Origin of the sequence: Ideonella sp. A 288, from assembly GCF_002198735.1 — a bacterium.
In the GTDB taxonomy this organism is placed as follows: domain Bacteria; phylum Pseudomonadota; class Gammaproteobacteria; order Burkholderiales; family Burkholderiaceae_C; genus Pseudaquabacterium.
This window is the reverse complement of the sequence record NZ_MWLO01000152.1, coordinates 1-51,941: the sequence shown is the minus strand read 5'-3', so window position 1 is coordinate 51,941 and position 51,941 is coordinate 1. Positions and strand designations below refer to the sequence as shown.

Annotated in this window: 44 protein-coding genes; 22 read left to right on the top strand and 22 right to left on the bottom strand. The window is 72.2% G+C overall.

The features are described 5' to 3' along the window. Nucleotides 1-31 precede the first annotated feature (31 nt). From EOINJALH_RS26550 to EOINJALH_RS26530, 5 genes are all read right to left on the bottom strand, one after another. On the bottom strand, nucleotides 32-1,045 hold the full coding sequence (locus EOINJALH_RS26550; RefSeq protein WP_158219906.1) for an endonuclease/exonuclease/phosphatase family protein: 1,014 nt from the start codon (nucleotides 1,043-1,045) through the stop codon (nucleotides 32-34). A 67-nt stretch (nucleotides 1,046-1,112) separates the two neighbouring features. Beyond that, a complete protein-coding gene (locus tag EOINJALH_RS26545; protein ID WP_088285891.1) occupies nucleotides 1,113-3,152 on the bottom strand; it encodes an ATP-binding protein in 2,040 nt (679 codons plus the stop codon). Between the two features lie 137 nt (nucleotides 3,153-3,289). Beyond that, nucleotides 3,290-4,756, bottom strand: a complete 1,467-nt coding sequence (locus tag EOINJALH_RS26540; protein WP_088285889.1) for a DUF1501 domain-containing protein — start codon at nucleotides 4,754-4,756, stop codon at nucleotides 3,290-3,292. Between the two features lie 16 nt (nucleotides 4,757-4,772). Next, the gene (locus tag EOINJALH_RS26535) at nucleotides 4,773-6,572 is read right to left on the bottom strand and encodes a DUF1800 family protein (RefSeq protein WP_088285887.1); all 1,800 of its coding nucleotides are present in this window, start codon (nucleotides 6,570-6,572) and stop codon (nucleotides 4,773-4,775) included. Between the two features lie 64 nt (nucleotides 6,573-6,636). Continuing rightward, nucleotides 6,637-7,347, bottom strand: a complete 711-nt coding sequence (locus EOINJALH_RS26530) for a PEP-CTERM sorting domain-containing protein (protein ID WP_088285885.1) — start codon at nucleotides 7,345-7,347, stop codon at nucleotides 6,637-6,639. A 355-nt stretch (nucleotides 7,348-7,702) separates the two neighbouring features. On the opposite strand from EOINJALH_RS26530, the gene EOINJALH_RS26525 reads away from it, so the two are divergent. Both EOINJALH_RS26525 and EOINJALH_RS26520 read left to right on the top strand, forming a co-directional pair. Continuing rightward, nucleotides 7,703-8,143 (top strand): hypothetical protein, encoded by a 441-nt coding sequence (locus EOINJALH_RS26525; protein WP_088285882.1) that lies wholly within the window; start codon nucleotides 7,703-7,705, stop codon nucleotides 8,141-8,143. Nucleotides 8,144-8,283: 140 nt separating this feature from the next. Further along, complete coding sequence (locus EOINJALH_RS26520) at nucleotides 8,284-8,883, top strand: DUF2202 domain-containing protein (protein WP_144290180.1); 600 nt, start codon at nucleotides 8,284-8,286, stop codon at nucleotides 8,881-8,883. Between the two features lie 27 nt (nucleotides 8,884-8,910). On the opposite strand, the gene EOINJALH_RS26515 is transcribed toward EOINJALH_RS26520, so the two are convergent. From EOINJALH_RS26515 to EOINJALH_RS26490, 6 genes are all read right to left on the bottom strand, one after another. Continuing rightward, nucleotides 8,911-9,891: an aldo/keto reductase gene (locus tag EOINJALH_RS26515; RefSeq protein WP_088285877.1), complete on the bottom strand. Its 981-nt coding sequence runs from the start codon at nucleotides 9,889-9,891 to the stop codon at nucleotides 8,911-8,913. A gap of 248 nt (nucleotides 9,892-10,139) precedes the next feature. Continuing rightward, complete coding sequence (locus tag EOINJALH_RS26510) at nucleotides 10,140-11,780, bottom strand: NAD(P)/FAD-dependent oxidoreductase (protein ID WP_234414058.1); 1,641 nt, start codon at nucleotides 11,778-11,780, stop codon at nucleotides 10,140-10,142. A 73-nt stretch (nucleotides 11,781-11,853) separates the two neighbouring features. Continuing rightward, entirely contained in the window at nucleotides 11,854-13,431 is a 1,578-nt protein-coding gene (locus EOINJALH_RS26505; RefSeq protein ID WP_088285875.1) for a polyamine aminopropyltransferase, read from the bottom strand. Nucleotides 13,432-13,518: 87 nt separating this feature from the next. Then, nucleotides 13,519-13,740, bottom strand: coding sequence for a DUF350 domain-containing protein (locus EOINJALH_RS26500; protein ID WP_088285873.1), 222 nt, complete (start codon nucleotides 13,738-13,740; stop codon nucleotides 13,519-13,521). 22 nt (nucleotides 13,741-13,762) lie between these two features. Further along, nucleotides 13,763-15,334 (bottom strand): DUF4178 domain-containing protein, encoded by a 1,572-nt coding sequence (locus EOINJALH_RS26495; RefSeq protein ID WP_088285871.1) that lies wholly within the window; start codon nucleotides 15,332-15,334, stop codon nucleotides 13,763-13,765. A 38-nt stretch (nucleotides 15,335-15,372) separates the two neighbouring features. Continuing rightward, nucleotides 15,373-16,425: an SPFH domain-containing protein gene (locus EOINJALH_RS26490; protein ID WP_088285869.1), complete on the bottom strand. Its 1,053-nt coding sequence runs from the start codon at nucleotides 16,423-16,425 to the stop codon at nucleotides 15,373-15,375. Nucleotides 16,426-16,482: 57 nt separating this feature from the next. On the opposite strand from EOINJALH_RS26490, the gene EOINJALH_RS26485 reads away from it, so the two are divergent. After that, nucleotides 16,483-17,688, top strand: a complete 1,206-nt coding sequence (locus EOINJALH_RS26485) for an FAD-dependent monooxygenase (protein ID WP_088285867.1) — start codon at nucleotides 16,483-16,485, stop codon at nucleotides 17,686-17,688. A gap of 62 nt (nucleotides 17,689-17,750) precedes the next feature. Here the strand turns inward: EOINJALH_RS26485 and EOINJALH_RS26480 are convergent, their stop codons facing one another. Beyond that, nucleotides 17,751-18,038: a hypothetical protein gene (locus EOINJALH_RS26480; protein WP_144290179.1), complete on the bottom strand. Its 288-nt coding sequence runs from the start codon at nucleotides 18,036-18,038 to the stop codon at nucleotides 17,751-17,753. 193 nt (nucleotides 18,039-18,231) lie between these two features. Here EOINJALH_RS26480 and EOINJALH_RS26475 point away from each other — a divergent pair, with 193 nt between their 5' ends. The 4 genes from EOINJALH_RS26475 (at nucleotide 18,232) to EOINJALH_RS26460 (ending at nucleotide 23,659) form a co-directional block, all read left to right on the top strand. Further along, entirely contained in the window at nucleotides 18,232-19,203 is a 972-nt protein-coding gene (locus EOINJALH_RS26475; RefSeq protein WP_088285862.1) for a hypothetical protein, read from the top strand. Nucleotides 19,204-19,250: 47 nt separating this feature from the next. After that, nucleotides 19,251-21,077 carry a YkgJ family cysteine cluster protein gene (locus tag EOINJALH_RS26470; RefSeq protein ID WP_088285860.1) on the top strand — a complete coding sequence of 609 codons (1,827 nt, stop codon included), beginning with the start codon at nucleotides 19,251-19,253 and terminating at the stop codon, nucleotides 21,075-21,077. Between the two features lie 56 nt (nucleotides 21,078-21,133). Then, the gene (locus tag EOINJALH_RS26465; RefSeq protein ID WP_088285858.1) at nucleotides 21,134-21,937 is read left to right on the top strand and encodes an acyl-CoA thioesterase II; all 804 of its coding nucleotides are present in this window, start codon (nucleotides 21,134-21,136) and stop codon (nucleotides 21,935-21,937) included. A 120-nt stretch (nucleotides 21,938-22,057) separates the two neighbouring features. Further along, nucleotides 22,058-23,659 (top strand): phospholipase D family protein, encoded by a 1,602-nt coding sequence (locus EOINJALH_RS26460; protein ID WP_088285857.1) that lies wholly within the window; start codon nucleotides 22,058-22,060, stop codon nucleotides 23,657-23,659. 10 nt (nucleotides 23,660-23,669) lie between these two features. Here the strand turns inward: EOINJALH_RS26460 and EOINJALH_RS26455 are convergent, their stop codons facing one another. Next, complete coding sequence (locus EOINJALH_RS26455; protein ID WP_088285855.1) at nucleotides 23,670-24,107, bottom strand: Lrp/AsnC family transcriptional regulator; 438 nt, start codon at nucleotides 24,105-24,107, stop codon at nucleotides 23,670-23,672. 128 nt (nucleotides 24,108-24,235) lie between these two features. Here EOINJALH_RS26455 and EOINJALH_RS26450 point away from each other — a divergent pair, with 128 nt between their 5' ends. Together EOINJALH_RS26450 and EOINJALH_RS26445 are read left to right on the top strand one after the other, a co-directional pair. After that, nucleotides 24,236-25,330 (top strand): saccharopine dehydrogenase family protein, encoded by a 1,095-nt coding sequence (locus EOINJALH_RS26450; RefSeq protein ID WP_088285853.1) that lies wholly within the window; start codon nucleotides 24,236-24,238, stop codon nucleotides 25,328-25,330. 17 nt (nucleotides 25,331-25,347) lie between these two features. Next, nucleotides 25,348-26,853: an aldehyde dehydrogenase family protein gene (locus EOINJALH_RS26445; RefSeq protein WP_088285899.1), complete on the top strand. Its 1,506-nt coding sequence runs from the start codon at nucleotides 25,348-25,350 to the stop codon at nucleotides 26,851-26,853. A gap of 37 nt (nucleotides 26,854-26,890) precedes the next feature. Here EOINJALH_RS26445 and EOINJALH_RS26440 read toward each other — a convergent pair whose 3' ends face one another. After that, on the bottom strand, nucleotides 26,891-28,294 hold the full coding sequence (locus tag EOINJALH_RS26440) for a DUF1015 domain-containing protein (RefSeq protein ID WP_088285897.1): 1,404 nt from the start codon (nucleotides 28,292-28,294) through the stop codon (nucleotides 26,891-26,893). 294 nt (nucleotides 28,295-28,588) lie between these two features. Here EOINJALH_RS26440 and EOINJALH_RS26435 point away from each other — a divergent pair, with 294 nt between their 5' ends. Then, nucleotides 28,589-29,449, top strand: coding sequence for an SHOCT domain-containing protein (locus EOINJALH_RS26435; RefSeq protein WP_088285851.1), 861 nt, complete (start codon nucleotides 28,589-28,591; stop codon nucleotides 29,447-29,449). A 25-nt stretch (nucleotides 29,450-29,474) separates the two neighbouring features. Here EOINJALH_RS26435 and EOINJALH_RS26430 read toward each other — a convergent pair whose 3' ends face one another. After that, nucleotides 29,475-29,747, bottom strand: a complete 273-nt coding sequence (locus tag EOINJALH_RS26430; protein WP_088285849.1) for a hypothetical protein — start codon at nucleotides 29,745-29,747, stop codon at nucleotides 29,475-29,477. Nucleotides 29,748-30,146: 399 nt separating this feature from the next. On the opposite strand from EOINJALH_RS26430, the gene EOINJALH_RS26425 reads away from it, so the two are divergent. Beyond that, entirely contained in the window at nucleotides 30,147-30,929 is a 783-nt protein-coding gene (locus EOINJALH_RS26425; RefSeq protein ID WP_088285847.1) for a helix-turn-helix domain-containing protein, read from the top strand. A gap of 43 nt (nucleotides 30,930-30,972) precedes the next feature. Here EOINJALH_RS26425 and EOINJALH_RS26420 read toward each other — a convergent pair whose 3' ends face one another. Continuing rightward, nucleotides 30,973-32,841, bottom strand: a complete 1,869-nt coding sequence (locus EOINJALH_RS26420; protein WP_088285845.1) for a hypothetical protein — start codon at nucleotides 32,839-32,841, stop codon at nucleotides 30,973-30,975. A gap of 225 nt (nucleotides 32,842-33,066) precedes the next feature. Here EOINJALH_RS26420 and ppk1 point away from each other — a divergent pair, with 225 nt between their 5' ends. From ppk1 to purB, 7 genes are all read left to right on the top strand, one after another. Further along, nucleotides 33,067-35,280: a polyphosphate kinase 1 gene (gene ppk1, locus EOINJALH_RS26415; protein WP_088285843.1), complete on the top strand. Its 2,214-nt coding sequence runs from the start codon at nucleotides 33,067-33,069 to the stop codon at nucleotides 35,278-35,280. 81 nt (nucleotides 35,281-35,361) lie between these two features. Then, on the top strand, nucleotides 35,362-35,823 hold the full coding sequence (gene sixA, locus EOINJALH_RS26410; RefSeq protein WP_088285895.1) for a phosphohistidine phosphatase SixA: 462 nt from the start codon (nucleotides 35,362-35,364) through the stop codon (nucleotides 35,821-35,823). A 64-nt stretch (nucleotides 35,824-35,887) separates the two neighbouring features. After that, nucleotides 35,888-37,150 (top strand): alanine racemase, encoded by a 1,263-nt coding sequence (locus tag EOINJALH_RS26405; RefSeq protein ID WP_088285841.1) that lies wholly within the window; start codon nucleotides 35,888-35,890, stop codon nucleotides 37,148-37,150. Between the two features lie 78 nt (nucleotides 37,151-37,228). After that, nucleotides 37,229-38,437, top strand: a complete 1,209-nt coding sequence (locus tag EOINJALH_RS26400; protein WP_088285839.1) for an MFS transporter — start codon at nucleotides 37,229-37,231, stop codon at nucleotides 38,435-38,437. A gap of 166 nt (nucleotides 38,438-38,603) precedes the next feature. Beyond that, entirely contained in the window at nucleotides 38,604-39,791 is a 1,188-nt protein-coding gene (locus EOINJALH_RS26395; protein ID WP_088285837.1) for a YjgN family protein, read from the top strand. A 63-nt stretch (nucleotides 39,792-39,854) separates the two neighbouring features. After that, nucleotides 39,855-40,871: a M48 family metallopeptidase gene (locus tag EOINJALH_RS26390; RefSeq protein ID WP_088285835.1), complete on the top strand. Its 1,017-nt coding sequence runs from the start codon at nucleotides 39,855-39,857 to the stop codon at nucleotides 40,869-40,871. Between the two features lie 86 nt (nucleotides 40,872-40,957). Beyond that, nucleotides 40,958-42,325, top strand: coding sequence for an adenylosuccinate lyase (purB, locus tag EOINJALH_RS26385; protein ID WP_088285831.1), 1,368 nt, complete (start codon nucleotides 40,958-40,960; stop codon nucleotides 42,323-42,325). Between the two features lie 60 nt (nucleotides 42,326-42,385). Here the strand turns inward: purB and EOINJALH_RS26380 are convergent, their stop codons facing one another. Both EOINJALH_RS26380 and EOINJALH_RS26375 read right to left on the bottom strand, forming a co-directional pair. After that, nucleotides 42,386-43,147 carry a class II glutamine amidotransferase gene (locus tag EOINJALH_RS26380; RefSeq protein WP_088285829.1) on the bottom strand — a complete coding sequence of 254 codons (762 nt, stop codon included), beginning with the start codon at nucleotides 43,145-43,147 and terminating at the stop codon, nucleotides 42,386-42,388. A 100-nt stretch (nucleotides 43,148-43,247) separates the two neighbouring features. Beyond that, entirely contained in the window at nucleotides 43,248-44,471 is a 1,224-nt protein-coding gene (locus tag EOINJALH_RS26375; RefSeq protein ID WP_088285827.1) for an NAD(P)/FAD-dependent oxidoreductase, read from the bottom strand. A gap of 134 nt (nucleotides 44,472-44,605) precedes the next feature. Between EOINJALH_RS26375 and EOINJALH_RS26370 the strand changes: the two genes are divergently transcribed. Next, nucleotides 44,606-44,995 carry a TraR/DksA C4-type zinc finger protein gene (locus tag EOINJALH_RS26370; RefSeq protein ID WP_088285825.1) on the top strand — a complete coding sequence of 130 codons (390 nt, stop codon included), beginning with the start codon at nucleotides 44,606-44,608 and terminating at the stop codon, nucleotides 44,993-44,995. Nucleotides 44,996-45,070: 75 nt separating this feature from the next. Beyond that, nucleotides 45,071-45,451, top strand: coding sequence for a hypothetical protein (locus tag EOINJALH_RS26365; RefSeq protein WP_088285823.1), 381 nt, complete (start codon nucleotides 45,071-45,073; stop codon nucleotides 45,449-45,451). A gap of 77 nt (nucleotides 45,452-45,528) precedes the next feature. Here the strand turns inward: EOINJALH_RS26365 and EOINJALH_RS26360 are convergent, their stop codons facing one another. Both EOINJALH_RS26360 and EOINJALH_RS26355 read right to left on the bottom strand, forming a co-directional pair. Further along, on the bottom strand, nucleotides 45,529-47,715 hold the full coding sequence (locus tag EOINJALH_RS26360) for a malate synthase G (protein ID WP_088285821.1): 2,187 nt from the start codon (nucleotides 47,713-47,715) through the stop codon (nucleotides 45,529-45,531). 55 nt (nucleotides 47,716-47,770) lie between these two features. Beyond that, nucleotides 47,771-48,463 (bottom strand): haloacid dehalogenase type II, encoded by a 693-nt coding sequence (locus tag EOINJALH_RS26355; protein ID WP_088285819.1) that lies wholly within the window; start codon nucleotides 48,461-48,463, stop codon nucleotides 47,771-47,773. A gap of 91 nt (nucleotides 48,464-48,554) precedes the next feature. Between EOINJALH_RS26355 and EOINJALH_RS26350 the strand changes: the two genes are divergently transcribed. Continuing rightward, entirely contained in the window at nucleotides 48,555-49,475 is a 921-nt protein-coding gene (locus tag EOINJALH_RS26350; RefSeq protein ID WP_088285817.1) for a LysR family transcriptional regulator, read from the top strand. Then, on the top strand, nucleotides 49,472-49,927 hold the full coding sequence (locus EOINJALH_RS26345) for a DUF2214 family protein (RefSeq protein ID WP_088285815.1): 456 nt from the start codon (nucleotides 49,472-49,474) through the stop codon (nucleotides 49,925-49,927). The genes EOINJALH_RS26350 and EOINJALH_RS26345 overlap by 4 nt, the downstream gene beginning before the upstream one ends. 175 nt (nucleotides 49,928-50,102) lie before the next feature. Here the strand turns inward: EOINJALH_RS26345 and EOINJALH_RS26340 are convergent, their stop codons facing one another. After that, nucleotides 50,103-50,405, bottom strand: a complete 303-nt coding sequence (locus EOINJALH_RS26340) for a PsiF family protein (RefSeq protein WP_088285813.1) — start codon at nucleotides 50,403-50,405, stop codon at nucleotides 50,103-50,105. Between the two features lie 178 nt (nucleotides 50,406-50,583). Continuing rightward, on the bottom strand, nucleotides 50,584-51,882 hold the full coding sequence (locus EOINJALH_RS26335; RefSeq protein ID WP_404872801.1) for a serine/threonine-protein kinase: 1,299 nt from the start codon (nucleotides 51,880-51,882) through the stop codon (nucleotides 50,584-50,586). Nucleotides 51,883-51,941 lie beyond the last annotated feature (59 nt).

The window sequence follows — 51,941 nt, the reverse complement described above, 5'->3', positions numbered from 1 at the left end:
TGCTGCGGCTGCGCGGCCAGGGCCGCGGCGTTCAGGCCGGCGGCGTGCCGCGCAGCCGCAGCAGCGCGCGCACGAAGCCGTGGTCGCTGCGAAAGCGCTCGCGGCTCTCGTGCAGGTGGTCGTTGAACACCTCGACCCGCTTGACGTCGCCCAGCGAGAACTTCGACGTGGCGACGAACTCCTCGCTGACCCACACCTGGTCGAGCAGTTCGGGCCAGCCCTGGTGCACGTGCGAGTAGGCCATGTCGCGTCGCAGCCCGGGCTCGGTCTGCACGTCCCAGGCGTGGTACAGCGCCACGTCGCGCGCCTGCGCGTCGTAGGCCACGGCCTGCGTGGCGGCGATGAGCTGGCTGGTCACCGAATGCGGGCCGTCGTTCAGGTCGCCCAGCAGCACCAGCGGCTCGCGGGTGCGCTGCGTCACGCCCAGCACCAGGCCGCGCAGCGCCGCGGCCTCGCCGCCGCGCATCACCAGCGAGCGCAACGTGGCCCGCGCCACCACCGCGGGGTCGTCGGTGTCCTCGGTGGGGCGGCCGTCGGCGTCCTGCAGGAACTTCGGCCGCTTGCTCTTCAGGTGCGCCACCATCGCGTGCAGGCGCCGGCCGTCCTTCAACCGCAGCACCGCGTGCAGCACCGGCCGCTCGAAGCGGTCGTGCTCGCCGAGCTCGGGCACCGGCACCGACTGGCCGGGCGCGAAGCCGGCGATGGACTCGACGCTGTCGATGGCCAGCCGGGTGACGATGCCCACCCGCGGCGTGCCCATGGCGCCCTGCTCGGCGCCGGGCACCACGGCCTGCTGGCCGCGCAGGCCGCTGGCGGCCACGGCGGCCTTCAGCGCCGCCTCGTCCCACACCTCCTGCACGCCCAGCAGGTCGGCGTTCAGGCGGCCGAACATGGCGCCGAGCCAGGCGGTCTTGCGCGCGTAGTCGTCGGTGTCGTAGGGCGGCTGGTTGGGGTAGTAGGCGCGGCCGGGCAGGGCCAGGTTGAGCAGGTTGCAGCTGCCCACGACCAGGGTGTTCCAGACGATCGGGGCCGGCATCGGGTTCATGGCCGCAGTGTGGCAGCACGGCGCCGTCCGGCCAAGCGGCCCGGCCGTGGCCCGCCGCCGCGCAGGCTCAGCCCGGCGGCTGGTCGGCCTCGCCGGCCTCGCCGGGCGCGGCCGGCGGGCGCGGCGTGAGCACCAGCCAGCGGTACAGCGCCTCCTCGATGTCCTCGACGGTGTAGGGCTTGGCCACCAGGTCGTCGAAGCCGGCTTCGGCAAACCGCTCCTTCAGGCCGATCAGGCCGTAGGCGGTGAGCGCGACGATGGGCGTCTTGGCGATGTCGCCACCGAGTTGGCGGATGCGGCGCGCGGCCTCGAAGCCGTCCATCTCGGGCATCTGGCAGTCCATCAAGATGAGGTCGAAGGCCTCGTCGGTGGCATGGGCCAGGGCCTCGCGGCCGTTCTCGACGGCGGTCACCCGCAGGCCGCGCCGCTCGAGCATGCGGCCCATCACCAGGCGCGTGCTGTGGTTGTCCTCGGCGAGCAGCACCTTGCGGCAGGTGGGCAGCTTGCGATTGACCGCCGGCGTGGGCGCCTCGGTGTCGGCCTCGCGCCCCGGGCGCAGGCACACGTTGAAGCGGAAGCAGGTGCCTCGGCCGGGCTCGCTCTCGAAGGACAGCTCGCCGCCCATCATGTGGGTGAGCTGCCTTGCGATGCCCAGGCCCAGGCCGATGCCGCCCTCGCCGCGCGGGGCCATGCCGCCGGCCTGCTGAAAGGGCTGGAAGATGCGTTCGGCGGCCTCGGGTGCGATGCCGATGCCGCTGTCCTTCACGCAGAAGCGCAGCCACACCTGGTCGGCGTCGGCGTCGGCGGCGGGATGGGCCGGGGGCGGCTCGACGGCAACGCTGACCTCGATGCCACCGCGTTCGGTGAACTTGATGGCGTTGTCCAGCAGGTTGAGCAGGATCTGGCCCAGCCGCATCGGATCGCCCGAGACGCGCTGCGGCACATCGTCTGCGATGTCGCACTGCATCTTCAGCCCGCCGGCCACGGCCCGCTTGCCGTGCATGTCGACCATCTGCGTGACGAGCTGGCGCGGGTCGAAGCCGACTTCGTCGAGTACCACCTTGCCGGCCTCGATGCGCGACAGGTCGAGCAGGTCGTTGAGCATGCGCAGCAGGCTGCGGGCGGAGCTGCGGGCCACGTTGACCAGGTCGCGCTGCTCGGCGTTGGGGGCGGTCTCGTGGATCAGGTCGAGCGTGACGATCACGCCATTCATCGGCGTGCGGATCTCGTGGCTGACGTTGGCCAGGAAGTCGGACTTGGCGCGGTTGGCGGATTCGGCGGCATCGCGCGACAGCGACAGGTGGTCCACCATCGAGGCCAGCTCGTCGCGCTGCACCGTCACCTCCTCGACCATCTGGTTGAAGCTGCGCTGCAACTGGCCGATCTCGTCCCGGTGGGTGACGGTGGCGCGCGGCGACAGGTCGCCTGCGGCCACCTGCTTGGTCAACTGCGCCAGATTGATCAGCGGGCCGACGATGCGGCGGCGCACGTAGTACACCAGCAGGCTCACCCACACCACCACCGCCGCCAGGCTGACCAGCACCAGCGCCCCGGCGCGCTGGCTGTGGCTGCGCAGCGCCGCTTCGTTCTCCTCCAGTTCCACCCGGTGGTGCCGGACGATCTCGATCCACAGCGTGTCGGCCTCGACCTCCTGCTCGTGGATGCGGTTGAGCATGCCCGCCGCGTCGACCGTGCCCACCTCGCTGAGCGTGGCGATGAGCTGGTCGTAGGCCGCCCGCGTGGTGGCCAGCAGCCGGGCCTGCCGGTCGAGGTACTCGATGTGGATGCGGTCGCCGGGGTGCGCGGGGCCCTTGTCGAAGATCTCGCGCAGCTGGTTGGCAGCCTCGGCCGCGCGGTCGAGCGCATGCGTGGCCCCGTCGCGGTAGCGCTGGCTGCCGGTGAGCAGCAGGCTGGTCATCTCGGCCATGCCGTGCGTCATCGACTCGCGGTACACCCCTTCGAGCACGGCCCGCCGGTAGTCGCGCATGACGTAGCTGGTTTCCAGGTCCCAGAGCGCCACTTCGCGCGCGACGAGGCTGAAGCAACCCGCCAGCAGCAGGAGCACGCTGAGCGAGGCGACCAGGACTTTTCTGCCGAGACTGTTCATCCGGCACGTACTTTATCCGCCGCGCCGGCCCTCTCAGGCCGGTGTGCCGGCCCGGTGGGGCAAAACGCACACGGCAGAGCCCCCTCGGCGAGGGGGGGCGCCGGCCTCGGCGGCTCGTCGACCGGGTGGTCGAGCGATCAGGCGCGCATGAAGCCCAGGTTGCGGGCCGAGCCGAAGTTGCGCAGGTTGGGCAGCGCCAGGTCGAGCTGGGTCTCGCTCAGGCCCCACCAGCGCAACAGCGTGGCCGCGTACTGGTCGACCGAGGTCGACGGGATCCAGCGGCCCTCGCGCTCCCAGTCGGCCAGGCCGACGTCGTCGGGCCCGCGGATGGCCAACTCGGGGTAGCGGCCGTAGGTGGCGCCGCCGGCCACGGCCGCGCCCATCACCAGCTGCTGGTTGCCCCAGGCGTGGTCGGTGCCCGCCGACTGGTTGGGGGCGAAGGTGCGGCCGAAGTCGCTCTGGGTGAACAGCGTCACCCGGTCGGCCACGCCCTGGGCCTGCAGCGCGCGCCAGAACGCCGCCATGCCGTTGCCCACCTGGGCCATCAGGGCGGCATGCGTGCCGTCGAGCGCGCTGCCGCCGATCTGGTTGGCATGGTTGTCGAACCCGCCGATCTGCACGAAGAAGATCTGGCGCGTGCCGCGCACCTTGGCCCGCGCGCCGACGAAGCGGGCCACCTGGTAGAGCTGGCGTGCCAGCCCGCCATTGATCGTGCCGCCGCTGATCAGAGGTGCGAAGGCCTGGGTGACCCCGCTGGGGTCGGCCGCCGGGTCGGGGTTGAAGTCGAACAGCCCGGCCAGCCGGCTTTCGAGCTCGAAGGCCTCGCGCTGGGTGCGGGCGTAGGCCTCGGCCATCGGGCTCTTCTGCGCTTCGCGCATGATCGCGTCGAGCGCGGCGCGGCGCGCGTCCACCGGCGGGTCGCGGTAGTAGCCGTTGACGCCGAAGCCCGAGTCCGGCTCCGGCAGCACCCAGGGCGCCACGGTGTCGGCCAGGCCGAAGTGCGCGTTGCCGCCGAACGAGATCACCGGGTTGGTGGTGCCCAGCAACTGGGCCGCGCGGCCGCCCCAGCCGGTGCGCTCCATCGCGTCGGTGCTGGCGGCCTGCCACAGCAACTGCTGGTCGGAGTGCGAGAACAGGCTGTCGGGCAGCAGCGGGTCGCCCTGGGCGGCGGCGTGGTAGGCGGCCTTGGTCAGCGGCGCGAACAGCGGCCCCACGTTGAGCACCGGCGCCAGCGCCCCGGCGGCCCACACCGGCGCCAGCGCGGCCATCGACGGGTGCAGCCCGTAGTCGGTGCCCAGGCCCACCAGGCTGGCGCGCGGCAGCGCCAGCGGGCCGCGCACCGCCGCATACCGGGCATGGCGCGTGGCGTCGCGCGGCGTGACCATGTTCATGCCGTCGTTGCCGCCGAACATGAACAGGCACACCAGGGCCTTGTAGTCGTCGGTGGCCGCGGCCACGCCGGGTGACAGCAGCGTGCCCAGCGCCGATGCGCCGAACGCGCCACTGAACGCGCTGCCGACCGCCGCAGAGCCCCAGCCGAGCAGGCGGCGGCGCGAAACCGGTGTGGGGTGGTCGGCGGCGGAAGGACGGAAGGGATGTCGCATGGCAGCTCCGGGCGGTTCAGTTCAGCACCTGGTACGCCGGCGAGGCGAACACCAGGTAGGCGGCGGTGCGCACGCGCTCGCGGCGCCATTCGGTGGGGCGCTGCAGCGGGTCCCAGGCGTTGACCGCCTCGACGATGCGCGCCTTGGTGGCGGCGGTCATGCGCCCGCCGGTGGCCAGCGCGGCCAGCCGCTCGACCAGCCTGACGGCATCGCCCGCGTCGGCCTCGAAGGCGGTCAGCGTGACCGACGTGCCGGTGGCGGCCGGCACCGTGGTGTCGGCGCCCATGCCGCCCCAGTACAGCAGCTGGTTCAGGAAGTTCAGCCGGGCGAACGCGGTGTTGGCGTTGTAGATGCCGAAGGCCGGGCCCACCAGCCGCGTGCCCGCCACCGGGAAGGTCGGCGGGTAGTAGTTGAAGACCGACGGTGAGCGGAACATGTGCTGGCGCAGCTCTTCGCCCCACCACCAGGCCAGCGCGCTGCCGTCGCTGCGGCCGTTGAGTGCGCGCACGATGCCCGTCATCATCAGCGCCGGCTCGCGCAGCTTCTCGGCCACCAGCGGCGGTGCCGCGTTGCGCGCCTCGGTGTCCAGCAGCACGGCCGCCACCGTGGCCGCCAGGTCGCCGCGCACGCCGGTGCCGAAGCTGCGGGTGGCGCCGGTGTGGCGGCCGGTGGCGAAGGCCGTGGCCACGCGCCGCACGTAGGCCGGGCTGGGGTTGCTCTTGACCAGGTGCTGGATCAGCTGCCGGCCGACGAAGGGTGCCATGTTCGGGTGCGACATCAGCGAGTCGAGCACCGTGTTCAAGGCCACCGCCGGCGTGCGCACCGCCGGCAGCGACAGGCCGCCCAGCAGCGTGCGCGCCTGGTTGTCTTGCATCGCCGGCCTGGCCACCATGTCGCCGGTGTAGTAGCGGCAGTTGGCGCCCTGCGGCCAGCAGCCCCAGGTGGCACTGCCGCCCGCCGGGTAGGTCCAGCCGGTCAGGGCGTAGGCGTAGTTGCGCACCACGTCGTTGTCGTAGGTGGGCTGGCACTTGCCGCCCACCAGCGTGCCGTCGGCATTGAGCTGGCAGGTGCCGATGGCAAACAGTTGCAGCAGTTCGCGCGCGTAGTTCTCGTTGGGCTGCAGGCGGTCGTTGTTGACGTGGTCGAGGTAGTCGCCCATCAGCGGCGACAGCGTCACCTTGCGCAGCACCTCGCGGTAGTTGCCCAGCGCGTTCTGCAGCAGCATGTTGTGGTAATTGCGGAAGCCGTAGGTGCCGCTTTCTTCGACGCCCGACACCACCACGATCTGCCCCAGCGCGAAGGCCACCCGCTGGCGCAGCTGGTCGGTGCGCGTGACGGCGTTGCGGTAGAAATCCCAGACCAGGGGCTCGGTGCTGTAGTGGTCGCGCCAGCAGTTGCTGCCGCGGGTGGCGCAGAAGTCGGTGCCGTCGGGCTGGTGGATGAGCGCGGTCTGGCCGCTGGTGTAGCTCGACCCGGTGGCGACCAGCTGCGAGGCCACCCAGGCCTCGGCGCCGACCGTGCGGATGCTGGTGACCAGCGCCTCGGTGGCGCCGAAGCTGGCCTGGTCGGCCAGGCGCACCGCGTCGCGCTGGGTGGCCAGCGTCGTCACCGCCAGCGCCCGCTGGCGGCCGTCTGCGGCGGCTGCCGTGGGCGAGGCGGCAGCGGTGGCCTCGGGGACCGCTGCGTCGCCCCCCAGGCCACCGCCGCAGGCGCTCAGCGCGCCGGCGAGGGCGCCGGCCAGGGCTCGCAAGGTCCAGCGGGTCGGTGGCCCGCAAGGTGCCTGCCGGTTCGTGCTGTTGCACCAGGTCGATCGCATCGGAGCGCTCCTCGTTCTGGGCCGCCGTGCCGGGCCGTGGGCCTCGGCGGCAGCGATCATTTGCTTACGACAACCCACGGCCGGTGACAGTCACCGACGGTGCCACGGCGCGGCGCCGCCAGAGTCCCATGCCCAGCAGGCCGAGGCCGAGCATCAGCAGCGCCGGCGGCTCGGGCACCGGGGCCGGTGCGAAATCGATTCGGTCGATCACGAAGCCCTGCAGTGGCTCGGGCTGCAGGTGCTGGAAGCCGATCGAGCGCAGGCCGCCCGCCGCCGCGGTGCTGAACGTGAGCACGGCGCGCGAGTCCTCGTCCAGCGCCCTGAGCACCGAGCCGTTCCAGGACGCGCTGCCGTCGACGCTGCTGAATGCTGCGGACAGCGCCACGTTGCCGATGAACGAGCCCAGCGATTCGGCGCCACCGTCGAAGAACGCCGTCAGCGCGACGAAGGAGAACGACACCGAGCTCACCGGCTGGCTGAACAGCACGTTGTAGCGACCGCCCTGGCCGGGCGAACCGAGCCACAGGCCTTCGTAGCCGAACAGGTCGGAGCCGACCATGGTGGCCGAGCCGATTTCCTGCACCGTGACCAGCCAGCCGGGCGCCTCGGGCGCGGTGAAGCTGGCGCTGCCGCTGTCGGGCGGCACGGCGGACAGCAGCACGTCGGTCAGCGTGGCGGCGCGGGCGGACGGCAGCGCCGCGGCCAGCGTCAAGCACAGGCAGGTCGACGCTGCGGCGGGCCAGGCTCGCCATGGTCTGGATCGGCAACTTGACATCGAATCCCCTCCTCGTCGGGAAGCGACACCCTATCGCGGTATTGCCGCGTCCGCCATTTGGCTTGGTGACCAAACGTAGGTCGGCCGCGGCGCGCATGGCCTCGGTCGGCGGCTGCGGCGGGCGGTGTGCGCGGGACGATCGGGCCACCTCGGCGCACCACGCGGCGCCGGGCGATCCGGATGTGAAGGGTTTGTTTCTCCATCGTCTGTGGCCCGTGAAGTAAGCGTTCTATCGAGGCGGTCTGGCGACCTCGACAGGCCGCCGAAGTTCCCACCCCGCCGTTGCGGTTTCGCAATGCGCCCGTATACGGTCACACCTATATTGAAGGCTCGTTCAATTCTGCTGGAGATCGCGATGAAACACACCCGTTGGCTGGTCGCTGCCGCGGCCATGGCCTTGATCGGCGGAGCTTCCTGGGCGCAAGGCGGGCCGGGTGGCGGCATGGGTCCTGGTGGTGGCATGGGCCCCGGCGGTGGCATGGGGCCGGGCAAGGGCATGCAAGGTGCCGGCCCCGGCGCGAGCATGGCGGGTCAGGGCATGGGCATGGGCATGGGCATGGGCGCCGGCCGCGGCCGCATGGCGCAGGCCAACGCCGACACGACGCCCGGGTGGACGCTGATGACCCCGCAGGAGCGCACCGAGCACCAGGCCCGCATGCGCGACATGAAGAGCCGCGACGAGTGCACCACTTACATGGCGCAGCACCGCGAGCAGATGGCCGCCCGCGCGAAAGAGAAAGGTGGCAAGCCACTGGCCACGCCGCGTCGCGACGCCTGCGCGGCGTTGAAGCCGTGAGCACCTCGGGGTCCATCGGCCCGGCCCGTCGGCGCGTCGTTGACGCCAGGCGCTTGGGCGCCGTCGCCGCCAAGGCGGCGATCACGGCGACGCTCGTCGCGGCCCTCGCAGCCTGCGGCGGTGGGGGCGATCCCGCGCCGATGCTGAGGGTCGACGGCAGTGGCAATTCGACCATCGACGCGCCCGCGCTCGGCACCGTGCTGGCGGGCTATCCGCTGGCGCCGCTGTCCACGGCCGAGGCTGCCAGCCTGGCCTTCATGAGGCAGGAAGAGCAGCTCGCGCACGACGTGTATGCGGTGAGTGCCGCACTGTGGGCGATGCCTGTCTTCGCCAACATCACGGCCAGCGAGACCACGCACTCGGCGGCGGTGAAGGCGCTGCTCGACCGCTACCAGTTGGCCGACCCCTTGGCGGGCCGGCCGAACGGCAGTTACCCGAGTGCGGCGTTCCAGACGCTGTACGACAGCCTGACCGCCGCCAGCCGTCGCAGCCTGGTCGATGCGTTGAAGGTGGGCGTCGAGATCGAAGAGCTCGACATCCACGACATCGCCACGCAGAAGCCGGGCATCGACAACGCCGACATCCTCATCGTCTACGACAACCTGCTGCGCGGCTCGCGCAACCACCTGCGCGCCTACATGAGGGTGCTGGTGCAGCAGGGCGGCTCGTATGTGCCCAGCCACCTGAGCCAGGCCGAGTTCGATGCGATCGTGAACTCGCCGACCGAGTCGGGCGGCTGAGCCGCCCGCGGCGCCGCTGCGACGGACCTACTGCGCCAGCGGCGCCGTGATCGCGTCGATGCGCGCCATCACCTCGGGCGTCAGCCGGTCGGCCACGGCCAGCGCGCCCAGGTTCTCCTGCAGCTGCGACAGCTTCGACGCGCCGGTGATCACCGTGGACACGCGCGGGTTCTTCGTGATCCACGCGATGGCCAGTTGCGCCAGCGTGCCGCCCAGCTCGGCGGCGATGGGCGCCAGCTGCGCGACGGCCTCGTTGCGCCGCGCGTCGGTGAGCCGGTCGCGCAGAAAGGCCATCGAGTCCATCGACGCGCGCGAGCCGGCGGGCACGCCCTCGCGGTACTTGCCGGTGAGCAGGCCGCTGGCCAGCGGGCTCCAGGTGGTCAGGCCCAGGCCGATGTCTTCGTACAGCCGCGCATAGTCTTTCTCGACCCGCTGGCGGTGCAGCAGGTGGTACTCGGGCTGCTCCATCACCGGCTTGTGCAGGTGGTGGCGGTCGGCGATGTGCCAGGCGGCGCGGATCTCGTCGGCCGACCATTCGCTGGTGCCCCAGTACAGCGCCTTGCCCTGGCGGATCATGTCGCTCATCGCGCCCACGGTTTCCTCGATCGGCGTGTGGGGGTCGGGCCGGTGGCAGTAGACGAGGTCGACGTGGTCCAGCCCGAAGCGCCTCAGCGATCCGTCGATGGCCTGCATCAGGTACTTGCGGTTCAGCGTGTTGCGGCGGTTGACGGTGCAGCCCTCGCGCACCAGGCCCCAGTAGAACTTGGTCGACACCACGTAGCTGTCGCGCGCCCAGCCCAGGCGGCGCAAGGCCTGGCCCATCACCTCCTCGCTCTTGCCCAGCGCATAGGCCTCGGCGTTGTCGAAGAAGTTGATGCCGGCGTCGAAGGCCGCGGCCAGCATCTCGACGGCGGCGTCGACGTCCACCTGGTTGTGGTACGTGACCCAGGAGCCGAGCGACAACTCGCTCAATTGCAGGCCGGACGGGCCGAGGCGGCGGTAGCGCATGCGTGGGATCCTTGCGGTGCGGACGATGGAGGGTGGCGCGGCACGTCGATGGCCTGCCCGTGGGCGGTGGCGGGCGCATCGCCACCGGCGCCCGCGGGCCAGCATACCTGCATGCATCTCCCTCCGCGCGGTGGCGCTGGCCGTCCCCGCGAGGCGCCACCCGCCAGCCGGCGCCGCCGATCGGCGGCGCGCCGGGGCTGACCAGCCGTCCCCCTGGCAGGGGCGTGCCGGTGCGCGTGCGCCGTCGGTCAGCCGCGGCGAGACGATGAGGCAGCGGGCCACGGCCGCGGCGTCGTCGACGAACCGAACCCGGCCACCTCCGCCCCCAGCGTGAACGCCTCTTCGAACACCGAGTAGCCCGCCAGGTCGGCATGCGCGAAGCGCACGCGGCCGCGCCCGGCGCGCAGCGCGGCCAGCGCCGGGTGGCCGCGCAGCCCGGGCACGGGGATGCTCATCGCGTGGCCGTGGCGGGTGAGGTCGACGCGGGCCAGCTTGCCCGGCAGGTCGGGGTGCAGCGGGGTCAGGCCATCGACCACACGGCGGGCCCAGTCGGCGGCCTCGCCGGCCAGCAGCGCCGGCCTGTCGGACGCTGTCATGGCGTGATAGGCGGTGAGCACCGTCGGGCCCGGCACGGGCCGCAGCGACTGGTGCATCGCGTCGACGTAGCCCAGCTCGTGCCGGCCGTAGACCACGTTGTCCCAGGCCGGCGGCATGCCCTGGCGCTGCAGCAGCGGCTCGGTCACGTGCAGGTTGGCCACCAGCCAGGGCGCGTGGGGCTGGGCGGGCACCAGGGCTTCCAGCGCGGCCGGCACCTGCCGCATCAGCCGCGCCGCGACGAACAGCGGCACCGCTAGCACCACGGTGTCGGCCTGCCAGGCCTCGGCGTGGCCGGCGGCTTCGTCCCAGGCCAGCACGTGCACGCCATGGCGGCCCTCGTCCACCTGCAGCACCGTGCGGCCGGGCAGCAGCCGATCGCCCAGCGGTGCGGCCAGCCGCGTGGCCAGCCAGGCGTTGCCCTCGGGCCAGGTGAAGACCGGGTCGCGCTCGCCGTCGGCGTCGCCCGGCGCCTGGAAGCCGTGGCGGCTGGCGAAGTAGTGCAGGCCGGCCCAGGCCGAGACGGTGTCGGCCGGCGCACCGTAGTCGTCCAGGCAGGCGTAGTCCAGGTACCAGCGCAGGCGCTCGTCGCGCAGGCCGCGGGCGTCCAGCCAGTGGGCGAAGGTGCCGGCGTCCAGCGCCTGGTGCGCCGCCGTCCAGCCGGCGCGGTGGCTGGGCAGCGCGAAGCCGACGCTGCGCTGGGCCTGGGCGATGGCCGCTGCGAAAGTGCGGTATTGCGCCAGGGTGGCCGAGCCGGCCTCGGCCGGCGGCAGCAGGCCCTCGATCCAGGCGCCGTCGATGAACAGGCGCTCCTGCGGGCTGTGGCACAGGTGGCGCTCGTCGGCCACGGTGCGGCCCAGCTCGTGGCGCAGCAGGCCCAGCTCGTGCAGCCACTCGGCCACCTCGTGCGCGGCGGGCCCGGGCAGCGGCAGGTAGTGCGCGCCCAGCGGGCAGGCCAGGCCGGCCAGCGTGTGGCCGCGGCTGTTGCCGCCGGCGCTGTCTTCCAGTTCGAGCACGCGGATGTCGTCGACGCCCTGGCGCAGGCAGGCGCGCGCCGCCGACAGCCCGGCGATGCCCGCGCCGACGATCAGCACGCGGGCCCGGCGCTGCACCGCGGCGGTGGGCAGCGTGCCCGACCGGGCCTCGCGCAGCCGGTGCCCGCGCAGCGGAGAGCTGCCCACCCAGTGGGCCGACCAGCCGGCCGGCGGGGCGTCGCGGCAGCCGGCCCCGAGGATGCCGAAGGCGGCCCCGGCCGAGGCGCCCAGCAGCGCGCGGCGGCGCAGCGGGGCGGTCACCGGCGCGCCCCGGTGCGGCGGTCCCGGCCGCCGACCGACGTCGCGCCGTCCATCGCGCAGCGGCACGGCGCCGTCACTCCAGAACCTTGCCCCATTCCTCTTCGAAGGTGTGCACCAGCGTCTGGTTCGACAGCCGGTTGGGCTCGGCCGCCACCCGCGCCATGTCGGGCGGAAACTGCAGCAGCGCCGGCAGCCCCGCGAGCGTGAGGAAGCGCAGGCCCTCGGGCAGCACCGGCGGCAGGCGCCAGGGCCGGCGGCTGGCCAGCACGAAGCCCCATTCGCCGAAGCTGGGCACGTGGGCATGGTAGGGCGTGGCGGTCAGGCCGGTGGCCTCGATCGTGGTCACCACCGTCCAGAAGCTCTTGCGCGCGAGCAGCGGCGAGGTGGTCTGCACCACCGCATAGCCGCCGGCCGCCAGGTGCTGGTCGACGAGTTGGTAGAAGCTGGTGGAGTAGAGCTTGCCGAGCGAGAAGCTGGTGGGGTCGGGGAAGTCGACCACGATCACGTCGAAGCGGCGCTCGTGGCCTTCGAGCCAGGCGAAGGCGTCGGCGTTGACGATCTCGACCTTGGGCGACGTCAACGCACCGCCGTTCAGCGCGGTGAGCATCGGCATCTCGGCAAACAGCCGCGTCATGTGCGGATCGAGCTCGACCAGCGTCACCTGCTCGACGCCGGGGTGGCGCAGCACCTCGCGCACCGCCATGCCGTCGCCGCCGCCCAGCACCAGCACGCGCTTGGGCGCGCCGTGCGCGGCCATCGCCGGGTGCACCAGGGCCTCGTGGTAGCGGTACTCGTCGCGCGAATGGAACTGCAGGTTGCCGTTGAGGAACAGCCGCACGCCGGCCGGCCCGGCGGTGACCACCACGCGCTGGTAGGGGCTGGTCTCGCGCAGCACCACGCGGTCGCCGTAGAAGCGGTCCTCCGACCAGGTGGTCAGCCGGTCGGCGCCGGCCATCGCCGCCAGCAGCGCGGCCACCACCGCGGCGCAGGCCAGCGCATGCCCGCGCCAGGCGCGCAGCTCGGCGCGGAAGAGCCACAGCGCCCACACCGCCACCGCGGTGTTGAGCAGCCCGAAGAACACGCCGGTGCGGATCAGCCCCAGGTGCGGCACCAGCAGCAGCGGGAAGGCCACCGACACCACCAGCGCGCCGAGGTAGTCGAAGGTGAGCACCTGAGAGACCAGGTCTTTCAGTGCATAGCGTTCATGGAAGTGGCGCTTGAGGATGCGCATGACCAGCGGGATCTCCAGCCCCACCAGCGTGCCCACCGCCAGCACCAGGCCGTAAAGCAACACGCGAAAGGAGTGTCCATGGCCGGCAGGCAGCAGGCTGTGCGCGGTGAACAGCGCCGCCGGCAGCAGGCCGCCGATCAGCCCCACCAGCAGCTCGATGCGCAGGAACTGCGCCACCAGCTGCCGCTCGACATGGCGCGAAAGCCACGAGCCGATGCCCATCGCGAACAGGTAGGCGCCGATGACGGTGGAGAACTGCAGCACCGAATCGCCCAGCAGGTAGCTGGCCAGCGCGCCGGCGGCCAGCTCGTAGACCAGCCCGCAGGCGGCCACGACGAACACCGACGCGAGCAGCGCCACCTCGGCTGGTGCGATGCGCGCGACGGCGGAGGGCGCCGGTGTCAGTGCGTCGACGGCCATTGTGGCAATCGTCCACGGCCGCGCTTTGCATGCGCGGCCGCTTCGCCAGGCACGGCACAGCACGCAGGTGCTGTGCCGTGTCCGGGCTCAGCCATGGATCGCCGCCGCCACGATCTGCCCGATGGCGATGAACATGCCCGCCACCACGATGGCCAGTGCCACGTTCTTGTGCTCGACGATCTCGTCCCAGAGCTTGTACGGGGTGAGCTTGTCGATGACGACGAAACTGACCCACAGCACCACCACGCCGATGACGGCGTACATCACTGATCCCAGCACGACGGCCGGTTTGAGCCATTCGAATCCCATGGTCGTTGACCTCCTGTGTGTGCTACTTGTGGCCGCCGCCAGAGCTGAAGCCGCCGAACGATCCCCCGCGCGAGCCGCTGCTGCGGTTGCGCAGGCACTGCTGGTATTCGTTGCTCGATTCGCCGAAGGCCGAGCGGGTGCTGTCGCAGTCGTCGCTGCTGCACATGCTGAGCAGGGTGGGCAGCACGAAGACGACGACCAGCGCGATGACGATCCAGCGCAGCTTGGTGCCTGCCGGCATGGTCGACAGCGGGGTCACGTCGCGGCGGATGGCCGCGGCCTCCACCGTGCCCAGGCCGAAGGCCTTGGCCACCACGGTGGCGTCCAGTGCCTCGCCGGCCGACCAGGTGACCTCGTTGCCCACCTGCTCGCGGTTCAGGCGCAGCGGGCCACTGGCGAAGTCGGTGTTGCGGGTGCGTTCGCCGCGAGTCAGGCGCCAGTAGAACTCGCCCAGCACGTGCGTCACCGCGCCGGTGTAGCTGTACAGCTTGTCGTAGGTCTTGCCCTGCCAGGTGGCGCGGTCGCCGCGCACTTGCGGCACGCCGGTGACGGGGCGCGCGAAGCTCCAGCCGTCTTCCGAATCGACCAGGAAGGCGAAGCCCTCCTCGCGGTGGTACATCAGGTACTCGCGCCAGGCGGTCTGCTCTTCGCCGGGGTCGACGTCGACCTCGCAGCGCTCGGCATAGCCCACCACCTGCCAGGGCAGTGCCGGTGCGCGCGCGCCGAGCTGCAGCGTGCCGGTGCGGCCCAGCGGGATCTGCGGCGGCAGGCCCGGGTTGTCCTGCGCGTAGTGCCGCAGCTCGCCCCCGATGCCTTGCGAGACGTCGACCACCGCCTGGCACTGGCCGCAGACGATGGACTGCGTCGTCGACAGCTTGGGCTCGAGCGAGGCGCCGCAACTGGGGCAGGCGATGCTGCGGCCGGCCAGCGTCTTCTCGGCCACCTCGCGCAGGCCGCTCATCGCCAGCTCGGCCAGCCGCACGGCGCGGCCCACCGACCAGCCGGGCCGGGCCGGGTCGCGCCAGTCGAGCGTGGCCACCTCGCCCATCGTGTTGCGCAGGTCGGCGATGGGGAAGGGCGGGCCCTCCAGCCGCGGCGGCGCGGGCAACTCGCCCTGGGCCGCCAGCACCCGCGCCTGCATCAGCGAGGCCACCGACCAGATCGCACCATTGACCAGCCGCTGCTCCCCCGCGACCAGTTCGTCGGGCGCCGGCAGCGGGCCGGTGATCGGCGCGTCGAAGGCCATCACGTAGGCGCCGTTGTCCTCCGACAGCCAGCCGCTGCGGGTGGCCGCCTCCCCGTCGAACAGCACATGCCATTCGGTCCAGCGGCTCTGGTCGTCGCCCAGCTGCTGGCGGCCCACCACGGTGAAGGCCGAGCCCATGTAGCGGCCGGCCGCGCCGATCTGCAGCGGCGAGTGGTCGTCGAAGAGCTCGGCGCTCTGGCCGATGCGCTTGAGCGCCTCGCCGTCGCGCAGCAGCGTGGAGCGGCAGAAGCCGCAGACGGCGCTGGCCGACGCGGCCGAGGCAAAGTCGACCGGTGCGCCGCAGTTGGGGCAGGCGGCGCGCCAGACGCGCTGCGGTGAGGTGGCCAAGGGGGCGGGCTACCCGGGCAAGGAACCGGCGCGGATGCTCAGACCAGCTTCTTCAGCAGCTCGGCCTTCTTGGCAGAGAACTCGTCGTCGGTGAGGATGCCCTTGGCCTTGAGCTCGCCCAGCTTCTCGAGCGTGGCCATGATCTCGTCGGGCTTCAGCGCCGCAGCGGCCGGTGCGGCCGCCGCTGCCGCTGCCGCGGCTGCACCACCGCCCTGCAGTCCCTGCTGGAGGTTCTGTGCCAGCACCTGCCCCAGCGCCACGCCGGCGCCCAGGCCCATCGCGTCGCCGGCGATGCCACCGCCGCCGCCGCCCGCGCCCTCGGCGAACTTCGGGATCGCCTGCGCCGTCTGGTACTGCATGAACTTGCCCATGTCGTTGCCGACCATGCCCATGCCGATCTTCTGGTCGAGGATCTTCTGCAGTTCCTCGGGCAGCGAGACGTTCTGCACCGTGACGCTCTCGAGCGCCAGGCCCAGCGCCTCGAACGACGGCGCGGTGGCCTCGCGCAGCTGCTTGGCGAACTCGATCTGGTTGGCCGCCAGGTCGAGGAAGGCGATGCCGCTTTGCGCCACCGCGTCGCTGATGTGCTGCAGCATCAGGCCGCGCAGCTGGCCGTCCAGGTCGGCCACGGTGTAGGTGTCGCGCGTGCCCGAGATCTCGGTGTGCAGCTTCTTCGGGTCGACGATGCGGTAGGCGTAGTTGCCGAAGGCGCGCAGCCGCACGGCACCGAAATCCTTGTCGCGGATGGTCACCGGCTGCTGCGTGCCCCAGCGCTGGTCGATCTGCTGGCGCGTGCTGAAGAAGTACACGTCGCTCTTGAACGGGCTCTCGAACAGCTTGTCCCAGTTCTTCAGGTAGGTCAGCACCGGCAGCGTCTGCGTGGTGAGCTTGTACATGCCGGGGCCGAAGACGTCGGCCACCTTGCCCTCGTTGACGAAGACCGCCATCTGGCTTTCGCGCACGGTGAGCGACGCGCCGTACTGGATCTCGTTGTCGGCCATCGGGTAGCGCCAGGCCAGCACACCGTCGCCCGATTCGGTCCATTCGAGGATGTCGATGAACTGTTTCTTGATGAAGTCCATCAGGCCCATGAGGTGCTCCTTCGGTGTGGCGCCCCGACGATCCGGGGTGCGGCGAATAATACGACCATGACTCCCCAACTCGACATCGCCGTCATCGGCGCCGGGCCGGCCGGCCTGGCCCTGGCCCTGCATGCGGCGCGCCTGCTGCCGGCGGCGCACATCACGCTGTTCGACGCCCGGCCGGCGGACAAGGACGTGGCGGGCGACCCGCGCACCCTGGCCATGTCGCTGGGCAGCGTGCAACTGCTGCAGCGGCTGGACGTGTGGCCGGCCGACCTGGCCCAGCCCATCCTGCAGGTGCATGTGTCGCAGGCGCCGCCCACGCTGGATTTCGGCGGCGGTGAGCCGGCCGTGCGCATCCGCGCCATCGACGAGGCGGTGCCGATGCTGGGCGCAGTGCTCAGCTATGGCCAGCTCGTCGCACCGATGCAGGCCGCCTGGCAGGCCGCCGTGGCGCGCGAGCCGCAGCGGCTGGCCTCGCGCTTCGGCACGGCGGTGGCGGTCGTCAAGCCGCTCGACGATGGTGGCGTCGAGGTGGATGCCGGCGTGGTCGAGCGCTTCGACCTGGCGGTGGTGGCCGAGGGCGGTGTCTTCTCCGACCAGTCGCGCAAGGCCGTCACCCACGACTACAAGCAGGCGGCGTGGGTGGGCACGGTGATGCTGGAGGGTGCGGTGCCAGGCCTGGCAGTGGAGCGCTTCACGCGCAACGGCCCGCTGGCGCTGCTGCCGCTGCGCCCCGATGCCGAGGGCCGCGCCCGCGGCTCGATGGTGTGGTGCGTGGGCGCCGACGACGACCCCGTGGCCGAGCTCGACGATGCGCAGCGCCTGGCCGTGCTGGCCACGCGCCTGCCGGCCGAGGCCGGCCGCGTGGTCGCCCTGGGGCCGCTGAAGCGCTTCGCGCTCGGCCTGAACGCCGAGCGCACGCTGGTCGACGGCTGCACGGTGCGCATCGGCAACGCAGCGCAGACGCTGCACCCGGTGGCCGGTCAGGGCCTCAACCTCGGCCTGCGCGATGCGTTCTCGCTGGTGCAGGCGCTGCGACGCGTCGATGCCCCCGGCGATGCCGCGTTGCGCGCCGCCCTGCGCCGCGTCGAATGGGCACGCGCGCCCGACCGCTGGGCCATGATCGCCGCCACCGATTTCCTGGCGCGCAGCTTCACCTGGCGCTGGCCCGGCCTGCCGGCGGTGCGCGGGCTGGGCCTGGCCGCGCTGCAGTCGATGCCGGCCCTCAAGAGCGCGCTGGCCCGGCAGATGATGTACGGCCGGCGCTGACCATGAAAAAGGCGCCCCGCGGGGCGCCTTCGCCGAGGCCTGCGGCAGGCCTCGCTCGTCCGTCAGAACGGGCCGGGATCGGGGCCGATCTTGGGCAGCACCTTCGGCAGCTTGGGCAAGACCTTGGGCAGCTTGGGCAGCAGCTTCGGCACGATCTTCGGCAGGACCTTGGGGATCAGCTTGGGATCGAGCTTGGGCGGCAGCTTCGGCGGAAGCTTGGGTGGCACCTTGGGCAGCTTGGGCGGAAGCTTGGGCAGCTTGGGCGGCAACTTCGGAAGTTTCGGGGGCAGCTTCGGCAGCGTTTTCGGCAGCTTCGGCGGCAGCTTGGGAACACCTGGACCCGTTACCATGAGAGCCATCCTTTCTTGTGGACACGACATGAATGGTGAGGCGCCATCTACCTCCGTGACCTCATGCTCGAGATGAGCCCGTCACGCACGCGCAATGTAGGACCCGCCCCATGCAGTGTCAATTGATGGGCCACGCGGTTTGCGCCGTGCGGACGACGTCCTCACGGGTCGCGCTCGGCGACCCGGCCGGTCGATGACCGCCCTCGACCGGCGCCTGGCCACCGCGCGGCAGCGGGCCATCCGCAAGGGCATGCGCTTCATCGCCGAAGCCGCGGCCGACGACGCGTTGCTGGCCCACCTGGGCACCGGGCTGCTCTATTCGCTGCGCTCGATGGCCCGCACCTCGGCCGACGACGCGCTGCGCCGCACCGCCCGGCTGCTGGGCCGCCACGCCTTCGCGCTGTGGGAGCGGTCCACGCTCGAGGCGGCGGACTTCCGCCACCCCGACTGGGTGGCCGAGGCGGTGCGCGGTTATGGCGCCGGCGAAGGCCTGGGCCTGCGCCGCGAAGGCATGCGCGAGTGGTTGGTCGAGGCCGCGCGGCCCTTCGGCTCGAGGGCCTTCATCGGCTTCGACGCCGACCGAGGGCCGCCGGCCGTGGCCCGCGAGGGCGCCTACCGCACCTGGTGCATCGGCCTCACCTCGGCCTGGTGCGGCGAGCGCTACGGCGTGCCGTTGGGCGCGCGCTATGCCGACGTGCTGTGCTGGCTGCCGCGCATGCGGCCCTACGACATCGCGTGGCGGCAGTCGCGGCGCCGCTTCCACGACGTGGCCTACTCCGTCACCCATGTGGTCTACACCCTCAACGACTACGGCCACAGCACGCTCGACCCGCGCTGGCTGCCCGACGAGTACATGTTCCTGCGCGCCGCGCTGCCCGAGGCCATCGCCGACGCCGACGCCGACCTGACCGGCGAACTGCTCGACACGCTGCGGGCCTTCGGCGTGCCGCACGACGACACCCAGGTGCGCATGGGCGCGCAGTTCCTGGTCGACAGCCAGAACGCCGACGGCAGCTGGGGCACCTGGGACGCCGACAGCTTCTACACCGGCTTCCACGCCGCCTGGGCGGCCATCGACGGCCTGCGCGACTACCGCTGGACCGGCCCCCGGCTCGCCTTCCCCGAGGTGCTGCCGCAACTGCAGGCCTGGGCCCGCCGAGCGTGAGCGCGCGCCGGGCAGCCCCCACCCTGTCCATCGGACCTCCGCACGACATGAGCGACCCCGCCGCACCCCCTGGTTCCGACTGGCAGCCGCTGCACGGCCCCGACCGCCGCTACCCGGCCCGCGCCGACGCGCAGCAGCCGCCGCGCGACGAACGCGCCATCTGCGAGCGCTGCCTGGGCGGCACCTGCTGCACCACCGAGGGCCCGATCGCGCTCACAGCCTTCGACGTGCTGCGGCTGTGCGCCGCGCTCGACCTGCCGCCGGCCGAGTTCTTCCGCCTCTTCACGCAGGACCGCTTCGACGGCGCCGACGGCGAGCGCTACCGGCAATGGCTGGCCGACCCCGGCAGCAGCGTCGTCAGCTTCCTGCGCCGGCGCACGCTGGATGCGGCCAGCCCGTGCCTGTTCCTGAAGTACATCGCCGAGCCCGACGGCACGCCGCGGCGCGTGTGCAGCGTGCACCCGGCGCGCCCGCTGGCCTGCCGCGAGTACTACCACGACACCTGCCGCAAGCGCTGGACCGGCGAGATGGCGGTGCTGCAGGCCATCGGCTACGAGGCCGTGCGCGACGGTGCGGTGGACGTGGACGAGGTCGAGCGCCGGCTCGCCGGCTGCGGGCCGCGCGGCGACGACGAGCCGCTGTCCGTGGCCTGGCGGCGCGCCCAGTGGCTGGAACTGCGGCGCGCGCTGCAGCCCGAGGCCGCCAACCACGAAGGCGCGGCCGACCCGCGCCTGGCCGCGATGCAGGATGCGGTGGACGACAAGCTCAACCGCCTGCTCTCCACGCCCCGCCTGCGCTTCGAGGAGAAGTACGGCCCCGAGCCCATGGCCGAGCAGTTGCACCGTTATGACGCCGGGCTGTCGCTGGCGCTGGGCGCCGAGCGGGTCCGCCTGCTGGACATCGCCCGCCGTCCGGCCGGTGCGCTGCCGCTGCACACCGGCGACGACCTGGCGCCGCACCTGGGCCAGCGCGGCCTCGTCGCAGAGCGCGGCGCGGTGGCCGAGCCTGGCGTGGCCGCGGCATCGCCCGCCGACGAGTTGCTGCACTTTGCCCAGGCGGCACGCCGGCAGCCCGATCGCATGGAGGTGGAGCACCCCGCGGCGCTGCACCTGGCCCTGGTGGTGGCCCTGGGCCGCCACCCCGAGGCCGCCCGCCCGGCCTGGCGCAGCGCCCGGGCCTGGCATGCGGCGGCGGCGCTGGCGCTGTGCCAGCAGGCCTTGCAGGGGGTGCCGGCGAGCGACGAGGCCGGTGCCGAGGGGGCGGGCGCCGAACTCGACGCCGCCACCGGCCTGGCCGCGCTGGCCCAGGCCGGCAGCACCGAGGCGGCCGAGTGGCTGCGGCGCTGGCGAGTCACCCGCCGAGGCCGGGCTCTGCGCGACACACTGCCGTCGATGTTGGCGGCCTTGCCGGAGCCGCGCACGGCGGTGCAGGTCGTCCACCGACTGCCGCTGCTCGCGCAGTTCGCACCCGCCGCCGCGCTGCGCGACGCGCTGGCAGCGCTGTGGTCCGGCCGGCGCCTGCGCCGCATCGACACGCCGATGCTGCTGACGCTGGCCGACCACTGCCTGCGCCAGCCCGGTGTCGATCGCGTGGCACTGGCGCCCGCCTGGCCGGCCTTGCGGGCCCTGGTCGACGAAGTCCCGGCGTCGATGTGGGATGCGCGGCCGTCCGAGGTGGCCGACCTGTGGCACGACGCCTACGTGCTGCGCGCCATCGACCGCGCCGGGCTGCGGGCCGAGGCCCGGGCGCTGCGGTTCGAGCCGCGGCGGACGCCCACCTCGCCACCGCGCCAGAACGTGCGAGCACCCGCGAACAGCACCAAGCCCGCCACCGCGCACGCCGCCACGCCCGCGCCCGCCAGGAGACGCCGTTGACCCGCACGACCGCACCGATCGATCCGGCCGATGGCCCCGCCGCCGCGCCGCCGCCGATGCATCCGCTCGATGCGGCCCTGGTGCTGCAGCCCGAGGGCGACGGCAGCGTCACAGGCCACACCAGCCCGGCCTACGCGAACATGATCGGGCCCTTCGGCGGCATCACCGCGGCCACCCTGGTGCAGGCCATGCGCGGCCACCCGGCGCGGCTGGGCGAGCCGCTGGCGCTCACTGTCAACTACGCCGGGCCGGTGGCCGACGGGCCCTTCAGCGTGCAGGCCGAGCCGCTGCGCACCAACCGCTCCACCCAGCACTGGCGCGCCGAGCTGCGGCAGGACGGCCAGGTGGCCGTCAGCGCCACCGCGGTGTTCGGCGTGCGGCGCGAGACCTGGGCGTCCACCGAGATCGGCTTTCCCGCGGTGCCCGCCGCCGGGGCGGTGCCAGCGCTGCCGCCGCTGGGCCGCGTGGCCTGGACGCGGCAGTACGAGATGCGCTTCGTCTCGGGCGGCTTCCCCGACTTTTCGCAGGGCCGCGCCGATGCCGACGCCACCACCACGCTGTGGATGCGCGACGAGCCGCCACGGCCGCTCGACTTCGCGTCGCTCACCGCGTTGTGCGACGTGTTCTTCCCGCGCATCTACCTGCGCCGCCGGCAATGGACGCCGGCCGGCACGGTGTCGATGACCATCTACTTCCATGCCGACGCGCCGATGCTGGCCGCGCACGGCACGCAGCCGGTGCTGGGCGTGGCCCGCGCGCAGCGCTTCGGCAAGGGCTTCTTCGACCAGTCGGCCGAGGTCTGGGCGCACGACGGCGCGCTGCTGGCCAGCACACACCAGATCGTCTACTACAAGGAGTGAGCGGCCAAGGCACCGTGCCATGCGCTGCGGGACGGCGGCCAGGCCCAGGGTACGGTCGTGCCCGGGCGCTTTTGACACACCGTCGGCGGCCGGGCCGGGTGCGCCGGAGAATCGACGCCCATGAGCTTCGGCCCGTTCTCGCTGTCCTGGCTGCTGCCGGCCCTGCTGCTGCCCCTGCTGCCCCTGCTGCTCGGCGGCTGCGCCGGCCTGCCGCCGTCGCTGGCGTCCCCACCCAGCCTGGCGATCGCGGCCAGTACCGGCACGCCGCTCGGCGCCGTCGCCGCCCGGGCTGCCGAGCGTGTGCGCGGCCAGGGCCCGACGGGCGTGCTGAGCATGGCCCACCCGGGCCTGGCGCTCGATGCCCGCCTGAGCCTGATCCGCCAGGCAAGGGCCTCGATCGACCTGCAGGTCTACCACCTGGCCGACGACAGCGTGGGCCACGAGGTGCTGCGCGCCCTGCGCGACGCCGCGCTGCGCGGCGTGCGCGTGCGCCTGCTGATCGACGACTTCCACACCGCGGGCATGGACGGCCTGCTGCTCGGCCTGGCGGTGCATGACGGGGCGCAGGTGCGCCTGTTCAACCCCTTTGCCTGGGCGCGCGGCAGCAGCCTGGCGCGCTGGATGCAGATGGCCGGCGACTTCCGGCGCCTGAACCACCGCATGCACAACAAGCTGTTCATCGCCGATGGCACGATGGCCATCGTCGGCGGGCGCAACCTGGCCGACGGCTACTTCCAGCGCGACGCCGGCGCCAACTTCATCGACTTCGACGCGCTGGCCATCGGCGCGGTGGTGCCGGAACTGGCCGCCGTGTTCGATCGGTACTGGAACAGCGCGCAGGTGCGCGACATCGCGACGCTGGCCGCGCCCGACGAGCCGGCACCGACGCTGCGCGCGCGCTTCGAGGCGGCCACGCAAAAGCGCGCGCCGCCCTTCGTGGCGCCGGCCACCTGGCGCGGCCGGACCACGCCGCGGTTCGACGCCTTGCTGGCCGACGACTTGCCGGGCCTGATCGGGGCCGAGGCCACGGTGTTCGCCGACGCGCCGGCCAAGCTCGATCGCCCGGCGGTCACCCTGGCCGCCACGACCACGGGCTTTGCGATGCAGGGCTTTCGCGAATCGCGCCAGGAACTGATGCTGTTCTCGCCCTACTTCGTCCCCGGCGAGAGCGGCCTGGCCGGCCTGCGCGAGGCGCGCAAGTTCAACATCGCGGTGCGCGTGATCACCAACTCGCTGGGCGCCACCGACGAGCCGCAGGCCAGCCTGGCCTACGAGCGCTACCGCGTGCCGCTGTTGCAGATGGGCGTCGAGCTGTACGAGGTGAGCGCGATGCAGGCGCAGCGCGACGAGTCGACGCGCCGCGTGTTCGGCGCGTCGCGGGCGCAGCTGCACGCCAAGCTGGCCCTGATCGACCGCCGCGCGGTGCTGCTGGGCTCGATGAACCTCGACCAACGCTCGGCCACCACCAACACCGAGATGGTGCTGCTGATCCGCAGCCGCGAGCTGACCGGCGAGATCCTGGCGTGGTTCAACTCGAAGGAGCGTGCCGACGTGCGCGGCTCCTACCAGGTGCGCCTTAAGCCCGATGGCCGCAGCCTGCAGTGGGTGGCGCTGCTGGGCGAGGGCCGCACCGAGACGCTCGACGAGGACCCCGAGTTCGACCACTGGGAGCGGCTGCGCCTGTGGCTGATCTCGCTGTTCGTGCCCGAGTCGCTGCTCTGACCGGGACGGCTCAGGTGCCGCGGTCGATGCGCACCGCCAGCACCACCGAGGTGGTGGTCTTGAGCACGCCGTCGATCTCGCCGATCTCGTCGAGCAGCGCATCGAGCCGCGCGGTGGTGTCGGCGCGCAGCAGGGCGATGTAGTCGAACTCGCCGCTCACCGAGCTGAGCTGCCGCAGCTCGGGCAGCGTCTGCAGCCGCCGCACCACGTCGCGCGCGGTCTTGGGCTGCAGCGTGATGCCCACGTGCGCGCGCACCTGCGGCCGCTCGTCGTCCTGGCCCAGGCGCACGGTGTAGCCGACGATGACGCCGTCGCGCTCGAGCCGGGCCAGCCGCGCGACCACGGTGGTGCGCGCGATGCCCAGCTTGCGCGCCAGGTTGGCGGTGCTCTCTCGGGCGTTGGCCTGCAGCAGGGCGATCAGCGCGCGGTCGGTGGGGTCCTTGGCCATTTCGGCGATCCATGTTGACGAATCGTCCGAATTGTCGATGGTTTCGACGAACTTGCGCTTTCTTTCGTCATCGGGCCTGCCTAGACTTCCGTCAATCGCTTTCGTCAATCGAACACCAGGAGAATCCCATGCGCATCGCCCTGCTCGGCGCCGGACACATCGGCCAGACCATCGCCCGCCTGCTCGGCGACAGCGGTGACTACCAGGTCACCGTGATGGACAAGAACCCCGCCGCGCTGGCCCGCATCGCGGGCCGTGGCGTCACCACCCGCCAGGTCGACACCGAAGACGGCCGCGCGCTGCTGGCCGCGCTGCAGGGCCACGACACGGTCGTCAACGCGCTGCCCTACCACCTGGCCGTGGCCACCGCCACGCTGGCGCGCGAGGCCCGCTGCCATTACTTCGACCTCACCGAGGACGTGGCCGCCACCAAGGCCATCAAGGCGCTGGCCGACGGCGCCCCCACCGCCTTCATGCCGCAGTGCGGCCTGGCGCCGGGCTTCATCGGCATCGTGGCGCACCACCTGACCAAAGGCTTCGACACGCTCACCGACGTGAAGATGCGTGTCGGCGCGCTGCCGGCCTTCCCGACCAATGCGCTGAAGTACAACCTCACCTGGAGCGTCGACGGCCTGATCAACGAGTACTGCCACCCCTGCGAGGCCATCCGCGACGGCGAGCGCCTGGACGTGCTGGCGCTCGAGGGCCTGGAGCACTTCTCGCTCGACGGCACCGAGTACGAGGCCTTCAACACCTCGGGCGGCCTGGGCACGCTGTGCGAAACGCTCGAAGGGCGCGTGCGCACGCTGGACTACAAGAGCGTGCGCTACCCCGGCCACTGCGCGCTGATGAAGCTGCTGCTCGAAGACCTGCAGCTGAAGGACGACCAGGGCACGCTCAAGGACATCCTGCGCCGCAGCGTGCCCGGCACCATGCAGGACGTGGTGCTGGTGTTCGTCACCGTCAGCGGCCTGCGTGGCGGCAGCTTCATGCAGGAGGTGTTCGCGCGCAAGATCTTCGCCGACCGCACCGAGGGCGCGCCGCTGTCGGCGATCCAGATCACCACCGCCGCCGGCATCTGCGCTGCGGTGGACCTGTTCCGCGAGGGTCACCTGCCGCAGCGGGGCTTCATCCGGCAGGAGCAGGTAGAGTTGCCGGCCTTCCTGGCCAACCGCTTCGGCAGTGCGTACCAGCAGTCGCGGCAGGTCGAATCGATCGGATGACATCCAAGGTCCCGCGCATGAACACCGCCCACGAACTGCTCCTCTCGCTCGGCGTGCCCGAGTCGGCCCTGCACCACGGCACGCTGCGCGCGCGCTCGCCGATCGACGGCGCCACGCTGGCGCAGGTGCACGTGGCCAGTGCCGCCACGGTGCGCCAGGCCATCGGCGCCGCGCACGAGGCCTTCGCGGCCTGGCGCGAGGTGCCGGCGCCGCGCCGCGGCGAACTGGTGCGGCTGTTCGGCGACGAACTGCGCACCCACAAGCGCGCGCTGGCCGCGCTCGTCACGCTGGAGGCCGGCAAGGTCACCAGCGAGGGTGAGGGCGAGGTGCAGGAGATGATCGACATCTGCGACTTCGCCGTCGGCCTGTCGCGCCAGTTGCACGGTCTGACCATCGCCAGCGAGCGCCCCGGCCACCGCATGATGGAGCAGTGGCACCCGCTGGGCGTGGTGGGCGTGATCAGCGCGTTCAACTTCCCGGTGGCGGTGTGGGCCTGGAACGCCGCGCTGGCGCTGGTCTGTGGCGATTCGGTGCTGTGGAAGCCCAGCGAGAAGACGCCGCTCACCGCGCTGGCCACGCAGGCGCTGTTCGAGCGCGCGGTGGCGCGCTTCGGCGAGCAGGCCCCAGCGCACCTGTCGCAGGTGCTCATCGGCCATGCCGATGTGGGCGAGGCGCTGGTCGACGACCCGCGCGTGGCGCTGGTGTCGGCCACCGGCTCCACCCGCATGGGCCGCCTGGTGGGCCCGCGCGTGGCGGCGCGTTTCGGCCGCTGCCTGCTCGAACTGGGCGGCAACAATGCCATCGTCGTGGCGCCCACCGCCGACCTGGACATGGCCGTGCGCGGCATCCTCTTCGGCGCCTACGGCACCGCCGGGCAGCGCTGCACCACCACGCGCCGCGTCATCGCCCACGCCAGCCTCCACGATGAGCTGGCCGCGCGGCTGGAGCGCGCCCGCGCCAGCCTGAAGGTGGGCGACCCGCGCGAGCCCGGCGTGCTGGTGGGCCCGCTGGTCGACAAGCCGGCCTTCGACGCGATGCAGTGGGCGCTGGCCCAGGCGCGCGAGCAGGGCGGGCAGGTCAGCGGCGGCGAGCGCGTGCCGCACGCCGGCGCCGACGATGCCTGGTACGCCGCGCCGGCGCTGGTGCGCATGCCGGCGCAGACGGCGGTGGTGTGCCACGAAACCTTTGCGCCCATCCTGTACCTGCTGCGCTACGACAGCTTCGACGAGGCGATGGCGCTGCACAACGGCGTGCCGCAGGGCCTGTCGTCGGCGATCTTCACCAACGACCTGCGCGAAGCCGAGGCCTTCCTGTCGGCGCGCGGGTCCGACTGCGGCATCGCCAACGTCAACATCGGCACCTCGGGCGCCGAGATCGGCGGCGCCTTCGGCGGCGAGAAGGAGACCGGCGGCGGCCGCGAATCGGGCTCGGACGCCTGGCGCAACTACATGCGCCGCGCCACCAACACCATCAACTACTCGCGCGCGCTGCCGCTGGCGCAAGGGGTGCGGTTCGACGTTTGAGCGCCGTGGCGGCGCTCGGGGACGCTGAACCTGTGTGTCAGCGAATCCGGCGCGCCTCGATGTAGTAGCGCTTCTCGTGGGCCTCGCCCATCGAGAAGGTCTTGCGCGGCAGCGGGCCTTCGTGCATCACGCGGCGCAGCAGCTCGCTCTTGCCCACCGTGTCGAGGTGGAAGCCCACGCAGCCCGGCTGCCGGCCCAGCCGCGCCAGCACGTCGTCGCCGTGCACGTAGTCCACCGCGCCGATGCCGCCCTGGGCGACGAGCGCGTCGATGAAGGCCTGCACCGTGCCCACGGCCAGCGAGGACGGCGGGTCGGTGACGCGGACCACGCTGAAGCGGTCGCCGGGGCCCACCAGGCCAAAGGCCTGCGACGGGTTCGTGCCGAAGGCCTGCGACGGGTTCGTGCCGAAGGCCTGCGACGGGTTCGCGCCGACGCCCTGTGCGCCGGCGGCTTCGCCCGCCTGTCCACTGGCCTGCGCACCCAGCCCGGCCTGCATCGCCGCCGCATCGGCCACGTCCGTCACCGACAGCCGGTGGCCGAAGTGCCGGGCCAGCGCGGCCCGCACGTCGGTGGTCACGCCCAGCAGCAGGCGGTGGATCGGCGCGAAGTGCAGCGCCGGGTCGTGGATGTTCTCCACCTCGACCAGCGCCCAGCGGCTGGGATGGTCCATGCCGACCTCGGCCTTGGTGCGCTCCCAGATCGACTTGGCGGTGGCCAGCGAGTGGTTGCCGTCGCCCACGGCGAACAGCATCACCGGTGTGTCCGGCGGCACGCCGTAGCGCAGCGCCGAGACCTCGGGGCGGGCCAGCGCGTCCAGCGCCTGCGCCGCGCGTTCACCCAGCGCGTCGTCCACCGCATAGCCCGACACCTGCCCGCCGCCCAGCATCAGCTCGGTCTGGTAGAGCCGCTCGAGCCGTCCGCGCGCCGCGGCCACCGGCTCCACCACGGTGCCCTGCGGGTCGTCGATCAGCACCAGCACGTGCGGCAGTTCCAGCGGCGCGCCGGCGCGCACCGCGATGCGCGGCGCCAGCCGGGCGACGATGGTGCCCTCGGTCGGGCGGATCAGGCTGGTCGACGTGGCCGCGTAGTCGTAGTGCTCGAGGTCGAGTTCCAGCATCAGCCCGCGCCGCGTGCGGCCGTCCACGGTGCGTTCGACGAGGACGGTGCCTGGGCGTTCCACCAGCAGGCCGTCGTCGACGTACCGGCGCATCGCCGCCTGGATGCCGGTGATGCGCGCGGGCGCATCGGCTGCGTCGAGGTAGGCCTCGGGAAAGGTCAGGCGCAGCGTCGACGGCGCGTCGCCGACGATCTGCTCCACCTGCTGCCAGTACTCGGGCTCCGAGGTGTACTGGTCGCAGGCGATCACCGCCCATCGGCCGAGGTCGGTGCCGGGCCGGGGCAGGCAGATCCGGGGCAGGCGGAAGGCGGTGTGGGGGCTCATGGTCGTGCGCACGCGGGGTGGCGTGCCTGAAAAGGCCGAGGTGGCGCGATGCTACGGCAGGGCCGTCGCCCGCGGCAGTCGTTGCGGGGCGGCGGGCGGCGTCGCGCCCGGCCCATGTCGCGCCCGGCCTCCGCCCGATCTCCGCCAAATCGCGCGGGCGACCGCCCGGCATGTTCGGGTTTCCCCGTAATCCTGTTATCGTCCCGTCCCCTCACGGGTGGCTCATCGGCCGCTCGCCATCACCCCAAGGCGCCGCGGCACCACCGCCCACGCCGGCCCCATCAAGGCACGACCATGCGACAACTCTCCCCCGCCGGCCACGATCTCGTCAACGGCATTGCGCAGCGCCACGGCTTCAGCACGGACGCCACGCTCAGCATGCTCGACGCGGTGATCCGCGGCAACGGCAGCATGGCGCAGTTCAGCCACCCCGAATTCGCCGGCTCCGGCCAGTGGATGCGTGGCGGCATGACCATGGTGTCCGACATGTTCAACAACCACCTGAAGGGCCGGGTCGACGCGCTGTGCTCCGAACTGTCCGACGTGGTGGCCAGCCAGCCCGACCTGGTGCGCAGCGGCAGCTTCCAGTCGCAGAGCCAGGGCGACGGCAGCTGGGCCAACGGCCAGCAGCAGAGCAGCCACGGCGGCGGTGGCCAGGCCCAGGGCAGCGGCGGCTTCGGCGCGGCCAGCCTGTTCGTGCCGGGCACGTCGAACGACTGGTGGCCGTCGGACCTGCGCTTTCCCAACAGCACCGGCTCGCAGAACGGCGTGCGCTATGCGTACTTCGCCCAGGCCCGGCGCCTGGTGATCGACCTCGGCGGCACGGTCACGGTGTACGACACGCTGGACCACCAGATCGGCGGCTTCTCGCAGCAGCAGTCGGTGGGCGGTACGCTGGGTTTCAACAGCCAGTACGGGCTGATCGACGTGGCCAGCCTGCCGGTGATCTCGTCCAACGGCCAGCCGCCGCGGCCGCTCGCACCGACGTGGCAGGCGCCGCCGGTGGCCACGCCCATGGGCGCCCCGTCATCCGCCGGGGCGGGCGGGCAGGATGTCTTCGCCACCATCGAGCGCCTGGCCGACCTGCGCGCCAAGGGCATCCTCGGCGAGGACGAGTTCCAGGCCAAGAAGGCGGAACTGCTGAGCCGGCTGTGAGCCCGGCCCGGCGGCCGGCGGGATCTCAGAACCGCAGGCCGCTGTGGATGTAGCCGACGAAGGCCGGCGATTCCTCGATGCGTTCGACCAGGGCATTCACCTCGGCGGAGAGGTTGCGGCTGTGCCGCAGCGATTCGATCAGCTCGGCCTTGCCGACAGCGTACTTGGCGCACATGAGCGCGACGACGCAGATCTTCGTCGCCTCGAAAGCCTCGTCGTAGCGGGCGCCTTGCTCGGAGTCGAAACCGAGTTCGTGCAGTTCTCTGGCCATGGCGTCGAAGTCGTGACTGGGTTGCATGGGGTGCTCCACCGGGGGGGCGTTGGGTTGCTGGGCCTCTCCTGCCGTTTTCGACCGTGGCGCGGGTTTCTGAAGTCGAGGGTCCTGCGCCGGGTCAACCGGCCCCTGCGGCGCCAGGGGTGACCAGGTGCCGCCGCGGCGGGTCGTTTTGGGCTTCCAGCACGGGCGGGGCCGGTCGGAGGCCCCTTGGCCGTCGCCGTGTTGCGTGGGCGAACGCACAGACCGCTGGCGCGCGGCAAAGCACTGTCGGGGTCGGACGTGGACAGCCCGCTAAGCTCCGCGTCGCACAGACCATTCCTGCGGTCGGGTCGAAGACCCGATGCGCGGCCGAGCCGTCATACGCTCGGGCCGGTGGCGGAGTGCCGAACATTGCCAGCGACACACCCGCAGGAGCGCGCCATGCCCGACGCAGTACGCACCGCAGACATCCCGATCGCCCAGGTCGGCCCGCCCCGCAGCGGCACGAGGTGCCTGCGCGCCCAGGTGCTGGACACGGCGTGCACGGGCTGCCAGTTGTCCACGCTGTGTCCGCCCTGCGGCTTGGCCAGCCAACCACTGGCGGCCCGGCAGCGCGTGGAGTTCGCCCGAGTGCACGTGCCGGCCGGACGGCACCTGTATCGGCGCGGCGATCGCTTCCAGTGCCTTTATGCCGTGCGCGCGGGCGCCCTGAAGTCGACCATGACCCGAGCCCATGGCCGCGACCAGATCTGTGGATTCCACCTGCCGGGCGAGGTGTTCGCGCTGGACGGCGTGGCCAGTGGCACCCACGCCACCACGATCACCGCGCTGGAGGATTCGCAGGTGTGTGCGGTGGCCTATGGCCCGCTGATCGACACCATCTCCGGCGACCCGGCACTGGAGGGCGGGCTCAGCCGCCTGATGAGCCACGAGATCTCGCGCGGGCACCGACAGATGCTGTTGCTGGGCACGCTGAACGCGCACCAGCGGCTGGCGGTGTTCCTGATGGACCAGTCGCAGCGCAGTGGCGCGCAGGGGCACTCGGTGCACGACTTCAACCTGCGCATGACGCGCGCCGACATCGGCAGCTTCCTGGGGCTGACGCTCGAGACCGTGTGCCGCACCTTTGCCTCGCTGCAGGCGCGGGGCTTGCTGCAGGTCGACCAGCGGCGCATCCGCATCGTCGACCTGCCTGCGCTCTCGCGCTCCTGCCAGGCGCTGTAGTGGCCGCGGGCCGGGCACCGGACGGTCCGACGCCCCGCTGCGGCTACTTCTTGCAGAACGCGATCTGGTCCTGCACCGGCAGCGGTGACGAGTCGCCGGTGGTCAGCAGCAGCGACGCCGACAGGGTGACGATGTAGGCGCAGTCGGGCAGCGCGGCGAATGTCCAGCCACCGGCCGGTGGGGCCACCCCGTTGACGGCCTGCCCGAAGTGGTCGCCCGGTGTCCCGATCGGCGGGATGCCGAAGCCATAGGGGCCACCGGGCCCGTTCATGCTCACCGACACGCTGCCCAGGTTGGGGTGGGCGGCGGTGAACAGCACGTCCAGCGCGGCGTTGAGCCCGGCGCAGCCGCCGGCGCGCAACTGCAGCGAATCGAGCGAGCACGCGCACAACTGCCCCGACACGTCCACCGGCGCCCACGAGCCGCCCTTGTGCACGTTCTGGTACACCGTGTTCTCGATCGCCACGTGGGCGCAGACCCCGGCATCGGCCTCGGTGGCGGGCAGGCCCACCGCGCGCACCCGCATGCGCAGCGCGATGTGGCGGTTCTGCGCCAGCGGCGCGCCATGGGCGGTGCTGCTCTCGCCAGCGATGACGCTGGCCATGTTCAGCGCCGGCTGCGCCACCAGTTGCGGGGTGATTACCCGCAACATGTCGCCGTTGGGCACGAAGAAGCCGTCCGGCCCGAAGACGTTGGCGGCCTGCGGCACGCGGATCCAGCCGGCGACGATGGCCGCGTGGTTGGGGCCTGCGGCGGGGTTGGCGGGGTCGGCCCACATCAGTGAGGTCTTCACCGGGTTGGGGTCGCCCGGGAAGGCCGGGGCGAAGCGCTCGACGCGGCCGATCACGGTGGCCGAGAACTGCGTCGTGGACACCGGCGTCCACGGCCCCACCGGGTTGCCCGAGCCATCGGTGGTGCGGAACTCGAAGCGGTACTCCAGAGGCTGGCCGCCCAGGGTCTTGGGCAGCACGCCGTTCAGGCGCACGGTGGAATAGAACGCGCGGCCGTCGCCGACCGTGAGGCCCGAGCCCGGCACGGCCGAGTCGATCTGCGTGGCGTAGGCGTAGCCGCCCAGCGCATCGAACACCGGCAGCGGCTCGGTGACCGGCGGCGTCTCCTTCAGGCACAGCGCCACGCAGAAGCACGGGCCGGCGTTCTCGCGGTCGGCGGCGCGGCCGCGCGAGGGCGGCTCGGCCAGCAGCACGGTGCCGCTCAGCGTCTCGACCTTGAAGTACAGGTCGGGGCCGCCGGTCCATTCGAGGTTGATGGTCGGCGAGAAGATCGTCCGCTTGAAGTCGCTGGCCAGGTAGTCGATGCGGAAGTGGCCGTCGGCGGCGGTGATGGCGTCGCCCAGCGCGTCGTCCTGCAGCCAGTCGACGTCGAAGGCGCGCACGCGCACGCCGCCGATCGGCGCCTGCGTCTCGCAGTGCCGCACCCGGCCGCACACCACCCAGGCGCCGAAGCGGCCGCGCACGCCGCACCAGGTGCGGTACGGGATGGTCTGGTCCCAGGCTGCGACGCGGTCCTGCCCCACCTCGCGCCATTGGGGCTGCACCACCGTCAGCGCAAACTGCATCGGCGGCGGCAGGCCCTCGGCGCTCTTGCGGCGCGGCACCGTGGTGCAGTACAGGTCCAGCTCGAAGGCCTGGCCGGCGTAGCCCTTGGCCTTCGAGAAGTCCAGCGTGAAGCGGCCCGAGGCGTCGATGGTGGCCTCGGCCAGCAGGCGCGGCGCCTTGGCCTCGCGCTCGGCGTCGGCCACGGCCTCGAAGGTGTCCTTGGTGCGCGCCACGGCCAGGGCCGCGGCGTCGCGGCCGGGGGCCAGTGCGTAGGCCCGGACGACGAGGCCGTCGAGCGCTTCGATGCAGTCGGTGCAGAGCGCGCCATGCAGCGTGCCCTTGACGAGGTAGGTCATGAGGTGACTCCTGGTGGATGAAGGTGGGCGCCGCCGCCCGATTGCGGCGAACGCCTGGCCGAGGGCCGAAATCTGGACCCGTGCCCCTGCGGCGGCCATCCCTAAACTGGCCGCTGCGGCCCGCCACGGCGGTGGTTCATCCGTCAACCGACGGATGGGATGCACCGCAGCGCCCATTGACGCACCGTCACGACACCGTCACACGGCCGGGCTAAGCTCGCGCGGATGTCTTCCAACGTGGTGTCACTCGGCCTCGTCGCGGGCCAGTCGGCCGACCGTGCGGCGCTGCCCGACGAGCGGCCGCCGCTGTCGTCCGACGCCGAGGCGCTGGCGGGCCAGGGGCTGCCGTCACCGGCCGGCTGGCAGCCGCTGAACCGCGAACGCTCGATCCTCGATTTCAACCACCGCGTGCTGGCCCAGGCCCGCCGCGCCGACGTGCCGCTGCTCGAGCGTCTGCGCTACATCACCATCGTCTCGTCGAACATGGACGAGTACTTCGAGGTGCGCGTCGCCGAGTACCTGGACGCCCTGCGCGCCGGCCTGCCGGGTGCCGCCTCGGGCGACTTCCAGGCCATCGCCGCCGGTGCGCGCGCCATCATCGACGAGCAGTACCGGCTCTTCAACGACGAGGTGATGCCGGCGCTGGCCGCCCAGGGCATCCACATCCTCAACCACGCCGACCGCGACGCCGCACAGCGCCGTTGGGTGGCGCGCTGTTTCGAGCAGCAGGTGCGGCCGCTGCTGATGCCGGTGGCGCTCGACCCGTCTCATCCCTTTCCCCAGGTGGCCAACAAGAGCCTCAACTTCATCGTGCGGCTGGGGCCCGCGCCGGGGGCGGGCGGCGAGCGGGCGGTGGCCATCGTCAAGGTGCCGCGGGTGCTGCCGCGCGTGATGCGCCTGCCCGATGCGCTGATGGGCCGCGGCGAACAGGGCTTCGTGCTGCTGACCAGCGTGATCCGCGCGCACTTGGCCGAACTGTTCCCCGACCGCGAGGTCGAGGCCTTCTCGCAGTTCCGCGTCACCCGCGATTCGGACCTCGAGGTCGACGAGGACGACGTCACCAACCTGCGCCAGGCGCTGCGCTCGGGCCTGACCACGCGCCACTTCGGCCAGGCCCTGCGGCTGGAGGTGGTGAAGACGTGCCCGCCCGAGTTGTCCGACCTGCTGCTGCAGCAGTTCGACCTGCCGCTGGCGGCGCTGTACCCGGTGAACGGCCCGGTCAACCTGGTGCGCATGAACCAGCTGATCGACCTGGCCGACGCGCCGCAGTTGCGCTTCGTGCCGCACGAGCCGGCCTGGACGCCGGCGCTGCCGCCGCAGGGCTCGATCTTCGAGGCGCTGCAGTCGCACGACGTGGTGCTGCACCACCCGTTCGAGAGCTTCGAGCCGGTGGTGCAGTTCCTGCGGGAGGCCGTGGCCGACCCCGAGGTGCTGGCCATCAAGCAGACCATCTACCGCACCGGCAGCCAGAGCGTGCTGATGGACCTGCTGCTCGAGGCCGTGCGCCGCGGCAAGGAAGTGATGGTGGTGCTGGAGCTGAAGGCGCGCTTCGACGAGGAGGCCAACATCAACTGGGCCGAACGCCTGGAGGCCGTCGGCGCGCAGGTGGTGTACGGCATCGTCGGCCTGAAGACGCACGCCAAGCTGCTGCTGGTGACGCGGCGCGAGCCGGACGGCCGGCGCGGCCGCCGGGGTGCCGGCGACGTGGTGTTGCGGCGCTACGCGCACCTGTCCACCGGCAACTACAACCCACGCACTGCGCGGCTGTACACCGACGTCGGCATGCTCACCGCCGACCCCGATCTCACCGCCGACGCCGACGCGATGTTCTTCGGCCTGGCCGGCGGTACGCCGCCGCGGGGGCTGCGCGTGCTGCTGGCCGCGCCGCTGCACCTGCACGCCCGTTTCGTCGCGCTGCTGGGCCAGGTGGCCGAGGCCGCCCGCGCCGGGCGCAGCGCGCGCGTGGTGGTCAAGGTCAATGCGCTCACCGACCCCGGCTTGATGGACGCGCTGGTGCAGGCCGCCAGGGCCGGTGCCCGCATCGACCTCGTCGTGCGCGGCGCCTGCATGCTGCCGCCGGGGCTGCCCGGGGTGGGTGACCGCATCCGGGTGCGCTCGGTCGTCGGCCGCTTCCTCGAGCACACACGGGTGCTGTACTTCCGCTGGGGCGATGGTGCGGCCGACGAGGCGCTGTACCTCAGCAGTGCCGACTGGATGGCGCGAAACATGGCCCGGCGCGTGGAACTGGCCTGGCCGGTGCGCGACGCCACGCTGCGCCAGCGCGTGATCGACGAATGCCTGGTGCCCTACCTGCACGATGGGCGCGACGCCTGGACGCTGGGCGCCGACGGTGGGTACACCGCCGCCGACGGCAGCGGTCCGTCGGCCCAGCAGGCCCTGATGCGCCGGCATGCCGCCGGCCGCCGTGACGGCGACTGAAGGCCTGCGCAGCGCCGTGTCCTCTCACCGCCCGACATCGCCGCCCCCCCGGGCTGCCGACTGAACACCTCCGCGATGGCCATGGACCTGATCCTCTGGCGACATGCCGATGCGCGCGACGCGCGACCCGACGAGGCCGATGCCGACCGGCCGCTCACCAGCAAGGGCGAGCGGCAGGCCAGGCGCATGGCGCAGTGGCTCAACCACCACCTGCCCGACACCACGCGGGTGCTGGTCAGCCCCACGCTGCGCACGCGCCAGACGGCCGACGCGCTGGAGCGAAAGTTCAAGCTGGTGCCGGGCCTGGCGCCCGACCAGACCGTCGACGCGCTGCTGTCCGCCGCCCGCTGGCCCGACGCCCGCGAGCCGGTGCTGGTGGTGGGCCACCAGTTCACGCTGGGCCTGACGGCCGCCTACCTGATGGCCGGCGCCACGCAACCCTGGGTGGTGCGCAAGGGCGCCATCTGGTGGCTGCGCCGCCGCGAACGCGAGTCCGGCGACGAGGTGGTGCTGCACACGGTGCTGTCGGCCGACCAGGCGTGAGCGGCTGAGGTTCCCGAGCGCCGCGCCCTGGGTCGGTCAACCCACCCGGCGCCACAATCGCCGCATGGACGATCTGCTCGACCCGCTGCTCGATGCCCGCTTCAAGGGCTTCCCCGCCACGCACGCGTCGCTGCGCCGCTCGCAGGTGGGGGCACAGGGCTGGCATGTGCTGGCCGGCGACCTGCCGCTGCCGCTGGCCGTGGTCCGGCGCTCGGCGCTGCAGCACAACCTGGGCTGGATGCAGCGCTTCGTGGCCGACCACGGCATCGCGCTGGCGCCGCATGGCAAGACGACGATGTCGCCGCAGCTCTTCCAGGCCCAGCTCGAACATGGCGCCTGGGGCATCACCTTCGCCACCGTGGGCCAGATGGCCATCGGCGTGGCCGCGGGCGTGCGCCGTTGCCTGATCGCCAACCAGGTGCTCACCGCGCTCGACCTGGGCACGATCGCGGCGCTGTGCGACCGGCATGCCGACCTGCGCGTGCTCTTCCTGCTGGACTCGGCGGCGCAACTGGCGCTGGTCGAGGGCACCCGGCCGGCGCGGCCCTTCGAGGTGCTGATCGAGGTGGGCGTGCCCGGTGGCCGCACCGGCTGCCGCGGCCACGACGAGGCGCTGGCGCTGGCCCGCCTGGCGCACGCCAGCGCGGCGGTGCGCCTGTGCGGCATCGAGTGCTACGAGGGCCTGGCGGCGAAGGGCGACACGGCGGCCGACAGCGCCTATGCCGCCGCGCTGATGCAGCGCGTGCAGGCGCTGGCCTCGGTCTGCGACGGCGAAGGCCTGTTCGACAGCGACGAGTGCATCGTCTCGGCCGGCGGCTCGGGCCTGTTCGACCTGGTGGCGCCGGCGCTGCGGCCGACCTTGTCGCGCCCGGTGCAGGGGCTGCTGCGCTCGGGCTGCTACGTCACGCACGACCAGGGCCACTACCGGCGGCTGGTGTCGCTGGTGAACCAGCGCATCGGTTGCGGTGACGGCCTGCAGGCAGCGATGGAGGTGTGGGCCACGGTGCAGTCGATGCCCGAGCCCGGCCTGGCGCTGCTGACGGCCGGCCGGCGAGACATCTCCTTCGACATGGGCCTGCCGATGCCGGTGGCCTGGTGCCCGCGCGGCCAGCGCGTGCCGCAGCCGGCGCCAGCGGGCTGGTCGATCAGTGGCCTGAACGACCAGCATGCGCACCTGCGGCTGGGCGACGCCGCGGGCGCGCTGGCGGTGGGCGACCGCGTCGCGCTGGGCCTGTCGCACCCCTGCACCACCTTCGACAAGTGGCGCTGGATGCCGATCGTCGACGACGACTACCGCGTCGTCGACGCGCTGGTCACCTGGTTCTGACGCGCCGCGCGGCTGGCGCCGTTTGCCGTCGGCCCGCGCACTGCCACCGCCGATGGGCACCCGTCCGAGCAAGACACGATGCAGGCCCTGAACCGCCTGGTGGCGGCCGAGGTCGTCTCCAACTTCGGCTCGATGCTCAGCCGGCTGGCCATCCCGTGGCTGGCTGCGATCACGCTGCAGGCCACGCCCTGGCAGATGGGCTGGCTGGTGGCCGCCGACGTGGCGGCGGGTGCGCTGGGTTCGCTGTGGCTGGGCGCCTGGGTGGACCGCCACCCGCCGCGCGCGGTGATGCTGGCGGCCGACGCGGCGCGCGCCGCGCTGCTGGCTGCGTTGGCCGTGGCGGCGGCGCTGCAGTGGCTGTCGATGCCGCTGCTGGTGCTGGCCGCGGCCGTGGGCGGCCTGCTGTCGCTGGCCTTCGAACTGGCCCGCTCGGCCTGGATGGCGCGCGGCCTGGCCGCCGACACGCTGGTGTCGTGCAATGCCCGGCTGTCGATGGGCGGCAGCCTGTCGGAGACGGCCGCCTTCGCACTGGGCGGCTGGCTGTTCCAGGGCCTGGGGGCGGTGGTGGCGCTGGGCGTGGATGCGCTCAGCTACCTGGGTTCGGCGCTGTTCGTGCGCGGCCTGGCGGACGCGCCGGCGGCACCCGGCGCGCCGGCCGGGCCGACCGCTCGGCGCAGCCTGCGCGCCGAGGCGCACCAGGGCCTGGCGGCGGTGTCCGCCTCGCCGCTGCTGCGCCGCATGGCCGCGATCGAATCGCTGCTGTCGCTGGCGATGGGGCTGACCGGCGCCACCTACATGGTCTACCTGGTGCGCGACCTTGGCTTCGGGCCCGGCGCCATCGGCAGCATCGCCGCCACCGGCGCGCTGGGGGCGGTGATCGGCGGCGCGCTGGCCGTCCGGCTGGGCCGCCGCTGGGGCCCGTGGCGCACGATGGCGCTGGGACTGGCCGCCACTGCGGCCGGCGCTGCCTGCATCCCGTTGGCGGCGTCGGCCACGCTGGTGGGGGCGGCCTGGCTGGTGGCCCACCAGGTGGTCGGCGACGCCGGGGCCACCCTGCACCAGGTGCACGAGCGCACGCTGCGGCAGACGGGCGTGGCGCCCGACCTGCTGGCGCGGGTCGACGGCACGCTGCGCATGCTGGGCCAGGGCCTGCAACTGGTGGGCGCATTGGGCGGCGGCGCCCTGGCCGGGGCCATCGGCCCGCGCGCCGCGCTGGTGCTGGCGGCGCTGCTGGTGGCCGCGGCGGTGCCGGTGGCCCTGGCCACGGCGCGGCGCTCGGCCCGGTAGCCTGCACCGAAACCGCCGCCGGCGCGTCCCCTGCCGGGTGGACGCCGCGCCGGTGGCTCCGCGCCTTCGGCGTTAGCCGTCGGTCTAGAATCCCCTACACGCTCGGCCACGAACCGGGCACGTCGCGGGCGCGCCCGCTGCACCAACCACGATCCAGGAACGCCACATGGGGGATTTCGCCAGCAGCACACGGCAGGGCCTGTCGTCGAGGCCGATCGCCCTCGACCTGCTGCCCACGCCACGCCGGCTGCCCGTGCAGTTCACCGGCTCGGGCAGCGAGTACTTCCGAATCTGGATCGTCAACCTGCTGCTCACGCTGGTCACGCTGAGCCTGTACCACCCCTTCGCCAAGGCGCGCAAGCTGCGCTACTTCCATGCCAACACGCTGGTCGGCGACGAGGCGCTGGGCTTCCACGGCAACCCCTGGGCCATGCTGCGCGGCTACCTGCTCGTGATCGCGTTTTTCGGGTGTTATGCGCTGGCCGGCCAGGTCTCGCCCGGCGCGGCGATGCTGGCCGCCGGTGCGTTTGCGGTGCTGTGGCCGGCGCTGTGGCTGGCGTCGATGCGCTTCCGGCTGGCCAACACCAGCTGGCGCGGGCTGCGGCTGCGCTTCACCGGCGACCTGGGCGGCACCTACGGCGCCTACCTGCCGGCACTGCCGCTGGGCATTGCGCTGGCGGCGTCGGCCGCTTCCGGCGACGGGCAGTCGCCGCTGGCCATCGGTGGGGCGATGGTGCTGGGCGTGGCCGTGCTGGCCTCGTTGCTGCTGACGCCGATGGCACTGGCCTCGATCAAGCGCTACCAGCACCACCACTTTGCCTACGCCGGCGAGACCACTCGCCTGACCGTGCCCACGCGGGCCTTTTACGGCCTGTTCATGCGCACCGGCCTGGTCAGCCTGGCGGCGGGCCTGCTGTTGGCCGGCGCCGCGGGCGTGGTCGCCGCGCTGGGGCTGGCCGTCGGCGGGCGGCTCAGCGGCGCCGCCGCCATCGGTGCGGCCGTGCTGGGCCTGCTGGGCTACCTGGTGCTGTTCGCGCTGACGCAGCCCTACTTCAGCGCCCGGCTGCAGAACCTGCTGTGGAACGGCACGGCCTCGTTCCACCTGCGCTTCGAATGCACGCTGCGCTACCGCGACCTGGCCTGGCTGTCGCTGCGCAACATGCTGCTGATGGTGTGCACGTTGGGCCTGTACCGGCCCTTCGCCGCGGTGAACACCGCCCGCCTGCGGCTCGAGGCCGTGCACCTGCTGGCCTATTGCGATCTCGACGGGCTCACCCAGGCCCCGGGACGGGCTGCGGCCGAGGCCACCGGTGAGGCCGCGGCCGACGTGCTGGGCGTCGACATCGGGCTCTGACCGCCCGCCGTTGCCCCGTCGTGGCCACCGCCCCACGAACCGCCTTCGCACCCGCCGCGCGCCATGGATTGCCCCGCCGACTACTTCGATGGCCACCAGGCCGTCGCCCGCCCGGTGCGCCTGCGCGTGGTGCAGGGCCTGCTGTCCATCGAGGGCCCGGGGGTGGCCCTGCAGGTGCCGGTGCAGCAGGTGGCCTGGCCCGAGGTGCAGCGCCATGGCGTGCGCCTGGCCTACCTGCCGGGCCAGGGCATGCTGAGCTGCCGCGACACCGCCACCTGGGACCGCTGGGCCCGACAGAGCGGCCTGAGCCAGCCGATGGCCGCCGTGTGGGCGCACAGCTGGCGTCGCGCGCTGCTGGCCCTGCTGGCCACCGTCGCGCTGCTGGGCGCGGCCTACCGCTGGGGCACGCCGTGGGCCGCCGAGACGCTGCTGGCGCTGTGCCCGCCCACGCTCGACGAGCAGGTGGGTGCCGTGGTGCTGGAAGGCCTGGAGCGCGAACTGCTGCGCCCCAGCCGCCTGCCCTCGGCCACGCAGGCGGCGCTGCGCCAGCGCTTCGACCAGGCCGTGCGGCGGGCCCATCCCGGCGGCGGCCTGCCGTCGTGGACGCTGCATTTTCGTGACAGCGTGGACGCCCTGGGCGCCAATGCCTTCGCGCTGCCGGGTGGCCACATCGTCGTCACCGACGCGATGGTGCGCCTGCTGGCCGACCGCCCCGACGCGCTGATCGGCGTGATGGGCCACGAACTGGGCCATGTGCGACACCGCCACGGCATGCGCGGCGTGGTGCAGGCCGGCGTGCTGGCGGCGCTGTCGTCGGTGGTGCTGGGCGACTTCTCCGCGGTGCTCACGGCCGCCCCGGCCATGCTGGGGCAGTTGGCCTACTCGCGCGAGTTCGAGCTGCAGGCCGACGACGAGGCCGCGGCACTGATGCGCGCCAACGGGCTCGACCCGGCGGCCCTGGCCGTGCTGTTCGAGCGCCTGCGGGCCGCGCAGGGCCCGGGCACCGCGGCACTGCCCATCGCGCTGTCCACGCACCCGCCCGACGACGAGCGCGTGCGGCGGCTGCGCCGGTCCGACTGAACCGCTGCGCAGGGGGTGGCGCCCCTAGAATCGCAGGCTTTCCCCGAACGGGGCGGGCGGCCCGACGGCAGGCCCGTCGATGCGCCATGAACCTGTCCACCCTGCACACCCTCTCGCCGCTCGACGGCCGCTACGCGCAGCGCATGGCCGCGCTGCGCCCGCTGATGTCGGAGTTCGGCCTGATGCACCGGCGCGTGCAGGTCGAGGTGGAGTGGTTCATCGCGCTGGGCGATGCCGGCTTCGCCGAGTTCAAGCCGCTGTCCGAGGCTTCGCGCGGCTTCCTGCGTTCGCTGGTGCTGCGCTTCGGCGAGGCCGATGCCCGCGCCATCAAGGACATCGAGCGCACCACCAACCACGACGTCAAGGCGGTTGAGTACTGGCTCAAGCAGCGCTTCGCCGGCCATGCCGAGCTGCTGGCGGCGGGCGAGTTCGTGCACTTCGCGTGCACCAGCGAGGACATCAACAACACCAGCCACGCGCTGATGCTGCAGGCCGCGCGCGAGCAGGTGCTGCTGCCCGCCATCGACCGCGTCATCGACCGCCTGCGCGGCCTGGCCCACCACCTGGCCGACCTGCCCATGCTCAGCCGCACGCATGGCCAGACCGCCAGCCCCACCACCGTGGGCAAGGAGATCGCCAACGTGGTGGCGCGCCTGGTCACCGCCCGCGAGCGCATCGCCGGCGTGCGCCTGCTGGCCAAGATGAACGGCGCCGTGGGCAACTACAACGCCCACCTGGCCGCCTACCCCGACTACGACTGGGAGGCCTTCGGTCGCCAGGTGGTCGAAGAGCGCCTGGGCCTGTCGTTCAACCCGTACACCATCCAGATCGAGCCGCACGACTGCATGGCCGAGCTGTTCGACGCCATCACGCGTTGCGACACCATCCTGATCGACTGGTCGCGCGACCTGTGGGGCTACATCTCGCTGGGCTACTTCAAGCAGCGCCTGAAGGAAGGCGAGGTCGGCAGCTCGACCATGCCGCACAAGGTCAACCCGATCGATTTCGAGAACGCCGAGGGCAACTTCGGCCTGGCCAATGCGCTGCTCACCCACCTGAGCCAGAAGCTGCCGGTGAGCCGCTGGCAGCGCGACCTGACCGACAGCACCGTGCTGCGCAACATGGGCGTGGCGCTGGGCTATTCGCTGCTGGGCCTGGATTCGCTGGCGCGCGGGCTGGACAAGCTCGAGGTGCACCGCGAGGCGCTGGCCGCCGACCTGGACGGCGCCTGGGAGGTGATGGCCGAGGCGGTGCAGACGGTGATGCGCCGCCACGGCCTGCCCGAGCCCTACGAGCAGCTGAAGGCCTTCACCCGCGGCCAGCCGATGACGCGCGAGCTGATGCAGGGCTTCGTCGAGAAACTGGCGCTGCCGGCCGACGACAAGGCCCGGCTGCTGGCCATGACGCCCGGCAGCTACACAGGCCTGGCCTCGGCGCTGGCCAAGCGCATCTGACACCCGCCGGCAGGGCGCTCAGCCCGCGCGCCGTGGCGCCCTACCCACGCGCCGGGGCGCTCAACCGATTCGCCGCCCCTGGCCGCCGACGAACACCCGCAGCTCGCCCTTGTCGAAGGCCTGCCACGGCTCGTCGCAGGTGAGCGGTTGTGTGGCGACGATGGCCGCGCGGTCGGTGGGCGCGGTGAGCGAGCCGAAATCCACGCTCAGGTCCTCGTCGGCCAGCCGCGCGGCGCCGAAGGGGTGGCGCCGTTCCAGCCAGAACAGTGAGGTGGTGGCGTGCGCCCACAGCGCCTGTCCGTTGGACAGCAGCATGTTGAAGGTGCCGTGCGACGCGGGCAGCGGCAGCAGTTCGGCCAGCGTGCGGCTCAGCTCGTCGATCGACGGCACCGACGCGTGGGCCTTGGCCAGCTCCTGCATCAGCCAGCAGAAGGCGCGCTCGCTGTCGGTGTCGCCCACGGGGCGGAAGCTGCCGTGCAGGCGCGGCTCGAAGCCCTTCAGGTCGCCGTTGTGGGCGAACACCCAGTAGCGGCCCCACAGCTCGCGCACGAAGGGGTGCGTGTTCTGCAGCGCCACCCGGCCCTGCGTGGCCTTGCGGATGTGGGCGATGACGTTGCCGCTGTGGATCGGGAAGCGCTTGACCAGCTCGGCCACCGGCGACTGCCGCGCGCTCTGGTGGTCGACGAACAGGCGCAGGCCCGGGTCTTCGAAGAAGGCGATGCCGAAGCCGTCCTTGTGCTCGTCGGCGCGCGTGGCCAGGCCCGTGAACGAGAACATCACGTCGGTGGGCGTGTTGGCGTTCATCCCGAGCAGTTGGCACATGGTTGGGTCTCAGTCCGGCGCCGGGCCGCCCCAAGCCGGACTGGGCCCCCTCGGGGGGCAGCGCCGGAGCGAAGCGACAAGCGTGGGGGTCAGTATCGCTTCAGCGCACCGGCAGCAGCAGCTTCGTGAGGCCACGCAGCGAGACCAGGTGGCCGGGGTTGTTGGTCTCTTCCAGCACGCCGGCCATGCGGCGCAGGATGCGCGGGTCGCGCCGGGCGCGCCAGATCACCAGATCGGCCAGCCAGGGGTGGTCGTTGATCTGGTTGGCGCGCTCGTAGAGATCGAAGCGCGGCTTCAGCACCTGCAGCGCGGCGTGGTAGCGCGCGGCCACCTCGGCGTCGCTGCCACCGGCCAGCAGGGCCTCGGCGGCCAGCAGGCCGGTCTCCAGCGCCTTGCCGATGCCTTCGCCGGTGAAGGCGTAGGTGCTGCCCACGGCCTCGCCGGTGGCCAGCATCCCCGGGCGCGACGAGCGTGCGCCTTCGAGCGAGCAGCGCAGCGGTGCGCCCTTGAGTTCGCCCACCCACTCGCCATGGGCCAGCAGTTCACGCGCGGGCGCGTGCAGGTCGCCGAAGGTGGCGAACATCTCGCGCAGGTTCACGTCGGCCATCGTGCGGCGGCCGTCGGCGCCGGCGCGGGCATGGCTGTGCGCCAGGCCGACGCCGATGTTGAACACGCCGCCCGGCGCCGGGAAGATCCAGCCATAGCCCTTGCGCAGGCGCTTGTGCCACAGCACCTCGAGCGCGCGCACGCGGCCCACCAGGCCGGGGTGCCGCACGTAACCGCGCAGCGCCACGCCGCTGGGCGTGTGGCGCTGGCACAGGCCGGCGGCCAGCATGGCGCGCGGTACGGCGCCGGTGGCCAGGACGGTCCAGCGCGCGCGCAGCGGCCGGGTGACGTCCGGGCCGCGCAGCAGGGCGCCGACGACGCGGCCGTCCTCCTCCAGCGGCGACTCGAAGCGCCAGGGCGCGAAGAAGCGTGCGCCGGCGCGCTCGGCGCCGCACTTCAGCAGGTCGTCCAGCTCGCGGCGGGGCAGCACCGCCAGGCGACCCGGCACGTCGACGCGGCCGCCGCGCGGGCCGATGCAGGCCACGTGCTGGGCCGGCTGCGCCCGGGCCATCACGGCGTCGAACAGGCCCAGCCGCTGCAAGGCGTGCAGCGCATCGGGGATGAGGCCATCGCCGCAGACCTTGTCGCGCGGGAAGGGGTGCTGGTCCACCAGCACCACCGACCGGCCCTGGCGCGCCAGCCAGTGCGCGCAGGCGCTGCCGGCCGGGCCGGCACCGACGACGAGCACCTCGCAGGCGTCGGGCAGGGTGTCGGTCATCGTCGGTCGCGAGGGGGGCGGCGCAGGCACGGTCGGCGATTGTAGGGAGGCATGCCGTGAGGCGGTCTGGCGCTTGATGGGCATCAACGCGCATGCCACCTCGTGGTGCCACCATGGGCTTCAGGAGACCCACCATGAGCAAGCACCTCACCCCCGCCGAGCGCAGCCAGCTCGAAGCCCGCTTGCGCGAACGTCTGCAATCGCTGCGCGCGCGCATGTCCACCCAGCTGGACGGCCTGAGCCGCGCCGAGCACGCCCGCGAAGTGCTGCTGCAGGACGGTGACGATGGCCCGCAGCGCGACGCCGACCGCGAGGTCGATTTCGCGATGACCGACCGCGAAGGCGCGGAGTTTGCCGCCACCGAGCAGGCCCTGGCGCGCCTGGCCGCCGGCACCTACGGCGAATGCGCCGACTGCGGCGCCGACGTGCCCTACGCCCGCCTGGCGTTGGAGCCCCAGGCCCTGCGCTGCGTGGCCTGCGAGTCGGTGCGCGAGCGCACGGCGCCGCGCACGGCCAGCCTGTAGCCTGACACAGCGGATCGCGGCACAGCCCTTCGATCCATTCCCGGCGCCCGCGGCGCCGTCAACGAGAGACTCCACATGACGATGTTCCACGCTGTGGTCCAGATCGACCACCACACCGCCCAGCTGCTGCAGTTCGACGCCGAGCACGTGGAGGCGCAGAAGGTCAAGTCCAGCAGCCGCCACACCCGCCAGCACGGCAGCGACGTGCGCACCGAGCACGAGTTCTTCGCGCTGGTGTGCGACGCGATGACCGGCATCCCCGAGGTGCTGGTCACCGGCTCGCGCACCGCGCAGGCCGACTTCAGGCACTACGTCGAAAGGCACCGCGCCGCGCTGGTGCCGCACATCGTCGGCTACGAGACGGTGGACCACCCCACCGAGGCCCAGCTCGTGGCGATGGCGCGCAAGTACTTCCTCAAGCACGACCGCATGGCGGGCACGCCGACGCCGAGCTGAGCACCGGCGACCGCACCGACCGGCCATGACAAACGGCGCCCGCGGGCGCCGTTTTCTCGTTGGGGCGGACGCTAGCCTCAGCCCGCCTTCACCCTCAGGCGCGACGCGTGCAGCAGCGGCTCGGTGTAGCCGCTGGGCTGCGCCTTGCCCTTGAACACCAGGTCGAGCGCGGCCTGGAAGGCGGCGCCGTCGTGGTGCTTGGCCATCGGCTTGTACAGCGGATCGCCGGCGTTCTGCTGGTCCACCACCTTGGCCATGCGCTTGAAGGTGGCCTTCACCTGCGCCTTGGTCACCACGCCGTGGTGCAGCCAGTTGCAGATGTGCTGGCTGCTGATGCGCAGCGTGGCGCGGTCTTCCATCAGGCCCACGTTGTGGATGTCGGGCACCTTGGAGCAGCCCACGCCCTGGTCGACCCAGCGCACCACGTAGCCCAGGATGCCCTGGACGTTGTTGTCCAGTTCCTGCTGCTTCTCCTCGTCCTTCCACTTGGCCTTCTTGACCACCGGTATGGTGAGCAGGCCTTCGAGGATGGCGTCGGCCTCGGCGGCAGCGTCCACCTTCTCGAGTTCCTTCTGCACCTTGAACACGTCCACCTGGTGGTAGTGCAGCGCGTGCAGCGTGGCGGCGGTGGGGCTGGGCACCCAGGCGGTGTTGGCGCCGGCCTTGGGGTGGGCGATCTTCTGCTGCAGCATCGCGGCCATCAGGTCGGGCATGGCCCACATGCCCTTGCCGATCTGGGCCTTGCCACGCAGGCCGCTGGACAGGCCCACCAGCACGTTGTTGCGTTCGTAGGCCTGGATCCAGGCGCTCTGCTTCATGTCGCCCTTGCGCATCATCGGGCCGGCCAGCATGGCGGTGTGCATCTCGTCGCCGGTGCGGTCGAGGAAGCCGGTGTTGATGAAGGCCACGCGGCTGGTGGCCGCGGCGATGCAGGCCTTGAGGTTGACGCTGGTGCGGCGCTCCTCGTCCATGATGCCGAGCTTGACGGTGCTGTCGGGCAGGCCCAGCATCTGTTCGACGCGGCCGAACAGCTCGCCGGCGAAGGCCACTTCGGCCGGGCCGTGCATCTTGGGCTTGACGATGTAGACCGAGCCATGCCGCGTGTTGCGGATGCCGCCCTGGCCCCCGCCCTGCAGGTCGTGCAGCGCGATGGTGGTGGTGACGACCGCGTCGAGGAGGCCCTCGGGGATCTCCTGGCCGCCGCCCCACAGCACCGCCGAATTGGTCATCAGGTGGCCCACATTGCGCACGAACAGCAGCGAGCGGCCGTGCAACGCCACGTCCTCGCCGCGCGGGCCGGTGTATTCGCGGTCGGGGTTCAGGCCGCGGGTGAAGGTCTTGCCGCCCTTGCTCACCGACTCGGTCAGCGTGCCCTGCAGGATGCCCAGCCAGTTGCCGTAGGCCTGCACCTTGTCGGCGGCATCGACGACGGCCACCGAATCCTCCAGGTCGAGGATGGTCGACAGTGCCGATTCGAGCACCAGGTCGGCCACGCCGGCGGGGTCGCCCTGGCCGATGGGCGTGTCGCGGTCGATGCGGATGTCCATGTGCAGGCCGTGGTGGCTCAGCAGCACCGCCGACGGCGTGGCCGGCTCGCCCTGGAAGCCGACGAACTGCGCCGGGTTCTTCAGGCCCACGGTGCGGCCGTTCTTCAGCGTCACGGCCAGTTCGTTGTCGACCACGGCGTAGCCGGTGGAGTCGATGTGCGAGCCCTTCTTCAGCGGCACGCAGCGGTCGAGCACGTAGCGTGCATATTCGATGACCTTGGCGCCGCGCACCGGGTTGTAGCCGGTGCCGCGCTCGGCGCCGCCGTCCTCGGGCAGCGCGTCGGTGCCGTACAGCGCGTCGTACAGCGAACCCCAGCGGGCGTTGGCGGCGTTCAGCGCGTAGCGGGCGTTGGTGATCGGCACCACCAGCTGCGGGCCGGCCTGCAGGGCCAGTTCGGCGTCGACGTTCTTCGTGGTGATCTTCAGCTTGGCCGGCACCGGCACCAGGTAGCCGATCTCGGTGAGGAACTTGCGGTACTTGCGCATGTTCTTGATCGGGCCGGGGTGCTTCTTGTGCCAGGCGTCCAGCTCGCTTTGCAGGCGGTCGCGCTCGGCCAGCAGCGCGGCGTTCTTCGGCGCCAGGTCGTGCACGATGGCGTCGAAGCCCAGCCAGAAGGCCTCGCTGGGCACACCGGTGCCGGGCAGCACGCGGTCCTCGATGAATCGGTACAGCTCGGTGGCCACCTCGAGTCGGTGGCAGGTGGTGCGCTCGGTCATGGCAATCCTTGGTCTCGGAGTCAGGGAAAGGGGAAGGGCAGGGAACGGAAAGCGGTCAGGCGGCGGGAAACCAGTCCAGCACGTCGCGCAGGCTGCTGCCGGTGCGGGTGGGCTGGGTGTCCAGCGGGTCGAGCGGCGCGCCGGCACGGTTGACCCACAGCGTGGTGTAGCCGTACCAGGTGGCGCCGATGGCGTCCCAGCCGTTGCTGGAGACGAACAGGATCTTCTTCGCCGGCAGGCCCAGGGCGGCCGGCCCCAGGTCGTAGACCGCGGCGTCGGTCTTGAAGCGCTGCACCGCGTGGGCGCTGAGCACCGGGTCGACCAGGTCGGTGAAGCCGGCGCTCTTGACGGCCACGTCCAGCATCTCGGGGTCGCCGTTGCTCAGGATGCCGGCGCGGATGCCGCGGGCCTTCAGCGCCAGCAGCACCTCGCGGTTCTCGGGGAAGGCCGACAGGTGGCGGTACTGGTTCATCAGCCGGTCTTCGGCGTCGGGCGCCAGGTCGAGCTTGAGCTTTTGCGCGGCGAAGCGCAGGCCGGCGCGGGTGAGCTCCCAGAACGGGCGGTAGCGGCCGCTCATCGACGTGAGGCGGGTGTACTCGATCTGCTTGTCGCGCCACAGCAGCGCCAGTGCGTCGCCCTGGCCCGCGAACATCTGCTCGGCGAGCAGGCCCACGCTGTACACGTCGAACAGCGTGCCGTAGGCATCGAACAGCACCGCCTGGGGCGGCGAAGGGTGAGCGGGGGCCATCGTGGCTCGGACTGTATTACGAACACACGACCGCATTAATTGCACCGGCGGCGATTGATTGATGACCAAACGGCGTGTAATCTTCGCGCCCATGGATCGGCTCAAGCAGATCGAGTCCTTCGTGGCCGTGGCCACGAAGGGCAGCTTGACGGCCTCGGCGTCGACCGAGGGCGTGGCCCCGGCGGTGATCGGCCGGCGCATCGATGCGCTGGAAGAGCGCCTGGGCGTGAAGCTGCTGGTGCGCACCACCCGGCGCATCTCGCTCACCCACGAGGGCAGCGCCTTCCTCGAAGACTGCCAGCGCATCCTGGCCGACATCGCCAATGCCGAAGCCAGCGTCAGCGCCGGTGGCGTGAAAGCCAGTGGCCACTTGCGTCTGACCGCGCCGGCCGGTTTCGGCCGCCGCCACGTGGCCCCGCTGGTGCCCGGTTTCCTGGCGCTGCACCCCGACGTGAGCCTGTCGCTGAACCTGTCGGACCGCGTGGTGGACATCGTCAACGAAGGCTTCGACTGCGCGGTGCGCGTGGGCGACATGCCCGACAGCAGCCTGGTCAGCGTGCGCCTGGCCGACAACCGGCGCCTGTGCGTGGCCGCGCCCTCGTACCTGAAGCGCGCCGGCACGCCGGCCAGCCCGGCCGAGCTGTCGCGCCACGAATGCCTGACGCTGTCGTCCGACGCCAGCCAGACGCGCGGCTGGGCGTTCACCGTGGGCGGCGCGGTGACGCACCTGCGCCCCAGCGGCCGCATCGACTGCAGCGACGGCCAGGTGTTGCACGACTGGTGCCTGCAGGGCATGGGCATTGCCTGGCGCAGCACCTGGGAGGTGGAGCGCGAGATCGCCGCCGGGCAGCTGGTGGCGCTGCTGGAAGACTTCGCCGCGCCGCCCAACGGCATCTACGCCGTGGTACCGCAGCGCAAGCACCTGCCGCTGCGGCTGCGGCTGTGGATCGACTACCTGAAGCACACCTACGGCGACGCGGCTTACTGGCGCGGGCGCCGTGCCACCCCATGATCCTCGAAACCGTCCTCGCCTACGTCCACCTGCTGGCCATCCTGACCTGGGTGGTGTTCCTCGCCAGCACCGCCGCGCTGGCCCGCACCGAGTGGCTGAACGCCGCCGTGGTCGACCGGCTGGTGGTGGTCGACCGCATCGCCAACGTGGCCGCGCTGCTGGTGCTGGCCAGCGGGCTGGCGCGCTGGCTGTGGGGCATCAAGGGCGTGGCCTGGATGGGCGGCCAGCCGCTCTTCTGGGGCAAGGTGGCGTTGTTCGCGCTGATGGGGCTGGCCGCCTGGCGCACCCAGCGCACGCTGCGCGCCTGGCAGCGCGCGCTGCATTCGACCGGCGGGTTGCCGGCGGCCGACGAGGTGGCGGTACTGCGCCGGCGGGTGATGCGAGCATCCCACCTGATGCTGCTGGTGCCGCTGCTGGCGGTGATGCTGGCGCGCGGGATCGGCACGGTCTGATGCGACCACGCCGGGCGTTGGGCCTGGCGCATGAAACGACAACGCCGGGCGTCAGGCCTGGCGCATGAAACGACAACGCCGGGCGCAGAGCCCGGCGTGTCGATGGCCGCCGCCGAGCAGCGCCCGGCCGGCTTGCCACGCCCCGACGGTCGAACCGGCCGCCGGGAGCGCTGGCTCAGGCCTTCAGGCAGTCGCTCATGAACTTCTTGCGGTCGTCGCCCTTGAGCTTCTTGTCGCCGGCGTCCTTGTTGCAAGTCTTCATCTTGTCCTGCTGGGTGGTCTTCTTGGCCGACAGGCAGGTCTTCATGAAGGCCTTGCGCTCGTCGCCCTTCTTGTCGGCGGCTTCCTTGTTGCACTCGCCCATCTTGTTTTGCTGGGCGCTCGGGGCCTTGCCGGTGGCCGGGCCGGAGGCCTGCGCCTGGGCCAGGCCCACGCACAACACGAGCGATGCGGCGGCGACGGTGAACTGCTTGAACATGATGCGGGTCCTCTTCCTCGTTGGATGATGTGCTCGGCCAGGATGGCCGGGGCCGATTGGAGCAGAGCGCACCTGCACCGGCAATGAGGTCAACGCCGATGCGCGCCTTGCGGTGCACACCGCACCGACGATTCTTTTCGGCGTTCCACCGGCGCGACGGGCCAGCGGATGAGCCATGTCAAAGGATGCGCCGCGGGTGCGCCATCGACTCGTGCGCGGCGTGCAGCCGCCGCACCAGCACCTTGATGAAGGCCGCGTCGAACAGGTGTCGGGTGACCGGCCCCAGCGAATCCATCGACGTCGGCGTGAAGGTCACCGTGGTCGCGGCGTCGCTGACGATCACGTCGGCGGCGTGCACGCGCAGCTCGTCGCTCGGCGCCAGGTAGGCCATCTCGCCCACCGAGGTGCCGGCGCCCAGCTGGGCCACGCGCTGGCCGTCGCGGTACACGTCGACCCGCCCCTGGGCGATGATGTGGAAGGTGTTGCCCTCCTCGCCCTTGCGGTACAGCGCGGCGCCGTAGCTGTGGCGCAGCCACTGCGCACGGTGCACCACCTCCCACAGCTCCACGTCGCCGAAGCCGGCGAAGAACTCCAGGCTGCGCAGCAGGTTGAAGCGTTCCGAGTCCAGCACCTCCTGAAGCGGTCCGCGCGGCACCTCGTGCCGGGCCACCAGCGACGACCATTCGAGCGCGAATTCGTCCCAACCCGCAAAGCGATCGGCCGGCGACTTGGCCAGCGCGCGCTGCAGGATCGCGTCCATGCGCTCGGGCACGCCGTCGCGCAGCGGCACCAGCGATGGCGGCGCCAGGTTCAGGATCTGGTGCATCAGCGCGCCCTGCTGCACGGCGTCGAAGGGCGGACGCCCGGCCACCAGGTGGTACAGCACGGCCGCCAGCGAGAACATGTCGGCCCGGGCGTCGAGCGAGCTGCCGTCCAACTGCTCGGGCGACATGTAGGCCAGCGAGCCGACGCGGTACACCTGCGTGCGGTCCGACAGGGTGTCCAGCGCGCTGCCGAAGTCGGTGATCTTCACGTCGACCACCGCCTCGCGGTCGACCAGGGCCAGGATGTTGGCCGGCTTCACGTCGCGGTGGATCAGCCCCTGGCGGAAGACGTAGCTCAGCGCCATCGCGCACTTGAAGCCGATTTCCACCACCTGCGACAGCGGCAGCAGCGCGTCGGCGCGGCAAAAGCGGCGCAGCGTCACGCCCGGCACGTACTCCATCACCAGGAAGGGCGCCACCGGGTCGTCCACCGCGTCGAAGATCTGCACCACGTTCGGGTGCTGCAGCTTGCCGGCCAGCGCCGCCTCGGACGCGAAGAAGTGCGCGCGGTAGCGGTTCTCCAGGCCCTCGCCCAGCACCGCCGGGCGCACGCGCTTGATGGCCACCTGGCGGTGGTTGAACTCGTCCTCGGCGAGGAACACCTCGCTGGTGGCACCGTCGCCCAGCCGCGACAGCACGCGGTACTTGCCGATGCGGGCCGGCAGGCCGTTGGCTTGGGGCGCGGCGACGGTGCCACCAGCGAGGTGTTCCT

Bases quoted from the DNA above. Each gene is read 5' to 3' on its own strand.
- EOINJALH_RS26550 (WP_158219906.1), bottom strand. From the start codon at position 1,045: ATGAACCCGATGCCGGCCCCGATCGTCTGGAACACCCTGGTCGTGGGC.
- EOINJALH_RS26545 (WP_088285891.1), bottom strand. From the start codon at position 3,152: ATGAACAGTCTCGGCAGAAAAGTCCTGGTCGCCTCGCTCAGCGTGCTC.
- EOINJALH_RS26540 (WP_088285889.1), bottom strand. From the start codon at position 4,756: ATGCGACATCCCTTCCGTCCTTCCGCCGCCGACCACCCCACACCGGTT.
- EOINJALH_RS26535 (WP_088285887.1), bottom strand. From the start codon at position 6,572: ATGCGATCGACCTGGTGCAACAGCACGAACCGGCAGGCACCTTGCGGG.
- EOINJALH_RS26530 (WP_088285885.1), bottom strand. From the start codon at position 7,347: ATGTCAAGTTGCCGATCCAGACCATGGCGAGCCTGGCCCGCCGCAGCG.
- EOINJALH_RS26525 (WP_088285882.1), top strand. From the start codon at position 7,703: ATGAAACACACCCGTTGGCTGGTCGCTGCCGCGGCCATGGCCTTGATC.
- EOINJALH_RS26520 (WP_144290180.1), top strand. From the start codon at position 8,284: ATGCTGAGGGTCGACGGCAGTGGCAATTCGACCATCGACGCGCCCGCG.
- EOINJALH_RS26515 (WP_088285877.1), bottom strand. From the start codon at position 9,891: ATGCGCTACCGCCGCCTCGGCCCGTCCGGCCTGCAATTGAGCGAGTTG.
- EOINJALH_RS26505 (WP_088285875.1), bottom strand. From the start codon at position 13,431: ATGGCCGTCGACGCACTGACACCGGCGCCCTCCGCCGTCGCGCGCATC.
- EOINJALH_RS26500 (WP_088285873.1), bottom strand. From the start codon at position 13,740: ATGGGATTCGAATGGCTCAAACCGGCCGTCGTGCTGGGATCAGTGATG.
- EOINJALH_RS26490 (WP_088285869.1), bottom strand. From the start codon at position 16,425: ATGGGCCTGATGGACTTCATCAAGAAACAGTTCATCGACATCCTCGAA.
- EOINJALH_RS26485 (WP_088285867.1), top strand. From the start codon at position 16,483: ATGACTCCCCAACTCGACATCGCCGTCATCGGCGCCGGGCCGGCCGGC.
- EOINJALH_RS26480 (WP_144290179.1), bottom strand. From the start codon at position 18,038: ATGGTAACGGGTCCAGGTGTTCCCAAGCTGCCGCCGAAGCTGCCGAAA.
- EOINJALH_RS26475 (WP_088285862.1), top strand. From the start codon at position 18,232: ATGACCGCCCTCGACCGGCGCCTGGCCACCGCGCGGCAGCGGGCCATC.
- EOINJALH_RS26470 (WP_088285860.1), top strand. From the start codon at position 19,251: ATGAGCGACCCCGCCGCACCCCCTGGTTCCGACTGGCAGCCGCTGCAC.
- EOINJALH_RS26465 (WP_088285858.1), top strand. From the start codon at position 21,134: ATGCATCCGCTCGATGCGGCCCTGGTGCTGCAGCCCGAGGGCGACGGC.
- EOINJALH_RS26460 (WP_088285857.1), top strand. From the start codon at position 22,058: ATGAGCTTCGGCCCGTTCTCGCTGTCCTGGCTGCTGCCGGCCCTGCTG.
- EOINJALH_RS26455 (WP_088285855.1), bottom strand. From the start codon at position 24,107: ATGGCCAAGGACCCCACCGACCGCGCGCTGATCGCCCTGCTGCAGGCC.
- EOINJALH_RS26450 (WP_088285853.1), top strand. From the start codon at position 24,236: ATGCGCATCGCCCTGCTCGGCGCCGGACACATCGGCCAGACCATCGCC.
- EOINJALH_RS26445 (WP_088285899.1), top strand. From the start codon at position 25,348: ATGAACACCGCCCACGAACTGCTCCTCTCGCTCGGCGTGCCCGAGTCG.
- EOINJALH_RS26440 (WP_088285897.1), bottom strand. From the start codon at position 28,294: ATGAGCCCCCACACCGCCTTCCGCCTGCCCCGGATCTGCCTGCCCCGG.
- EOINJALH_RS26435 (WP_088285851.1), top strand. From the start codon at position 28,589: ATGCGACAACTCTCCCCCGCCGGCCACGATCTCGTCAACGGCATTGCG.
- EOINJALH_RS26430 (WP_088285849.1), bottom strand. From the start codon at position 29,747: ATGCAACCCAGTCACGACTTCGACGCCATGGCCAGAGAACTGCACGAA.
- EOINJALH_RS26425 (WP_088285847.1), top strand. From the start codon at position 30,147: ATGCCCGACGCAGTACGCACCGCAGACATCCCGATCGCCCAGGTCGGC.
- EOINJALH_RS26420 (WP_088285845.1), bottom strand. From the start codon at position 32,841: ATGACCTACCTCGTCAAGGGCACGCTGCATGGCGCGCTCTGCACCGAC.
- ppk1 (WP_088285843.1), top strand. From the start codon at position 33,067: ATGTCTTCCAACGTGGTGTCACTCGGCCTCGTCGCGGGCCAGTCGGCC.
- sixA (WP_088285895.1), top strand. From the start codon at position 35,362: ATGGACCTGATCCTCTGGCGACATGCCGATGCGCGCGACGCGCGACCC.
- EOINJALH_RS26405 (WP_088285841.1), top strand. From the start codon at position 35,888: ATGGACGATCTGCTCGACCCGCTGCTCGATGCCCGCTTCAAGGGCTTC.
- EOINJALH_RS26400 (WP_088285839.1), top strand. From the start codon at position 37,229: ATGCAGGCCCTGAACCGCCTGGTGGCGGCCGAGGTCGTCTCCAACTTC.
- EOINJALH_RS26395 (WP_088285837.1), top strand. From the start codon at position 38,604: ATGGGGGATTTCGCCAGCAGCACACGGCAGGGCCTGTCGTCGAGGCCG.
- EOINJALH_RS26390 (WP_088285835.1), top strand. From the start codon at position 39,855: ATGGATTGCCCCGCCGACTACTTCGATGGCCACCAGGCCGTCGCCCGC.
- purB (WP_088285831.1), top strand. From the start codon at position 40,958: ATGAACCTGTCCACCCTGCACACCCTCTCGCCGCTCGACGGCCGCTAC.
- EOINJALH_RS26380 (WP_088285829.1), bottom strand. From the start codon at position 43,147: ATGTGCCAACTGCTCGGGATGAACGCCAACACGCCCACCGACGTGATG.
- EOINJALH_RS26375 (WP_088285827.1), bottom strand. From the start codon at position 44,471: ATGACCGACACCCTGCCCGACGCCTGCGAGGTGCTCGTCGTCGGTGCC.
- EOINJALH_RS26370 (WP_088285825.1), top strand. From the start codon at position 44,606: ATGAGCAAGCACCTCACCCCCGCCGAGCGCAGCCAGCTCGAAGCCCGC.
- EOINJALH_RS26365 (WP_088285823.1), top strand. From the start codon at position 45,071: ATGACGATGTTCCACGCTGTGGTCCAGATCGACCACCACACCGCCCAG.
- EOINJALH_RS26360 (WP_088285821.1), bottom strand. From the start codon at position 47,715: ATGACCGAGCGCACCACCTGCCACCGACTCGAGGTGGCCACCGAGCTG.
- EOINJALH_RS26355 (WP_088285819.1), bottom strand. From the start codon at position 48,463: ATGGCCCCCGCTCACCCTTCGCCGCCCCAGGCGGTGCTGTTCGATGCC.
- EOINJALH_RS26350 (WP_088285817.1), top strand. From the start codon at position 48,555: ATGGATCGGCTCAAGCAGATCGAGTCCTTCGTGGCCGTGGCCACGAAG.
- EOINJALH_RS26345 (WP_088285815.1), top strand. From the start codon at position 49,472: ATGATCCTCGAAACCGTCCTCGCCTACGTCCACCTGCTGGCCATCCTG.
- EOINJALH_RS26340 (WP_088285813.1), bottom strand. From the start codon at position 50,405: ATGTTCAAGCAGTTCACCGTCGCCGCCGCATCGCTCGTGTTGTGCGTG.